Source organism: Pseudoclavibacter sp. Marseille-Q434 (genome assembly GCF_050315415.1).
In the GTDB taxonomy this organism is placed as follows: Bacteria; Actinomycetota; Actinomycetes; order Actinomycetales; family Microbacteriaceae; genus Pseudoclavibacter.
The window spans coordinates 283301-340971 of sequence record NZ_JBNPQH010000004.1; the positions used below are offsets into that span (position 1 = coordinate 283301).

The following is a 57671-nucleotide window of genomic DNA, read 5'->3' on the forward strand; positions in this document are numbered from 1 at the left end:
AACTGGCCGGTCCTCCCGTTCGTCAGACTCGACGGCTCGAGCACGCAGTGGACCGTCCCGGTCTCCGCCAACCGAACCGTCGTGCGCGACGGCACGACCTTCAACCTGTGGCGGAGCACCTACACCGGCGCGGACATCGTCGCGGCCGGCTCCACCACCGCCATTCCCATCGGGATGTACTTCCGCCAGAACGGTGTCACCGCGAACTCGTCGACGCGGGGCGCGACCAACTTCACCTGGCGCTACGTCACGGTCTCCGAAACACCTATGCGCCTGGAGCGTGAAGTCGCTGAGATCATCAACACGAACCGTGAAGCTCCCACCCCGGCGAACCCGAACCCGAGCTCCTAACCTCCACCGAGACGGTGCCTGAGGCACAGCAAGGGGGCGGGGTGGATGCACGTGCATCCACCCCGCCCCCTTGCTGTGGTGTTCGGATCAGCGCTCGGTCTGCGTGGCCGCGCCCTTGTCAGACGCGGATGCGGACCCGGACGAACCCACGATAGGCATCTGGTTCGTCTGAGGTCCGGCGACCGGCACGCTCATGACCGGTGCCCGACGCAGCCATGGGAACTTCGGGCGCTTCGGCTCACGCTCCACGGGCTCTTCCACTTCGAGGCCGTAGAAATCACCGATGTGGTCGACGAATGCGGCGCGACGCGCCCGCTCATACGCGCGCTTCTCACGTCCGAACGCGACGGCCGTCGCCCAGCAGGTGAGCAGGAGCACCACCGAGAACGGCAGCGCGATGCTGATCGCCGCTGTCTGCAGAGCGTTGAGTCCACCGGCCAGCAGCAGTGCTGTCGCCAGCACGGAGGTGATGACGGCGAAGAAGGCCCGCACCCAGTTCTTCGGCTCAGCCTGCCCGCCGGACGCGAGCATGCCCATGACGAGGGCACCGGAATCTGCAGACGTGATGAAGAAGATCGCGATGAGGATGATCGCGCCGATGGTGAGCACGGCGCCACCCGGGAGCTGCGCAAGCATCTGGAACAGGGCACCCTCGACATCCACCGAGCCATCTGACTGCACGAAGTCCGTCACGCCGTTCAGCTGCATCCACAGCGCCGTGCCACCCAGCACCGCGAACCAGAGGAACGTCACGAGCGTTGGTACGAGCATGACACCTGTCACGAACTCGCGGACAGTGCGGCCACGCGAGATGCGCGCGATGAAGACGCCAACGAAGGGCGCCCACGACATCCACCAGCCCCAGTAGAAGGTGCTCCAGGACGACTGCCAGTCGATTCCGGCCTCACCGGAGAACGCACTGGTCGAGAACGTGAGGCTGACGAAGTTCTGCAGGTAGTTTCCGATCGACTGCACGAAGTCGCGGAGCAGGAACTGGCTGGGGCCGACGATCAAGATGAACAGGAGCAGCCCGGCCGCGAGGATCAGGTTCGTGTTCGAGAGCCATTTCATGCCCTTGCCGACACCCGAGAGGACCGAGAACAGGACGAACGCGGTGATGACGACGATGATCGCGATCGACGCGGTGGTCGACGGCTCGAGGATGCCGGCGGCGTCGAGACCGGATCCGATCTGCAGGACGCCCAGTCCCAGGGAGGTCGCCACGCCGAAGATCGTGCCGACCAGGGCGACGACGTCGATGAGGTTGCCCCAGCCGCCACGCACACGGCGGCCGAGGAGCGGTTCGAGGGCCCACCGCACGCTGACCGGTCGGCCGCGGCGGTGGATGGCATATGCGAGCGCGAGGCCGAGCACGATGTAGATCGACCAGGCGTGCACGCCCCAGTGCAGGTAGGTCTGCGAGAGGGCCTGCTGGGCGAGCTGGTTCTCAGTGCCGGTCACACCGGGCTTGGGATCGATGAAGTGGCTGAGCGGCTCACTCACTCCGTAGAAGACGAGACCGATGCCCATCCCCGCCGCGAAGAGCAGGGAAAGCCAGCTCAGGTTCGAGAACTCCGGCTTGTCGTCGTCCTTGCCGAGTTTGATGTCCCCGTACTTGCCGAAGCCCATCCAGAGGCTGAACGCCACGAAGAACGCGGCGATGAGCACGTAGTACCAGCTGAAGTTCCGGACGATCCACGATTGCACCGCGCTGAAGACTGTGTCCGCGGCGCTGGGCGCGACGATCGAGAACCCCGCGAAGGCCAGGACGATGATCGCGGCGGGCCAGAACACCCACCGTTTGATGGCAGGCGGGACCCGTTTGTCAGGGACGGTTGCATCCGTCAGGCCAGGGGAATCTGGTGTAGGGGAGCTGGAAGTCACTGCGTCAATGGTACGCGAGCTGCGAGAAATCGCTAGTTGGCCTAGGTATCTGGGTTGTCGAAGGTCAGGAGGGCTCGCTGCGAACCAGCTCGTGAACGCCCGAGATGATCTCGTCCGGGCGGAACGGGTACTGCTCGATCTCGCGCTGATCGCTGATGCCCGTCAGCACGAGCACGGTGTGCAGGCCGGCCTCCATGCCCGCGACGATGTCGGTGTCCATCCGGTCGCCGATCATGGCCGTGTTGTGCGAGTGGGCACCGATCTTGTTGAGCGCCGAGCGGAACATCATCGGGTTCGGCTTGCCGACCACGTAGGGCTCGCGGCCCGTGGCCTTCGTGATGAGCGCCGCGATCGCACCCGTCGCTGGCAACGGGCCGTCCGCGCTCGGACCGGTCGCGTCCGGGTTCGTGACGATGAAGCGCGCGCCGTTGCCGATGAGGCGGATCGCCTTCGTGATGGCATCGAACGAGTAGTTGCGCGTCTCGCCGACGACCACGAAGTCCGGGTCGGTCTCGGTCATGATGTAGCCGGCCTCGTGCAGGGCGGTGAGGAGGCCTGCCTCGCCGATCACGAACGCCGAGCCACCGGGCAGCTGCTGCTTCAGGAAGTCCGCCGTCGCGAGCGCCGAGGTCCAGAGTCGATCCTCCGGCACGTTGATGCCACCAGCGCGCAGTCGGGCTGCGAGGTCTCGCGCCGTGAAGATGGAGTTGTTCGTGAGCACCAGGTACGGGGTGTCGTCGCGCTGCCACTGCGCGAGCAGCTCCACGGCGCCGGGCAGCGCCGCCTGCTCGTGCACGAGCACGCCATCCATGTCAGTGAGCCAGCATTCGACGTTCGAGCGATCGACCATGCCCTCAGCCTAGGTGGACCCACCGACAGAACGGCGGTCGGTCCCAGACTCGCCGGGGCGGAGAGGGGATCGCGTAGACTCTTTCCATCATGGACTTCTTCCTCAACGCACTCTGGTCGATCATCCCGACGGTGATCATCGGGGCCGCGTTCTTCTGGATCCTGACGTCGATCCTCTCCGGCGATCGCCGCGAGCGTGCCATGGCCGACAAGATCGAGCGCGAAGAACGCGCCCGCCTCGGCCTTCCGCAGCTCGACGCGAACAGCTAGCACCCCTTCTTCCTCTCCATCCTGACCTCCTCGCTGACGAGGGGGTCAGTTCTCGTCGTCTGGACCCGACCCATGTCATTCCTGCTCAACTGGGCGTCGCCCAAGCCGCTCGGCGCGCCGTTCCGGTTCCTGCTGTCCTCCTCGCTGTTCTCGAACCTCGCCGACGGCATCCTCATCGCGGCGGGGCCGCTGCTTGTCGCGAGCCTCACCCGTGACCCGCTGCTCGTCTCGCTCGCGCTCGTCGTCCAGCAGCTCCCGTGGCTCGTGTTCGGTCTCTTCGCCGGTGTCGTCGCCGACCGTCTTCCTCGCGTCGCGATCATCGTCGCGGGGGCTCTGAGCAGAGTCCTGATGCTGGCGATCATCGGCGCGCTTGTGCTGACCGACACCATCAACCTGCCGGTCCTCTACGTCGCCCTGTTCCTCGTCGGCTCGGCCGAGGTGTTCACCGACAACGCATGGACCTCGATCGTGCCGGACCTCGTGCCCTCGAAGGAGCTCGGCATCGGGAACTCGCGACTCATCGCGAGCCAGACCGTCATGAACCAGCTGGCCGGACCCGCGATCGGCGGGGCGCTGTTCGCCGCGGCGCACGCGATTCCGTACGGCGTGACGGTCGTGGCGCTGCTCTTCGCCGTGGTCCTCGTCTCGCGCATCACGTCGCCACCGGTCTCGACGGCGACGACGGGGCCGATCGAGACGGTGCGCTCGGTCGCACGCGTGCGCCGCGATATCGCCAAGGGCTTCGCCTGGCTGTGGCAGAACCCGCCGGTGCGCACGCTCGCGATCATCCTCTTCGCCTTCAACATCACCTACGGAATGACGTACGGGGTGCTCGTGCTCTACGCGAAGCAGCGCCTGGGGCTCGACGACGCCGGGTACGGCCTCCTGCTCGCAGTCTCGGCGCTAGGTGGGCTGGTGGGCACGGCGTTCTATGCCCGCCTCGAGCGTCGGTTCTCCTACACGAGCCTCATGCGCGCCTGCCTCGCGCTCGAGACCGTGCTCCATCTTGTGCTCGCGGCGACAGCAAACGTCATCGTCGCTGGCGCGACCATGTTCGTCTTCGGCATGTACACGGTCATCTGGGCAACGCTCGCGAGCACGATCCGGGGCCGTGCCGTGCCGAGCCGGATGCGCGGCCGGGTGTCGAGCGTCTACTTCCTCGGCATGATCGGCGGGATGGCGATCGGGACGTTCGTGGGCGGGCTCATCGGCCAGGGGTTCGGCATCGTCGCGACTATCTGGGTCGCGTTCGGGGTCAGCATCCTCATCCTGGCGCTCGTCTGGAGGTCACTCGTCAACGTGGGTCGAGCCGGTGCTCTGAGGGAGCACCCAGATAGCTCTGGGGAGCGCGGCGTAACCTAAGCGGCATCGTGCTGGATCGAGGACGCGGAGGAGGGTGCTGACGATGCCGCGTTCTCTCCTGCCTGCCCTTATCGCGGCCGTCATGATGACGATGCTCGCCGGATGCGCGTCCGGGCCCTTCCCGGCCGTCCAGTCGGCCCTCGACTCCTTCAATCAGACCCTGCGATCACTTCCGGGCGTCGAGGCGTCGAGCCTTGACCGGCCGCCCGTCGACGGAGCGGTGAAGATCGACCTCGTCGTCACGCTGACCGACGACGTGACGGACGACGAGCTCGCCGATATCGGTGACTTCGCGTCGACGTTCCCGACCGTCCAGCTCGGGCAGGGTCAGTATCCGGGCGCGGTCGAGCTCCGCCTCGCGGGCTCGGCCTACTCGTACTTCGACCTGCCGACCCCGGAAGCACTCCACGCGCAGCTCGCATACTGGCGCCAGCTCGTAGGGGTGGGGTTCGAGTCGATCTCGACTCGCACCTACTCAGCGCCCGTGACGGCCGGGATGTTCGAGGCCACCGACGACACCGCGGGTGACCCTTCCGCAGACCGGGCCTCGCAGCAGGGTGAGTTCGCTCAGGACGAGGCGCCTCTCTCGAACTCGCCGGTGGTCTCCGCACCGGAGGCGACCCCGACGGCCTCGGGCGCGCCCGCGCTCACCTCGGCGGCTCGCGGTCGTCTTGTCGTCGTGGAGCTCTCGAGCGACGAGCGCGACGACGACGCGCGCACCGCGCAGCTGCTCGACGCCGCCCGCTCGCTCGACGATCCCGGTGCCGCGACGGGGGAGTGGGACCTCATGGGCCTCGCCCCGTTCACGACGGGCCAGTTCGTCCAGTCGGCGCTGCCCACCGCTGATCAGATCGCCTTCGTTCGGGAGACGAGAGCCGTGTTCGACGAGTCGGACCAGCTCGCGAGCGTGCACGTGAGAGTGGACGATTCCTCGGCGGGCAGCACCCAGGTGAACGTCACCGCTTTCGACGACACCATGGAGGGCGTCAAGTCCGCCGACGCGGCGAAGACGTTCCGCGAGACCGCCGAGTGGCCTGAGCTCATGCAGCTGGTTCCCGAGTTGCAGCAGACCAACCGCGACTTCAGCGTCAACTTCGTGGGCAACAACCTCACCGGGTTCGGCGTCTTCGAGCTCAAGTTCGGGGTGCGGGACTGCGGCTTCTGGTCGGGCTCGCAATGGCCCGACCTCTCACGCGACCTCGAGATGGCTTGGGCCGCCAGCCTGCAGGGCGCGAATGCTCCGACCGCCGCGGCGCAGGTCTGCGCGGCGCAGCGCTGACCAGCTTCACGCACCCGCCCCGGGATTAACCGGGCTGTACGAGTTGCGCATAGCTCCCGCAGGGGAAAATCCCGGCAAATGCTCAAATGTCCGGATCTCGTCAAACTCGCTTTCTCGGGCTAGAGTCATGACCATCCATTTGGTAGGTGAATACTCATGAAGTTTGGGCTGGGGTGAACGGGATGCACGCAACGAGGCGTGAGCTGCTGATCAGGGAGCGGCTCCTGCGCGCGCTTGACGACGACACAGCTCGCATCACACTCCTGCAGGCGCCAAGCGGGTACGGCAAGACCACGCTCCTGCGCATGTGGGTCGATGCGGGCCGCGCTACCGGCCGTCTGCTCTGGGTCACCTTCGGCGCATCCACGACGACACGCAACAGCGTCTGGGAGCAGATCGCACGCGCCGCGCTCCGAGAGGGGTTCGTCACCAGCCTCCAGTTGGACGATCTCCTCACGCTCATCAACTCCGACGACTTCGAGAAGCGAGACCTCATCGCCGCGATGCGCGGCGAGGGGGCGTTCACGATCATCCTGGACGGCTACGAGCGCCTCGGCGACCTCGCACGCGTCATCGACGAGGACCTGCTGCGCGGCACCGAGCACGTACCGGGCATGCGCGCCATCGTCGCGGCCCGCGGGCGAACGACACTGGACCAGCAGCGGCTGCAGCTGCAGGGCCGTGTCCAAGTGATCACCAACGTCGACCTCGAATTCACCGAGGCGGAGGTCGACGAGTTCTTCACGCTCGTCGTCGGTGAGAGCCGCTATGCGGCCGCCCGCGACGTGTACGAGGCGACTGGCGGCTACGCGATCGCCGTTCGCGCGGCAGTCCTCGAGCTCTCGCGGTCTGGCCCCCGCGCCGCCCACTGGCGAGAGAATGCCCTCAACTCGACCAATCTCTCGGGGCAGCTGCCCAGCGAAGAGCTCGCGAACTTCGCCCGCATCACCAGCGTCGTCCCGTACTTCGACACGTCGCTGGCGCGCATGCTCGTCCCGCACACCGACCCTGACGCGGCCATCCGAGTGCTCGAAGCCGACGGGTTCGGGAGGCATATCGCGTTCACGCGCACGAGTCGTGCGTTCCAGTACGTGACCGCGCTGCGCGAGGCGCTCCACGAGGAGCTGCGCACCGAATCGCCGGCCGAATACAAGCGGGCGGCCTCCATCGCCTCCGCTTGGCTGGGAGGGAACGGTGACCCGGAAGGGGCGCTCGACCTCGCCCTCGAGGTGGGGGACTACGAGCTCGCCTCGCGCATCTGCGCGCGCCTCCTGCTCTCGGTCGTCGAGGCGTACACGACCGACCGCTACGAGTCGCGCCTGCGGCACCTCCCGCAGGAGGTCCTCGCCGCATACCCGATCCTCGCGTTCGTGCTCGGCCTCGCGCGTCTCGCCAACCCCGTCCTGCGAAGCGGGGCGAAGCCTTTGCTGCAGATCGCAGCCGGGATGCGCATCCCGAACGGCCTGTCTCCGGAACGGCGGTCCGAGTACCTCTGCTTCAAGGTCTTCGCGTCGCGGACGCTCGGCCGGTACCAGGAGTCAGCGGAGCTCGCGCGGCAAGTGCTCGACCTCGTTGCCGCGCAGGGGGCAGCAGGCTCGTCGACGACGCTCTCTCCGGTCTTCACGCGGGGTGCTGCGCTCTCCCTCTTCCTCGTCGGAGATGTCAAAGGGGCGCACGCGGCTGTCGCGAGCACGTTCGTCGTTCCGCAGTCGCAGAGCTCACGCAACCTGTCGTTCTCGGACGCGGCCGGCTACAAGGCCATCGACGGTGACATGCCGGCGGCGCGGGCGATGCTCGCGCAGATCGATGACGGGGCCTGGGCTGCCACCAGCGAGCGAGGGCATCTCGGCACGTTCGGGCACATCGCGCGCGCGTACGGGTACCTCGAGGACCGCGAGTGGGCGCTGGCTCGGGCCACTCTCGAAGACATCGAGCGCCACACCGTCACCTCCGACCTCTGGCCGCACCTGCAGGAGCCCATCATGCTCGCGCGGCTTGCGCAGGGCGAAGCGCTCGCTGAAGCGAGACGCGTCGAGGAGATGCTCGACGGTCCACTCGCCACCCCGGGAAGCGCAGAAAGCCTCGGGCTCTTCAGGGTGAAGGCGTTCCTGGTGGTGCTGTGGCTTGCAGCCGGGCGCCCCGCGAGGGCTCGCAAGCTGCTCGACGGGTACGCGGCGGACGACTTCCGCACCCTCCCCGCGAGGGCGCTGCTCGCCCTCGTCGATGGAGACGCCGACCAATCGATGCGGCTCGTGTCGCGGTCGCTCGACTTCGTGAAGACTCCGAGGATGCGCATGTCGGTGCACGCGCTCGGCGCCGCCGCGTCGCTTCGTGCGGGGGATCGGGAGGTCGCGCTCAGCATGGTCGGCCTCGCTTCCAGCCTCGGGCGCGAGTACGGACTGGTCTCGCCGTTGCTGCTGCTGCCGGACAGCGATCGCGAGGCGCTCGCGACGCTGAGCCGCGAGTCCGGTGGCGCGGATGATGTGGCCATGTTCGACGCTCTCGACGTCGCGACCACCATCCAGGAAGTGAGTGCGATGCCGCAGTTCACGGAGCGCGAGCGAGTCGTGGTTCACGCGCTCGCACGGCATGCGTCACCGGCCCGGATCGCGGAGGAGCTGTTCGTCTCGCCCAACACCGTGAAGACCCAGTTGCGCTCCGCGTACAAGAAGCTCGGCGTGCATTCCCGGCCAGAGGCCCTCCGTCGCGCGGAGTCGCTCGGGCTCCTCCGCGACAGAAGTGACGACTAACCCGTCTCACTCTTCACGCGCAAGCCACCTCGGGGTGAAGCCCGGGGTGGTTTTCTTGTTGCTGACAAGGTCGATGGTCAGTCGTTTATTTGTATCTACAAATTAGGGTGAAGTCCGGGGTGACTTCGCGGTGAAGAACCCGTATTCGGGGTGCTATTGACGCGCCTGGCGCTCTCAACGGTGACGCCAGCGCAGGACGCGCCACTCCGGCGCGGATGCACTTACCCCGATGTGCCGAAGAGGTTCCCCTTTGTCTGAAACCCCCAGCTCCCCAGTCGTTCCCGCCGCGTCCACCGCGGCCGGCACATCCACCCGCCGCTCAGTGCTGCGCGCCGCCGCGTGGACCACCCCCGTCATCGCGCTGACGACCGCCGCTCCCGCATTCGCCGCTTCGATGTCCAAGCGCGGACTCCAAGGTTGGGTCGAAGTGCAGTGGTCCGACGGGCGCATCACGCTCGACGGTCGCGGCTCACGACCTGATCGCGGACTCTGGATCACCGACACCAAGGTCGGCGACCAGATCACGAACGTCTCGATCATCTTCTACCTGCGAGACACAGACGCGGTCGCTTGGGCCGTGCGTCCAGGCGACAGCGGCGCGTGGACCCTCCCGGTCGACCAGGGCATCAGCACGCCATCGGACATCGGCGTGCCAGTGCGCGGCTTCAAGATCACCTACCAGCTGCCGATCACCGCCACGAACACAATCACCGAGCTCAACAACAACCTCGTCTTCCGGACCACGAGTAATGCCGTCTCGGGCTCCGCTGTCTGGGCACGGCGGTCTGTCAATGTCAACGGCACTGACATCACGTTCCTTCGTGGCCCCGTCTCGCCGAACGGCAGCTCACGATCGCGGTCAGCAGCGCCGGAGGACACCGACCTCGTCCAGGGTGCGTCCGCGCTCTGACGCGAACAAGCTGACAGAGACGAAGGCGCCGCCGCGCGGTCCGACCGGACCCGCGGCGGCGCTTCTCTGTGCCCCGGGTATGCATCCGCACGCCCAGGGCGAACAGGGGAGGGTTTCGGGGGTGGTCGCCGTTACTCTCGGTGTACACGGCCCCCGACCCTGTAGCCAGGTGTCGAGGTCAGGGAGTCGAAGGAGAAACGGATGTTCGAGAGATTTACCGACCGCGCCCGGCGCGTGATCGTCCTCGCCCAAGAAGAGGCGAAGATGCTCAACCACAACTACATCGGGACCGAGCACATCCTCCTCGGCCTCATCCACGAGGGTGAAGGGGTCGCCGCCAAGGCGCTCGAATCCCTCGACATCTCACTGCCTGCCGTTCGCGAGCAGGTCCAGGAGATCATCGGCCAGGGGCAGCAGCGTCCGACGGGGCACATCCCGTTCACGCCGCGCGCCAAGAAGGTGCTCGAGCTCTCGCTCCGCGAAGCCCTGCAGCTCGGCCACAACTACATCGGCACCGAGCACATCCTGCTCGGCCTCATCCGCGAGGGCGAGGGTGTCGCAGCCCAGGTGCTCGTGAAGCTCGGCGCCGACCTCAACCGCGTGCGCCAGCAGGTCATCCAGCTGCTGAGCGGCTTCCAGGGCAAAGAGCAGGTTGTTGCCGGCGCAGACCAGCCGCAGCAGGCAGCCCAGGGCTCCGCCGTGCTCGACCAGTTCGGCCGCAACCTCACGCAGGCCGCTCGCGAAGGCAAGCTCGACCCCGTCATCGGGCGCGAGAAGCAGATCGAGCGCGTCATGCAGATCCTGTCGCGCCGCTCGAAGAACAACCCCGTCCTCATCGGCGAGCCCGGCGTCGGCAAGACCGCCGTCGTCGAAGGCCTCGCCCAGGCGATCGTCACCGGCCAGGTGCCCGAGACGCTCAAGGACAAGCAGCTCTACTCGCTCGACCTCGGCTCGCTCATCGCCGGCTCCCGCTACCGCGGTGACTTCGAAGAGCGCCTCAAGAAGGTCACCAAGGAGATCCGCACGCGCGGCGACATCATCGTCTTCATCGACGAGATCCACACCCTCGTGGGTGCGGGCGCCGCCGAGGGCGCGATCGACGCCGCGAGCATCCTGAAGCCGCTCCTCGCACGAGGTGAGCTCCAGACCATCGGTGCGACCACGATCGACGAGTACAAGAAGCACTTCGAGAAGGATGCGGCTCTCGAGCGACGCTTCCAGCCCATCCAGGTGGAAGAGCCGTCGATCGCGCACACGATCAACATCCTCAAGGGCCTCCGCGACAAGTACGAGGCGTTCCACAAGGTGTCCATCACCGACGACGCCATCGTCGCAGCCGCCACCCTCGCTGACCGCTACGTCTCCGACCGGTTCCTGCCGGACAAGGCGATCGACCTGCTCGACGAGGCCGGCGCACGCCTGCGCCTCTCGGTGCTGTCGTCGCCGCCTGAGCTGCGGGAACTCGACGAGAAGATCGCGATCGTCCGCGCCGACAAGGAGCAGGCGATCGAGCTGCAGGACTTCGAAGGCGCCGCGTCACTGCGCGACGACGAGAAGAACCTGCTCGGCGAGCGCCTCCGCCTCGAGAAGCAGTGGAAGTCGGGCGACGTCAAGTCGACCGGCACCGTCGACGAGGGCCTGATCGCCGAGGTCCTCTCGCAGGCCACCGGCATCCCCGTATTCAAGCTCACCGAGGAAGAGACCGCGCGCCTCGTCTTCATGGAAGATGCCCTGCACCAGCGGGTCATCGGCCAGAACGAAGCCATCGCCGCTCTGTCCAAGACCATCCGCCGCACGCGCGCCGGACTCAAGGACCCGAACCGCCCGTCCGGCTCGTTCATCTTCGCCGGCCCCACGGGCGTCGGAAAGACGGAGCTCGCCAAGGCGCTCGCGGAGTTCCTCTTCGACGACGAGTCGGCGCTCATCTCGCTCGACATGTCGGAATTCGGCGAGAAGCACACCGTCTCCCGGCTCTTCGGTGCCCCTCCAGGGTTCGTCGGCTTCGAAGAGGGTGGCCAGCTCACCGAGAAGGTGCGCCGCAAGCCGTTCTCCGTGGTCCTGTTCGACGAGATCGAGAAGGCTCACCCGGACATCTTCAACTCGCTCCTCCAGGTGCTTGAAGAGGGACGTCTCACCGACGGCCAGGGTCGCGTCGTGGACTTCAAGAACACGGTCATCATCATGACGACCAACCTCGGCACGAAGGGCATCTCCGGCGGTCCCGTCGGCTTCCAGCTCGAAGGCGACGCGTCGGTGTCGTACGAGAACATGAAGTCGAAGGTCAACGAAGAGCTCAAGAAGCACTTCAAGCCGGAGTTCCTGAACCGCGTCGACGACACGATCGTCTTCCCGCAGCTCTCCACCAACGAGCTGCTGCAGATCGTGGACCTCTTCATCGGTCGCCTCAGCGAGCGCATGCTCGACCGCGACATGACCGTCGAGATCACCGAGCTCGCCAAGCGCAAGCTCATCAAGGTCGGCTTCGACCCGACGCTCGGCGCCCGCCCGCTGCGCCGTGCCGTGCAGCACGAAGTGGAAGACCTCCTCTCCGAGAAGATCCTCCGCGGCGAGCTCAAGGCCGGCGACCACGTCGAGGTCGACTACCCGGACGGCGAGTTCGTGTTCAACGTCTCGAAGCGCCTCGTCCCCGAGACGGTCGCAGCCGGCGGAGTCACCTCCCAGGCTGAGGGCATCATCGCCGACGCAGGCGAGGGCGACGCGCCGACCGCGTAACCCGCACCCGTACACGAGCCGAAGCCCCCGCATCCACTGGATGCGGGGGCTTCGTCGTGCCTGCGTTCCTCTGTTCCTGCCTGCTCGGCGAGCTGCCCGAAAGGGGCGTTGTCCGCGGCTCAGAGCGACCTTCCGTGGCGACTCGCGGTGCCCCCATCGTGGCGCGTGACCGCTGGCTAGCGTGTGGCCTTCCGGAAGCCGTCCCAGATGTCCCAGACGCTGGTGGTGACGACCCCGAAGGCGACGAGGACCGAGACGATCGTCGTCACGGTCGCCGCGCTGTCTGCGCTCGGGATGACCGTGGCGAAGAAGTCCGGGTTTAAGAGCAGGCCGCGACCGAGCGCCGTGAGCAGCAGTGACATGAACAGGACAGCGAGCACCGCGTTCGCCCAGGCGAGAGGCAGCGTGACGCGTCCCGTCCGGTACAGGGCCACGCTGTAGACGGCCTCGAAGACGAACAACACGAGCAACCCCAGTGCCCACCACGGCCAGAGGTCCTGACCGAAGAACGACAGCCCCGGCTGCGTCGGCACGAATCCGACGAAGTGGTCCCACGCGACCGCACCAGTTCCGAGCACGAGGAACACCAGCGACGCCACGAGTTCGGACGCTCCGGCCCCCGTCTGGCGGATCTCCGGCAGATCATCGACGCTCCACTTGCCGTCGCCCGTGGGGGTGTCCGTGCGATCGAGGATGAAGAACACGAGCGTCGTCCAGAAGGTGACGTGCATGATCACGCTGAGGATGATCACCACGACCTCCGCGATGATCTCCCCGATGCTGTTGCCGAGCAGCGTCTGCGCGATCGCGACCCCCAGCGCCGCGCACGCGGGGATGATCCACAGCAGGACCTTCAGCAGGCGCCACCACATGAGGTAGTAGCGCGGTCCGATCAGATACAGCTTCCGGTCGGTGTAGCTCGCTGCCAGCAGCTCCGGGTCACCGAGCTCTGTGAGGACGGCGATCTCGGCGGCGCTGGCGGTTTCACCGGCTTCGATGCGTCCATCCACAAGGTCCTGGATGGACGCTCGCAGCTCCGCTTCGAGGTCGGCGCGCTGGTCGTCGGGGACGGTGTGCATCGAGGCGCTGACGTAGCGCTCGGTCAGGGTGTCGTTGATGGCGGTCATGTCAGGCCCCTTCTGGGAGATGCTCGATCGCCTCGGCGAGGGAGCGGAATTCTGCGGTCATCGCGGTCGCGAGCGCTGTACCTGCCGGGCTCGCGCGGTAGAACTTGCGAGGGCGGGCCTCGTCGGTGTTCCACTCGCTCGTGAGGTGTCCCTGCTTCTCGAGTCTGCGAAGAAGCGGGTAGAGGGTGTTCGCGTCGGTGTCGAAGCCACGGGATTGCAGCGCTTCGAGGAGGCCGTAGCCGTAGCCGGGTTCGGCGAGGAGGCGGAGGCAGGCGAGCACGACGGTGCCCCTGCGGAGCTCCTGCAGGTGGATGTCGTGGGTCTCGTCATCGCTCATGAATCACACCATAGTGTGTGACGCACACTGTCGTCAATGGCACGGTGTTGTGAGTTGCGACACCCGAATTTCATGAGGTGCAGTGCGCCACGGCCGGTGGCATCGCGGGCTTACGCTGGAGGGCGTGCCTGCATCCCCCTCTTCCTCGCCGAACGGCAAGCCGAAGAAGGAGGCGACGCTCACGCAGGTGACCCTGCTGGCGCTCCTGCCATCGTTCGTCTTCGCGATCGGCGAGGGCGCGATCATCCCCATCATCCCGACCGTCGCCGTCTCGCTCGGCACGGGGATCGAGTTCGCCGGCTTCATCGCGGGGTCGCTCATGATCGGTCAGATGATCGGCGACCTGCCTGCCGGTGCCGTCGTTCAGCGGCTGGGGGAGAAGCGCGCGATGCTCGCCGCGCTCGGAGTGAGCCTCATCGGCATCCTGCTGTGCGCGTTCGCCGTAGCGCCCTGGATGCTGCTTGTCGGGGTCGTGATCATCGGCATCTCGGCCGCCAACTTCAACCTCGCACGTCACGCGTTCCTCACGACCTACGTGCCGCTGCGCTACCGGGCGCGCGTGCTGTCGACGCTCGGCGGGGTCTTCCGGGCAGGGTTCTTCGTCGGCCCGTTCATCATCGCCGGCATCCTCGTGCTGTTCGATGCGCCCCAGTACGGGTTCTGGGTGTTCATCGTCTGCGGGGCCATCGCCGCCCTCATCCTGCTCTTCGCGCCCGACCCCGAGACGGTCGCACGGCCCTCGCACTCCGCGAAGGTGGTGCCGGACGCTGGCGCAGGAGCCGTCGGATCGCTGACGCCGAAGCGCCTCGGTGTCTTCGCCACCATCCGGGCGAACGCGGGAGTGCTCGTGCGGCTCGGAACGGGGGCGGGCATCATGGCAGCTCTCCGTGCTGCTCGGAATGTGATGCTGCCGCTCTGGGCGCTCTCGATCGGCATGGATACCGCGGCCGCGGTGCTGGTCATCGGCGTGAGCGCGGGCGTCGACTTCGCGCTGTTCTTCGTGTCCGGCTGGGTGATGGATCGCTTTGGGCGGGTGTGGGGCGCGGTTCCGGCGCTGCTCGGCCTGGGCGCTGGCTTCCTCACCCTCGCGTTCACGCATGACCTCGCCGGTGACACCTCTCAGCTGTGGTTCACGGCGCTCGCGGTCTGGTTGGGCTTCGCGAACGGCATCGGCTCTGGCATCCTCATGACGCTTGGCGCCGACCTCGCGCCGAGGCAGGACCCAGCCCCGTTCCTCGGCGCGTGGCGGCTCATCACCGACTCGTCGGCTGCGTCGGTGCCGGTCATCGTCGCGGCGGCGACGGCCCTGGTGTCGATCTCGTTCACGTCTGGGATGCTCGGCGTGCTCGGGTTCGTCGGAGCCGCGCTCATGGGCTGGCAGATCCCGAAGCACGTGCCGCGTCAGCGGCGCTAGTAGCAGGGCCCGTGTCAGCGGTGCTGACGGCTGAGCCCGCGTCAGCGGCGCCAAGCCCGCGTCGACACCCATGCCGAAGCCTCGTGATGGAAGAGTCGCTTCGTTTGGGGAACCTTCTTGCAGCGAAGTGAGTTCTGCATCCCGAATGGGGAGGATGCGCGACGCGCTGACCTACCGCGGCAGGCGGTCGAGGTAGTCGAGGAGCACGCCTTCGCGCATGGCCCATGGGGACACGTCGAGCTGGCTGATGTCGAAGACGTGCATGACCTCGGACAGGACGACGCCGCCTGCGACGATCTGCAGCGCGCGGTCGGTCGTGATTCCGGGCAGTGCGGGCCTCGCCTCCGAGTGCAGTTTCGCGAGCCGCGGCACCCAGTCGTCGAGCTGCCACTTCTGCAGGGTCGTGCGCTGCCCGGCTCCGATGCCGTCGATGGACGAGCCGGCGAGGCGGGCGAGGGAGCGGATGGTCTTCGACGAGCCGACGAACTGGTCTGGGCGGGCGCCTTCGAACGTCTCCGCTGCTTCTTTGATGAGCTTGCGCGCGTACTTGCGCAGCTCATCCACCTGGTCTTCGGTGGGCGGGTCGTTGTGGAGGAAGTTGACGGTGCTGCGTCCCGCGCCGAGCGGCACGGAGATGGCGTGTTCGGAGAGCTCGTCGTCGCCGACGGCCAGTTCGAGGGAGCCGCCGCCGATGTCGACGAGCATGATCCGACCGGCTGCCCAGCCGAACCAGCGGCGGACGGCGAGAAACGTCGTCCTGGCCTCCTCTTCGCCGGTCATGACCTGCAGGTCGATGCCGGTCTCCTTGTGGATGCGCTTCAGCAGTTCCGGGCCGTTCTTGGCTTCGCGGATGGCGCTGGTCGCGAGCGGCATGAAGTGGTCGAGCTTGCTCTTCTTGACGGCGTCGGCGGCCCGGTGCATGGCGTCCATGATCTTGGCGACGCCTTCGTCGGAGATCGAGCGGTCTGGTTGCAGGTACCGCATGAGGCGCAGGATGCTCTTCTGCGACGTCTCCGGCACGGGCTTCGCGCCGGGGTGGGCGTCGACCACGATGAGGTGGACGGTGTTGGATCCGACGTCGAGAACTCCAAGGCGCATGCCCTGGATGTTACCCGTGCTGTCGCGCCCGGCTTCCCGGCCAGGTGCTCGCGCGTAGGCTTGACGGATGCAGGAGATCACCATCAGGCGGGCCACCACGCACGACATCGTGGGTATCAGCGAGCTGATCCAGCCGCTCGTCGACCGCAATGTGCTGCTGCGGAAGGAGCTCGTCACGCTCTACGAGGCGGTGCAGGAGTTCCGGGTCGCTGTGGATGAGCGGGGCCGCTTGGTGGGGTGCGGGGCTCTGCACGTGCTGTGGCGCGACCTGGGTGAGGTGCGCACCATCGCGACCGCTGACTCCGTGCGCGGCACCGGCGTCGGGCACGTGATCCTGGATCGCCTGATGGCGGACGCGCGCCACCTCGGCCTCGAGCGCCTCTTCTGCCTGACCTTCGAGACGAGCTTCTTCGAACGGCACGGCTTCGTGGTGGTGGGTGAGCAGATCGTCGACGCGGAGACGTACGAGATGATGCGGCGGTCCCCGGATGAGGGTGTCGCCGAGTTCCTCGACCTCGCTCACGTCAAGCCGAACACGCTGGGCAATACGCGCATGCTGAAGGTGCTCTGAGCGCGTCACCGACCTCCGCAGCCGGCCGCTTCGCCACGGCGGCCGGTGCGCCTCACGGGAGTCGCAGGACCGGGTCCGTACCCTTGGCGAGTGAGTTCGACCCGCAGACCAAGCAAGGCCGTCTACCGCCGTCGGCGGCTGGCGCTCCTCATCCTCTGCGTGCTGGTGATCGGCCTGCTGATCTGGGGCGTGTCGAGTCTCGTCGGGGCCGGAGGAGACGAGCAGGGCGGCGCATCCGCATCCGTTTCCCCGTCCGCTGCCGCGAGCGAATCGGCGTCGGCGGAGACGGGTGAGTCACCCGCCGCCACACCGACCCCCACGCCCACACCGACGGGGCCGGCCGAGTGCACGGCGCCGGAGCTGGTCGTGTCTGCGGTGCTCGACGCCACCAGCTACGCGCCGGACGTCCAGCCGCAGCTCTCGCTCTCGATCGCCAACACCGGCGCGGAGCCGTGCGTCATGAACGTCGGCACTGCCGTGCAGGTGTACACCATCTCGAGCGGCGCCGACGTCATCTGGGTCTCGTCGCACTGCCAGACCGACCCGGCTGACGAGATCGTCACGATCGGCGCGGGCCAGTCGATCACGGCACCTCCCATCAGCTGGGTGCGCGAGCGCTCGTCGCTCGATACGTGCGGCACCGATCGGGCGGATGCGGTCGCCGGGGGCGCCTACTACCAGCTCGTCGTGAGCGTCAACGGCATCGCCTCGCAGCCCGCGACCTTCGTCCTGGACTGACCCGAGACCTGGCGACGGGGTTTCGCGATAATCCCCTGAACGTTAACCTTGAAGACAGTGTGAGCTGAGACCATCAGCTCGTTCCGCACGATTCTGTCCCTCCGTCGATCGCCAGGAGACTCATGACGACGCCCACTCGCAAGCGTGCAACAGCTGCCGCCGCCGTTCTCGGCACGGCAGCTCTTGTTTCCGCATTCGCGGCCCCAGCGGGGGCCGCCGTGCTCTCCCCAAGCTTCATCGAGCCCACCGCGGGCGCGAAGCAGATCAACCTCGTCGGCTTCAACGACTTCCACGGCCGCTTCCTCGACGCCGACCTCTTCGCCGCCACAGTGCTGCAGGCGCAGCAGGGCTTCGGCGAGGAGAACAGCCTCGTCATCTCGAACGGCGACGCCGTCGGCGCGAGCCTCTTCGAGTCCTCCATCCAGCAGGACCAGCCCACCATCGACGTGCTCAACACGATGGGCGTGGATGCCTGGACGCAGGGCAACCACGAGTTCGACAAGGGCATCGACGACGCGACGGGTCGCCTCGCCTCGGCGACCGACGGCCCCGACCTGGCGGCGAACGTCACGCTCGCAGACGGCTCGCACCCGTTCGATACGCACGCCATCTTCGAGGTCAACGGCCTCAAGGTCGCCGTCATCGGCGCCGTCACCGAGGAGACCTCGGCCCTCGTCTCGCCAGCTGGGATCGCCGGCGTGACCTTCGGCGACCCCGTCGAAGCGGTCAACGAGGTCGCTGCCGAGCTGACCGCGAGCAACGCCGCCGACATCATCGTCGCCTCGTACCACGAGGGTGCTCCGCTCGACGACGCGCCGATCGCTGACAACGAGCAGTCGGACACCTTCCGTCACATCGTCGAGGACACGGCTCCTGAGGTCGACGCGATCTTCAACGCGCACACGCACCGCGAGTACGCCTACGACGCGCCGAACGGCGCATCCACCCGTCCCGTCATCCAGGCCGGCCAGTACGCGGAGAACATCGCGCAGGTCGTGCTCACGGTCGACGCGTCCGGCAACGTGACGAAGTCTGACAGCTCGGTCGTCCCGAGCTTCGACACGTTCGATGCAGAGGAAGAGGGCGCCACCAACCCGGCGCCCGCGAGCATCGCCTCCGACCCGCGCCTCGCGGAGATCCGCACGATCCGCGACGCCGCAGTCGCCGAGGCTGACGTGCTCGGAGCCGAGGTCATCGGCACGCAGACCGGCGACCTGTCGCGCGGCAAGGACTACGAGCCCGGCTCGCTGACGGTCGCTGAAGATGGCACCACCTCTGGCGGCGTCGTCACGACCGCTGACAACCGCGCCGAGGAGTCGTCGCTCGGCGGCATCATCTCGCAGTCGATGCTCGAGACGGTGGCAGCCACTGGACGCGACGTCGACGCGGCCATCATGAACCCGGGTGGCCTGCGCGCTGACCTGCTCGACAACGACGGCCAGATCACCTACAAGGAGGCCGCGACGGTCATCCCGTTCGCGAACAACCTCTCGGTCGTCTCCCTCAAGGGCGTCGACGTGAAGAACGTGCTCGAGGAGCAGTGGCAGCTGACCGCGAGCGGCGAAGTGCCCTCGCGCCCCTACCTGCAGCTCGGCCTGAGCGAGAACTTCACGTACATCTTCGACAGCTCGCGTCCCCGCATGGACCGCATCGTGGGCCTCTCCATCAACGACGAGCCCGTCCAGCCGGACGAGACCTACAACCTCGTCATGCCAACGTTCCTCGCGGCAGGCGGCGACAACTTCCACTCGCTGGCGAACAACGTCGGCGTGCAGGACACGGGCCTCATCGACCTCGACGCGTTCGTGACCTGGATCCGCGGCGAGACCTCGGCTTCCCCCGAGGGCGTCACGCCGGACACGAAGCGCAACGGCTTCGAGATCGTCGGCCTGCCCGAGAACAACACGTTCGTCGCCGGCGAGACCTACACGCTCTCCGTCGGCAAGTTCAACCTGACCTCGCTGGGGTTCACGCAGAACCTGTCGATCGTCGGCTGGATCGGTCAGATGGAGCTCGGCGCGCAGACGGTTGATCTCGCGACGCCGAACCAGGTCGAGTTCACCTTCACGGTTCCGGAGAACGGCATCGCGGAAACCTCGGAGTCGCGTCTCGCGTTCCTCGCCAGCCAGTCGGGTGCCAGCGTGTCCCTGCCGGTCATCGTCCCGCCGCTGGTCGAGCCGACCGCGACGCCGGAGCCCACGGCCACGGCAGAGCCCACCGCCACGGCCGAGCCGACCGCGACTGCAACGGCAGCGCCGGTTCCGACCGCGACGACGCCTGCGGCAGACGGTGGCGATCTCGCCACGACCGGCTCAGACGAGACCGCGATGTTCGCCGCGATCGCCGGGGCGCTTGCGCTCCTCGTCGCCGGTGGGGCCGCGATGCTGCTTCGTCGCCGCGCAGGCAGCGACGCGTAGTCCTCGGACACAGCACTGAGTCGGCCTCCGGCTGACTCGCGAAAGGCCCGGAGCAACTGCTCCGGGCCTTTCGCGTGCCTGCTCCAAGAGGGCCCAGCCGTTCTCACGCGCGCTCGCAGCCGCGCAGGATCGCGAGTGGGCGCCGCGGGTCGGCCTCGGTCAGTTGCCGAGCGCCGCGGTGAGGGCGCGGTCGATGCTCCCGATCGAAGGGTCGACGACGTGTGCGAGGCCCATGCGCTTGGCCTCAGCCGCGCGCAGGTTCGCTGATGCGACGCGGCGGATCTCGCCGGCGAGGCTGACCTCGCCGAAGACGACGGTGCCGTCGCGGACCGGACGGTTGCGGATGGAGGAGGCGATGGCGATCGCGATGGCGAGGTCGGCCGCCGGTTCCTGGAGCTTCACCCCGCCGACGGTGGAGACGTAGACGTCGTACTCGGAGAGCTTGTGCTTGGTGCGCCGCTCGAGCACGGCGAGCAGCATCGCGACGCGGCTCGTGTCGACGCCATTCGTGACCCGGCGTGGGTTGGGGGCGTTGGTCTTCTGCACGAGCGCCTGGATCTCGACCGGGAGCGCGCGCCGGCCCTCGAGCGCGACGGTGACGCACGTGCCGCTGACCGGCTCCGGGCGCTCACTGAGGAACAGGCCGGACGGGTCTGGCACCTCGGTCATGCCCTCGCCGGTCATCTCGAAGCAGCCGACCTCATCGGTCGGGCCGAAGCGGTTCTTGATCGTGCGTACGAACCGCAGCGCCGTGTGGCGGTCGCCCTCGATGTGGGCGACGACGTCGACGAGGTGCTCGAGGAGGCGCGGGCCGGCGATGGTGCCGTCTTTCGTGACGTGGCCGACGATGATGACGGGCACGCCCCTGGTCTTGGCGACGCGGATGAGGGCGGACGCGACTTCGCGCACCTGGCTCGGCTGCCCCGCGAGCGAGTCGACGGTGTCGCTCGCGACGGTCTGCACGGAGTCGACGATGATGAGGCCGGGGTCGAGGCGCTCGATCTGTCCGAGCACGGTCGACAGGTCGGTCTCGCTCGCGAGATACAGGGTGTCGTGCAGGGCGTTGGTGCGCTGGGCGCGCATCCGCACCTGGTTCACCGACTCCTCGGCGGACGCGTACAGCACGGTGGTGCCCTTCGCAGCGACCCGGGAGGCGAGCTCGAGGAGGATCGTCGACTTGCCGACGCCGGGCTCGCCGCTCAGCAGGATGGCGGCGCCGGGGACGAGGCCACCGCCCAGGACTCGGTCGAACTCGCCGATTCCTGTCGGGCGGTGCGCGACGTTGTCGACGGGGGCCTCGGTGATGGGGCGTGCGGCACGCGACTCGCTGATCGTGGCGGCCTGGATGCGCCCGGCCGTCTGCGATTCGAAGCGGTCGACGAGCGTGCCCCAGGCCTGGCATTCCGGGCACTGCCCGAACCACTTCAGCGACGCGGCACCGCATTCGGTGCACTTGAACGCTGGCTGCTGCTTGGTCTTGGGAGGCATGCGTCAAGGCTAGGCGCGACCACCGACAACCGAGCCCAGCACGCGCTCACGGCGAAGAGTCCTTATCCTGGGGAGGCTCACCGCCGTACGCGCCCCTTGCGTGCACCCCCACGACGCGGGGAGCCACGTCTGGAGGATCGATGACGATGCGAACGCGCGCCCGCACGATGACCGCCCTGCTCGCGCTGGCGGCGATGACGGGACTCGCAGGATGCGCCCCCGGCCCGATCATCGAGGATGGGCCTGGCGAGGCGGGCACCCTGGAGGTGCAGAAGGTCAATCCGGCCGACTTCGCCGGCCAGAGCCTGAGCTACGTCTACTTCACCGACGGCCCGGACGAGGCCGCGACGCGTGAGCTCATCGCCTCCTTCGAGGAGGAGTACGACGTGACCGTGAACCTCGAGGTGCTGCCGTACTCCGACCTCGTCACGAGTGTCCAGGCCAGGCTCTCGGGCGGCAACGCACCGGACGTCGTGCGGCTCACTGGCCTCACCGACTTCCGGGCCGACCTGCTCGACCTGCGCACCTACCTGGGCGAGGACTACGCCGAGGAGTTCGTCGACGGCCCCGTGAAGGGCGTGCTCGGGGAGTACGGGGAGATGCTCGCCGTGCCGTCGGATCTGACGCTCAACGGGCCGTTCATCAACGTCGACCTCTTCAACGAGGCCGGTGTGCCGCTGCCCGACTCCGAGGACCCCTGGACGTGGGACGAAATGATCGACGCGGCCACGAAGGTGCAGGAGGCGACCGACACGGAGTACGCCTTCGCGATCGACAAGTCCGGGCACCGCGTCAGCACGGTCCTCAGCCAGTACGGCACCGCGCTCGTCGGCGACGACGGCGCTGTCCTCGATGAGGCGAAGGCGGTGGAGGCGCTCCAGCCGCTCGTCGACATGATGGCGGATGGGCGCATGCCGCGCGACTTCTGGCTCGGCTCCGGCAGCCGCTACGAGGGCGCGAACGACATCTTCCTGGCGCAGCAGACGCCCGTGTACCTGTCCGGGAACTGGCAGGTGGGGCAGTTCGCCGACAACGCCGACTTCACGTGGGCCGCGGCGCCGAACCCGTGCGCCGACGAGTGCGGCGGCTTCCCCGGCGGGAAGTACATGGGTGCGCTCGCGGAGGGCCCGAACCCCGCGCTCGGCGCGTTCTTCGTGCAGTACATGAACACGACCAAGGCGCAGCAGAAGTTCATCGTCGCCGGAGGCTTCCTGCCCACGCGCGTCGACCTCACCGAGCGCGGCGTGCAGTACCCGGTGCGCCAGGAGGACATGGACGTGTTCTTCGCCGACCTCGCCCGCACCCCGGACCTCGGGTACGAGGCGAACAGCCAGCCGTCGTACACGGGTGCCTCGCTCGAGCTGGTCGACGAGCTCGCGCTTGTCGTCGCAGGGGAGAAGGACACGACCACGGCGGTCTCCGACTTGAAGGCGAAGTCCGAGCAGCTCGTCGAGGAGCTGCAGCCGTGACCGCCGACCTCCGCACCACGACCAACGCACAGCGCGTCGTCCAGCCACCCGGTCCGGATGGGCCCGGGAAGCGGAAGCCCGGGTCGAAGAAGCCGTGGCAGCTGCGCCTCGCGCCGTACGTCTTCCTCCTCCCCAACATGGCGATCTTCGGCGTCTTCACGATCTGGCCGGCGATCAACGGGTTCAACAACTCCCTGTACTCGTCGTCCAACGGACGCACGTTCCGGCGGGAGGGGCTCGGCAACTACACGCGCATCCTCACCGACCCGGAATTCTGGGGCGTGGTGGCGCAGACGGCGGTCTACGCGGTCGCGTACGTCGCCCTCTCCGTGGTCCTGGGCATCCTGCTCGCCGTGCTCGTCGAACAGCAGCTCCGCGGGCGCGCGTTCTTCCGGGCCGTGTTCTTCATCCCGGTGCTCGTGTCCCCGGTCGTGGCGGGCCTCGTCTGGAACTGGATGCTCGAACGCGAAGGCGGGCTCGTGAACACGGGGCTCGGGATGCTCGGCATCCCAGCCGTGCCGTGGCTCGTCGAGGGGCCGTGGGCGATGGTCGCCATCATCGGTGTCGGCGTCTGGCTGCAGGCCGGCTTCTACATGCTCATCCTCATGGCCGGGCTGCAGAGCATCGACCCCACCCTGAACGAGGCGGCCTCCATCGACGGGGCGTCGCGGTGGCAGCAGTTCTGGGGCATCACCCTGCCCCTGCTGCAGCCCAGCGTCCTCGTCGTGGTGGTGCTCGCCACCATCCACGGCTTCCAGGCCTTCGACTACATCTTCACACTCACGGGCGGCGGCCCGATCGGGGCGACCACCCTCATCGTGCAGTACATCTACGAGAACGCCTTCGTGTCGCCCATCCGGTACGGGCTCGCCGCCGCAGGCAGCGTGCTGCTGTTCCTCGTCGTGTTCTCGATCACGCTCGTCAACTACTTCATCGGCCGAAAGCGAGACGCGGTATGACCACGGACACGGCCCTCCTGAACTCGGTCGGCACCCAGAAGCCGGGCAAGCCGACGTGGACCACGACGAGCTCGAAGCGCGTCACGTCGACGGACGCGCTGCGCGTCGTGATCCTCATCACGTTCGCGCTCCTCGCCCTCATCCCTATCGTCTGGCTGCTGCTCGGGTCGTTCAAGACGCAGCCGGAGCTGGCCGCGGGCGCGAGCACCCCGTTCCCGTCGTCGTGGGCCTTCACGAACTACACGGAGGCGCTCACCCGCTTCAGCTTCGGCAGCTACCTGCTGAACAGCGTCGTCGTCACGATCGCCGCGACGGTGCTGACGCTCGCCGTGAACTCCATGGCCGCGTACGGCCTCGCGAAGTACAACTTCCGAGGCAAGACGTTCCTGTTCATCGTGACCCTCGCGACGATCATGATCCCGCTGCAGGTCATCCTTATCCCCGTCTACCAGGTCGTCGCATCCCTTGGCCTCGTGAACTCGCTGTGGGGCCTCATCATCCCGGCAGCGGCGACCCCGACGGGCGTGTTCATCCTGCGCCAGTACATGCTGTCCATTCCGGACGAGCTCATCGAGGCCGCCCGCATCGACGGCGCGGGCGAGTTCCGCATCTTCGCGTCCATCGTGCTCCCCATCTGCCGGCCCGCGCTCGCGGTGGTCGCGATCTTGTCCGTCATGTGGCGGTGGAACGACTTCCTGTGGCCGCTGATCGTCGCGCAGAGCGAGTCGGTGTACACGCTGCCCGTGGCGCTCGCCCGGTTCAACGCGGAGGAGACGGTGCCGTTCAACCTGATCCTCGCGATGAGCGTCGTCAGCATCCTGCCCATCGTGGTGCTGTTCCTCTTCTTCCAGCGACAGGTGACGACGGGCATCGCCAACACGGGTCTGAAGTAGCGCGCGCGGCGCGGTTCGGGCAGGATCGAGGCGTGTCAGCGCGTCGCGTGGTGTACGCCGTGAACCCGTCGGCGGGGCGGGGCGTGCCCGCCGAGCTCGGGCGCAGGCTCGCCGGGGGAGTGGGCGGTGGCCAGCTGCCCGACCTCGAGGTGGTGCTGGTGACCGCCGGCTCCATGCCGGAGCTCCGGGGCCGCGTCGTCGCCGAGCTCGCGCATCCGGGCGGCGTGGATGCGCTGGTCGTGATGGGCGGCGACGGCATGGTCTCTCTGGGGGCGGGTCTCGTCGCGGGCACCGGAGTGCCGCTTGGGATCGTGCCAGCCGGCACGGGCAACGACTTCGCGCGCGGCGCCGGGATCAGGCGGGATGCTCCCGCTGTCGGGATCGAGCGGATGCTGACAGCCCTGCGCACCGGTGACGCCGGCGTTCGCGAGGTCGACGTGGTGCGCCTTGCTCTCGACGGCGTCGAGCACGTTGCCCTGAACTCGGTGAACATCGGCTTCGACGCGGTGGTGAACCGTCGCGCGAACGAGCTCCGACGGCTGCCGGGGACGGCTCGCTACATCGCTGCCTTGCTGGATTCGGTGCGGAGCTTCTCGCCCCTTGAATTCGGCGTCTCGGTCGACGGTGGTCCCACGCGCGACGTCGCTGCCGAGCTGCTCACGATCTTGAACGGGTCCTCGATCGGCGGCGGCATCAGGGTCGCGCCGCACGCGGTCATCGACGACGGCGTGCTCGACCTCTTCGTCGTCGGACGGCTCTCGAAGCTCGGCTTGCTGACCCTGTTTCCCCTTGCGATGGTGGGCCTGCACACGCGGCTGCCCGCCGTTTCCTTCGAGCGGATGCGGCGCATCCGCGTGCAGGTGCCGGCCGGCGTTCTCGTGTACGCCGACGGGGAGGAGCTGCGCGGGCCGGGTCGGGACGCGTGCACGATCGACATGCGGGTGGACCCGGGGGCGGTGCGGCTCGTCGAACCACGGGCGCCCGCCTGACGCGCCGTCGTCGACCCCCGATTTGCATTCGACCCCATGGGTCGTACTAAGATTCCCCACGGTGACGTGTCCGAGCGGCCGAAGGTGCAACACTCGAAATGTTGTGTAGGGGCGACTCTACCGTGGGTTCAAATCCCACCGTCACCGCCATGTGAAAGGCCCCGACTTCCCTGCGTTTGCAAGGGAGTCGGGGCCTTTCTGCTGCCGTCATCGCGACCGCTCTGCCTCGTGCTCATTGGAAGGCTGCGATGCAGGGGTGACCCGCCCGCGGATGAAGATGATCGCCACGAGGCCGAAGAGGATCACCGCGATGTTGCCGAACCCGGCGAACGTCGTCAGCGGCCCGGTACCAGGGTGCGCGGTGAGCAGGAAGACGCTCGGGTCGGTCGTCGCGTGCAGGAGGACCGGCCAGATCAGGTTGCCCGTGACGCGGAGCGCGAGGTACATGCAGATGCCGAACGCGAACGTGTACAGCACCTGGATTGCAGTCGCGAACACGCTCTGACCGGTGAGCACGTTCGCGGAGTGCATCGCCGCGAAGAGCGCCGCTGACACGGTCGCTGTCGCGATCTCCGAATGGCCCGCCTTGCGCATGAGGTTCACGACGTACCCGCGGGTGAGCACCTCCTCGGCGAAGCCGATGCACAACCCCGCGACCAGCCAGGCCGCGACCAGGTCGAGTCCGGCCGAGTCGTAGTCGAGCGCCGCGAACCGGAGCACGTTGAAGACCAGCACGACGGCCACGGCGATCCACATCCACCCCTTGCCCCGGATGGGCTGCGGCGCGAACAGCTCGCGCAGCCAGCCAAGCGAGAGCGCGAAGGCCACGAGGAGGAGGCCACCCAGGGCGATCGGAAGTGCGAAGCCGACGATGATCGCGCCTGCCGAGCTGGGCTCAAGGCCACCCTCGAACGGCAGAAACAGCAATCCGCCCAGCTGGTAGAGCACGTAGTAGGCCACGACGAGCACGACGGCCTTCCACCACCCGCCCCGCTCCCAGAACGCCTTCCAGCTGGGTTTCGGGGCAGTCTGGGCGAGGTCGTCGGTTCGGCCGCTCATCGGCGCACTCCAAGGGGGGTCGGGGGAGGCCGCCTCGGGGGATCGCTCGGCCTGAGCGCAGAGCCTACTGAGCACGGAGGGTACGTAGGAGAGCGAACCTCACCACCCGTGCGTGTTCATCCATTCGCGTCGCTGGTCTGCTTCCTCCCGGCTGGGGTCTCCGCGCCAGGAGTCGTGATCGGCGAGCTCGCCGCCCTCGAGCGCCACGAATGCGAAGCAGACCGGGCAGATCGCCCTGCCATGGGGAAAGCCGTCGGCGAGCGGCGGCGCGGGGGCGGCCTGGGTTCCGCTTCCTGGGCAGCGCGGCCCATCAGCGTTCACGTCGCTCCACAGGATGCTCGAGCCGGTTCGATTGTGCAGGCCCGCGTGCCCGGCCCGTCTCGTGCAGATCTCGCCGTCGCGTCGGCTAAGGCACAGCATCCGAGCCGCGCCGGGCAGCTGCGCGATCGGGCGGTTGCTCATCGCTCTCCGATGAGGTTGAGCTGCGTGCCGACGAGGTAGCCGACCCTGCCACCCCACCTTTCCCGGGCGACCGGATGCAGGCGGGGGAACCCGACACGCGTCTCTGGCACGCCCGTCGCCAGGATGGCCGCATACAGCGCGTCGACGTCTCGGGACGGGAGATTGGGCACCGCACGGTCACGCATCCGGCCAGCCTACGGCCGCGAATCGTGGGTCTCCACAGGACCGGCGGGCTCTCGCGCACCCCGGGTATGCTCTGTCTGCTGCGTTCCGCGCGGCGACAGAACACCTAGGAGAACACCGTGCCCGTTGGCCTGCTCGCCGTCGTCGACGACATCCTCACCGCCGCGCTCAAGGCCTCAGCCAAATCGGCGGGCGTCGTCATCGACGACGCCGCCGTCACCCCGCAGTACGTGCAGGGCATCACGCCCGCCCGCGAGCTGCCGGTCGTGTGGAACATCGCCAAGGGCAGTCTCTTCAACAAGTTCGTGATCATCATCCCGATCGCGCTCCTGCTGACGGCGTTCGCGCCGTGGGTGCTGCCGTTCCTGCTCATCATCGGCGGCGTGTACCTGTGCTTCGAGGGCGCGGAGAAGGTCACCGAGTGGTTCGGGCACCACCATGCGCTCGACGAGGACCATCCGCGCGACGAGAAGAAGCTCATCTCGGGCGCGGTGCGCACCGACCTCATCCTGTCCACCGAGATCATGCTCATCTCGCTGTCGAACCTCGACCCCGACCTCGGGTTCTGGATGCGTCTCGCCGCGCTCGTCGTCATCGCCCTCGCCATGACCGCCCTCGTGTACGGCGCCGTCGCGCTCCTCGTCAAGATCGACGACATCGGACTGCACATGGCGACGCGCAGCGACCGCCGCACACGCCACCTCGGCGTCCGCATCGTCCGCTCCATGCCCGCCGTGTTCCGCTTCATCAGCATCGTCGGCACCGTCGCCATGCTGTGGGTCGGCGGTCACCTCGTCATCATCAACGTCGGCGAGGTCGGCTTCCACGCGCCGGCGGACCTGCTGCACGAGATCGAGCACGCGCTCATGAACACCGGCCCCGTCGTCGTGTGGCTCGTCGACACGCTCATCTCCGCGATCGTCGGACTCATCGTCGGCCTCGTGGTCGTCGGCGTCGTGCTCCTCGTCGGGCGCATCCTGCCGAAGAAGCCCAAGGCGGTGACCGCAGCCGGCACCCCGACGAACGCAGGCGACGCGCACAACCCAAGCGCCCACTAGCCTCCTCGAGCCAGCAGCGTTCGCGTTCGGCGCGAGCGTGAGCGCTAGCGCTCGCGGCGCAGGAGGCCGATGAGCTCGTTGTACGTGACCGTGAACCCGAAGCGCAGGATGCACCAGACAACCGCGACGGAGACGGCGATCGTGATGACGGCGCGCAACGTCGCATCCATCGGCACCAACCACAGGCCGAAGCCGATCACCGCGACAGTCGACCCGCACACCATCGCGGGCGCGTAGGAGCGGAGCACGTCCAGGGCGCGGAGACCCATGACGCGGATCGCGACGGCCTGCTTCACGACGACGAAGACCGCCACCACGATGAGCTGCCCGACGGCGACACCCATGATGCCGCCGTAGTGCGCGCCGGCGATGAGCACTGCCACGAACACGAGGAGCTGCGCCGCGGAGAGCCGCATCGCGAGACCGGGCCGCCCGATGGCCTTGTACACCTCGTTGATGCCAGAACCCAGCGAGCGGACCGCCGCATACAGCGACAGCACGATGAGCGGCTCGATGACCGTGAGCCACCCGTCGCCGAAGAGCAGCGGCACGAGCGCCGGGGCCACGGTCGCCAGTCCGATACCGGCCGTGACGCCGAAGATCGTCTGCACGCGCAGCCCGAGCAGGTAGCTGCGCTGCAGCAGCGCCGGGTCGCGCTGCGCCCTCGCGTACAGCGGGTACAGGACCGCCGTCAGGATGTAGAGCGTGTTCACGATGCCGAACTCGGGCAGCCGGAAGGCCAGCTGGTACGTGCCAAGCGCGGCAGTCCCGAGGAACGCCGCCACGATCAAGTAGTCGACCTCGAAGTTGAAGCGCGAGATGATCTGGCTGCCGGCTGCGGGAAGTCCGAAGTCGGTCACCTCACGAAGATCGGCCTTCCTCCACCGCCAGAAGCGCCAGGGCGTCCTATCGCGCAACGCAACCCAGCACGAGATCGCGTACGCGAAGGACGCGGCGATCGAACCGAGGATGAGCGACCAGACCCCGGCGCCGCCGAGCGCCAACCCCATCGTCACCGCCCCCGTCACGACGGCGCGCACGATCGAGGCGGCCGTGATCGCACTGAAGCGCATGTCCTTGCGAAGCAGCGACTCGGGTACCGCGCACAGCGACGCACCGATGACGACAAGACTGGACGCCTGCAGGAGCGGCGTGAGGTCTGGTTGCCTGAACCACAGCGCGAAGAGCGGCGCGAGAGCAACCAGGAGCACGGCCAGCAGCGCGCCGAAGGCGAGCGTGATGGCGAGCGACGCCCGCACGATCGAGGGGCGCCTCGTCAGCACGACGAGCGCCTGCGCGATGCCCCCATCCGCGACGGTCTCGGCGTACGCCATGATGACCAGCGCGAGCGTCACGAGCCCGTACTGATCGGGGGTCAGCGACCTGGCCAGGATGGCGGTCGTCGCGAGCAGCACCAGACGGCTGACCGCAACGGCCCCCGACTGCATCGCAGCACCGCGGGCCGCGCTGCGAGCCAGCTGGCGCGGATTGAGCGCAGACCCAGCTGAGTCCTCGCTCATGCCTGCGCGGCGGCGGGCTCGAACACCCGATGCGCGTTCGCGCCTGTTCCCCTCGCCAGGCGCCCGCGAACGTAGCCGACGCCCGTGATCCCGAGCCCAGCGACGATCGCGGCTGCCCCCTGGAAGCGGCCAGCGCGGAGTTCGCGCAGCACCCCGCGTCCGAGCACGCGCACCACGTAGTCCTTCTCCGTCGAGAGGGCGGCCGTTGCTCCCTGCAGGCGCGCGATCGACGCCTTGGAGAGTCCCTCCGCGTAGCACCGTCGCATGAAGTACCCCCAGGTGCCGCGTGCCGCCGCCACTTCGTGGCTGACGGCCGAGCTCGGCTCGAAGATCACCGTGGCCTGCGGGTTCGCAGCGGTGATCCGGATGCACAGCTCCGTTTCCTCGCCGCCGAGCGGGATGCGCCCCACCCGGCCGAGCTCCTCGCCGAAGCCGCCAGCCGTGACGATCGCCGCGCGACGCAGCGACATGTTGCAGCCCATGAGATTGCGCACCTCGCTGGCGCTCGTGGGCTGGCCCAGGTACGTGCATCCGACGACCCAGTCGAACTCGCCGGGACCCGCGGTCGGATCGAGGGCGGACCCGGGCGTGGGGTACATCGGCGGCCGCGACGCGGGCCATGCGGGTCGCGCGGAACCCCCGACGGCAACGATGCTGTCGTCGACATACTGCGCGATCAGCAGCTCGAGCCAATCGGCATCGGCGACCGCGTCGTCGTCGAGGAATGCGACGATCTCACCCCGAGCCACGTCGACTCCCGTGTTGCGAGCTCCGGAGAGCCCCCGTCGCCTGCTGTTCTCGACGACGGTCGCGACGTCACCGAAGTGCCGCTTCGCCCGTTCGAAGAGCGCTCGGTTGTGATCGATGACCAGGATCAGCTCGTCTGGGGCGAGCGAGCCCCCGACTGCTGACGCCGCCCCACGCATGATCGTGGACCAGCGGTCCTCCGTGTACGCGCAGATGACCACGGAAACTGACGGCATTGGCTCCCCCCGGAGTTCTCCCCATGAACAGGCGTGCAGCGTGAACAGGGCTGAGCTTAGACGGGTGTCAGCTCGAGCGCGCGACGCTTCACCGCACGAGCGCGGGTGCGCTCGGTCGCGAGAGTCCGCAGCACGCGTGTGCCATCCGCCCACGTGCGCAGGTGGCTCTCCCCGTGGATGCGACGCTTCTCGACACTTGGCACCTCACGGATGCGCGCGTCCGCCGCCGCCATCCGACAGTTGATGATCGTCTCGATCTCGAAGCAGTCACCCCAGAGCATGAGGCCCGGCTGCGAGGTACCGGGTTCCGGGAGCTCCAACACCGGCAGCATGTCGCGCCAGAACGCGTTGTAGCCGTAGCAGAGGTCGGAGAACTTCGTGCCGAAGGCGAGGTTCGCCGTCAGGTTCAGCCCGGCGTTCCCCGCACGGCGCAGCGGGGTGATGTCCTCGCTGCCACCTCCTGGCAGGAAACGCGTCCCCTTCGCGAAGTCGGCACCGCCGACGAGCGCGTCGACGAACGACGGAATCTCGACCGGGTCGGCCGAGCCATCCGCGTCGAACATGACGATGATGTCGCCCGTCGCCGCGCTGAAGCCGCAGGAGAGCGCGTTGCCCTTGCCCCTGCGGGTCTGAGCGATGAGCGTCGCGTCCGGGCGAAGGCGGCGGACCACGTCCGCGGTCCCGTCGCTCGAGTTCGCGTCGACGACGATGACCTCGTGGCCGTGAGGAAGCTGCGGCAGCATCACCTCGAGATTCGAAGCCTCGTTTTTCGCCGGGATGACGATCGTCACCGTGGGCGCAGACGTACGTTCCATCAAGTTCCCCCAAACTTGTAGATGGTGACGCTCAGTTCCCCCCGAGCGTCGCCGTGATCGACCCTAACAGGCGCATTGGCCCGGGCCAAAGAATGTTGCTGTCAGACGGCGCTGCTGGCGCTCCAGGCCTGATATGCGGCGACATCTAGCTGAAAGACGACAGTTCCCGACTTCTCGAAGACCGGTTTCCAGTACCCGGCTCGGCTGAATGCATCTCGCAGTTCTGCGAACTGCGATTCCGTCTGCAGTGCGTAGGCTTCGCCGAAGCCGCTCTGTGCTGGAGACCAGAGCGCGTAGACCGGCACGTCGGCCTCGAAGGGGCCGACGTAGCCATCGAGCGATCGTGTGAGCTCGGCCGCCTGAGCGTCCATCGATTCGCCAGGAGCGATCTGCTGCACTGGGAGCCCCAGCTCGAGACGCTCGATGAAGTCGACGTTCTCGTCGTTCGTTCGCGGTGATGTGGGGAGGTCCCCGTCGCCGAGCAGCAAGGTGATCGGCCCGTCAGCGCCTCCGTTCGAGTCGCGGGTCACGAGATTGATGGCCTCGATGTCACTCGGATGCACGTAGTGAATGCGGTCCAGTGCCGAGTACGCGGGCAGCCAGCACAGCGACAGCGCGAGGGTGAAGGCGACCAGCGTCGAACGCCTCGGCCAGCTCGAGTTGATGCCGAACGCGGCGACACCCAGCCCCGCCAGCCATGGGATGCCGAAGAGGGCCGCTCGGAAGATGCCCTCCTGTCCGTACGGCGTCAGGACGAGGATGATGAGCCCCGTGGCAGTGGTCGCCGTCGCAGCCAGTCCGAGCGAGAGCGGTGGGCGGTCCTCGCGTTGCCGGCCGCGCCTCAGGACCGCGTCGAGCATCCGCTCGAGAATGACCCAGCCAGCCGCCGCGACCAGCAGCAGGATGCCGCCGACCAAGCCGTAGACCGACCACGAGACTTCGGGGATGCGCACGAGCGGAATCGACTCGACGGTGCGGGGCGGCAGGAAGTTGCCGGCGCGGCCGAACTCGCTGAAGTTCAGGAACGCGCTGACCGCACCCGAGTGCAGCAGGGTCCAGGCGATCGCTGGAACCAGCACCAGCGCGGGCAACCACCACGGTTTCACGACCCGGAACGCCACGAGCACGGCGACCATGAGGCCCACGATGTACGGGCTCAGCTGATGCGTCATGGCGAGCGCACACGAGACGGGCAGGATCATCGCGACCTTCGCGCGTGCTGACGCCGATGACATGACGGCAGCGACGATCGCGAACGCGAAGCAGTAGCCGAGTGACTGCGGCGAGAAGTAGTCGGCGCCGATGGTGTCGACGAGCACGCAGAACCCGACGGCGATCCAGGCTGCGCGTGGGTCCCGCACGATGCGCCCGAGGAACTCGCGCAGGACGACGACGCGGATGAGGCCGATGATGAGCGGCCAGAACCGGGCGAAGGCGACGACGTCCTCCAGGCCACTCGCCTCGGCGACCCAGGCGATCGAGCTGAAGAAGCCGGGCCACCCGTTGTACACGCTGACGGAGGAGTCCGTCGTGTGCGAGGTGAGGATCTGGTTGACGAGGTCCACATGCTTCACGGTCGACGGTGAGCGCGGGCCCTCGTAGAGGAGCGCGGTGGTCAGCATGACGACGACCAGCAGCGAGATCGCCGAGACCGCGGAGCTGAGCTCGGTGGCCCGGCGGGAGCAGACGAGGCTCAGGAGCACGGCGAGGAAACCAACTGCCCACGGGAGCCCGAGCACGCGGAGGAAGCCACCGAACTGCGGTTCCACCGGGCCAGCGGCGACAACTGTGCCGATGCAGAGGGCCATGCCGAGGATCGCGGTGACCATCAGCACGATCGGGACGGCGCCGGGCGCGTCGGCGGCAGGCTGACCAGCGGCGCGACGAGCGCTCCACGATGTGTGCCTGGCCAGGTCGCGCCGCGCTCGGAACCACGCGACAGCTCCACTCACGGCTGCCGCGACGGCGAGTGCCGCCGCCGCGGGGGTGGGCACCCAGAGCGTGGTGCTCATCATGAGCATCGACCCGAGCACGAGCACCGTCGGGCCCGTCACGATCGTCAACGTCACGCGGGATTGCGCCGAGAAGCGGGCACCGTGGGCCCAGAACCCAGCCCCGAGTCCGATGAAGAGGAACGCCAGGCCCGCCCCGACACGCACTTGGTCGAGGCCGAGCAGGAGACCCGCCAGGTAGACGAGCGCGGTGCCGACGGAGATGCACGCGAGCACTGACCGCATCGGGGCCGAGCGCTTGGCTCGGCGGAGCAGCAGCGCACTCGTCACGATCGGCGGAGCCCCGCCTGCCGTGTCCGGCTGGCCCACCTCGCTTTGGCGTAGAGCGCGGGGCCAGCCAGGTACCCGCGCACCTCCTCCCGCCACGCTCCGGCCGGCGCCTCGACGCGGTCGAGCATCCGCTGCTCGGTGGCGGTGCGGATACTCGCCATTCGCGCGACCCCGGCGAAGAGACGGCTCACGATGTCGAGCGACGTCGCCGGGTTCGCCAGGTACTTCGTCAGGAATGCGGTGAGCCCCGTGCCGTAGCCGTGCAGCTGGCTTCGGAGCGCGTCGTCGTCGGCACGATGCTGGTGCCAGACGAGCGCGGCGGGTTCGTAGGCGATCGCGAAGCCGGCGCGCAGGACGCGCACGAAGATGTCGAGGTCCTCCCCACCCTTCGTCGTCGTGCCTGCGCCGAGCGCCTCGTCGAACTCGCCGACGCGATCGACGGCCTCGCGTGCGAGCGCGAGGTTGGCGCCGGTGCCGAAGATGCCGGCCGAATACGGGTAGAGGGGTGACCCGTCGTCGCGCCCCCTGAGGTCGTAGCGCTCGGAGGTCATGCGCCCCGACCACGACGGCGAGCGCGCATCGAAGTAGCCTTCGGCGTTCGTCTCGATGGCAGCGGTCGCGACCAGACCGGTCACGCAGCCGATGCCCGGCTCGCTCCGGAACGTGCGGGCGATCTCGGTCAGCCAACCGGAGTCGACGAGGACGTCGTCGTCGGTGTACGCCAAGATCTCGCCGCGCGCCGCCGCAAGGCCGGCATTGCGCGCCGCAGAGAGCCCCGGTCGCTCCTGGCGAAGGTACCGGAACCGGGAATCCAGGGCGCAGATCGCGGTCAAGAGCTCGCGAGTCTCCTCGGTCGAGGGTGCGTTGTCGACGACCAGCACCTCGAAGTCCGGGTAGTCCAGCGCCTGGATGCGGTCGAGGCAGCTGGTCAGCAGCTCCGTGTGGTCTCGCGTGCAGACGATGACGCTCGCGAACGGCGCATGGACGAGCGGTTCCGGCGCATCCGCGTTCACCGTCTCGCCGAAGGAGTCCACTGAGCGAACCCGGATCTCACGGGAAGAGACGGTGTCTGGGGCGGCATCGAAATGCAGGTAGCCGAGCGGCCTGCCGTGCGCTCGCACAAGCACTCGTGTGCGGTGATGCCGCGAGCTCGCATGCCTCGGGCCCCGCAGCCCCTCGTTGTTGAACAGATCGAATTCACCGCACCAGATACCTGGCGCGGCGGAACGCGTCGCGTGTGTCATCCCGCCCCGACTCTCGTGAAACACGGCCCCCCGCCGCGAGCCACAGTCTAGTGGGGCGGTTCACTTCTCGCGCTATCATCACCCGGATGAGGATGCTCTACGTCGTCGAGTCGACGCCCACGATCGATGCCAGGACCGGTGACGGCAGCAGCCTGATTCCCTACCACGTTGCCCTCGCGATGCCCGCGCACGTGAGCCTGGAGATCGTCAGCTTCGCGGGTTCGAATGCGGTCGACGAGACATTGCGGGCGAGGGCGGATCGCGTTCACGAGCTCCCGCAGCGGGGCCTTCGAGACGCGCAGATGCTCTCACTCGTCGCTCGAGAATCCGTCGGCGCCGCCAGGCGAATGACGGCGAACGCACGACGTGTCGTGCGAGAGCTCTCCCGCACCGCTGATGCGACCCTCGTGCACGGGCCGCACCTCCTGTCGCTGCTGGATGCGGTCGTGGGGCCCTGCGCCTACCAGAGCGTCGACCCGTGGTCGTTCCGGCTGGAGATGGAAGCCGTCGCCGCCTCGGGGCCCCGCGCGCTCTACCGGCGGTCGCTGGCCAGAGCGCGCCTCGCGCAGGAGCGGGACCTGCCACGGCACATCGCGCTGGCAACGGTCAGCCGGGCCGACGCCGAACGCTGGCGAGCCGAGCTCGACCGCGACGTCGAGGCGATCCCCAACGGTGTCTCGGGTGGCCCCGGCCCTGGACAACGGCGAGTCGGGCGGCCGGAGCGCCCCACGCTGAGCTTCACGGGCAGCCTCGACTACGCCCCGAACATCGAATCGGCGACCAGGCTCGTGCGCGAGATCGCCCCAGTCGTGTGGGCTGAGGAGCCCTCGGCGCGCATCCTCATCGCGGGCCGCAATCCGGTGGACGAGGTCCTCGCGCTCGCCTCCGACCGAGTCGAGGTGCTGGCCAACGTGCCGTCCATGTCCGAGGTCTACGCGGCGAGCGACATCGCGGTCTTCGCGGACGTCTCCGGACTGGGGATCCGAAACTCGGTCTCCGAGGCGCTCGCGGCGGGCACTCCGGTGGTCGCGACGCCGATCGCAGCCCGAGAGCAGCCGAAGCACGAGCTCCTCACGGTGGTGCCGGAGGCGGAGCCCATCGGCAGACGCACCATCGACCTGCTGAGGGCCGTCAGGGCGGTGCCGTGGTCCCAGCAGCGGGTCGGGGCGAGCGCGCCCATGCGGTCGTGGGAGGACGCGGCGGGGGAGTACCTGGCCCTCCTCGGCACCGCGAGTCGTTGATTCCCGAACTCAGTGCAAGCGCTCGTGGCCGGCGAGCCAGTCGAGCGCATGCTCCCACAGCATCACGTCTCGGTCGGCGGAGATGATCCGGTCAGCTGCGCCTCCCACCTCACCGTGCGCCTCGAGGCGATCCGCGAGCGTGGCGGCCGTGCGCGCCCAGGCGAGCAGCACGAACGCCTCGTCGAAGTGCAGCCCGTGCCGCCCGAGATGCTGCTTCAGCAGACGCCTGCCGTGGCCCCCGGGCTCCCACAGCTGATCGAACGCCGACCGCTGCGCATCCCGGGCGAACGCGCTTCGCGCGGACTCCGCGCAGTACTGCAGGTAGAAGACGAGGTCGTGCCCTGGCAGGCCGTGCTGGCGCGCCCGCTCCCAGTCGAGGACTCGCAGCCCGCCAGCTTCGGAGACGAGCACGTTGGGGTGACCGAGGTCGCCGTGCTCGAAGACGGCGGGCATGGGGCGCACGCGCACGCCGGCGAGTGCATCGTGGGTGCGCTCGACGAGGCGGGTGAGAGACGCGCGGCCGCTGAGCGCGGCGAGTCGGCCGAGCGGGGTCTCGACGAGCTCGTCGTACCAGCCGGGGTTCTCGGCTGCCGCTCGCGTGCGCGGCATCGCCTCGATGAACCGCATCCCGACCGTCACGGCCAGATCGTGATCGCGTTCGACCGCCCCCGGGTCGAGGGCGGTCCCGTCGAGCGCCTCGCGAAGCAGGTAGCTGGTCGAGCCGATCGTCGCGAAGCGCTCAACACGCGCAATGGAGCTCGCGAGCTCGGGCGCGGCACTCCGGAGCGCCATCAGCATGTGGCCCTCACGCTGGATGCCTGAATCGTCCCCAGGCTGACGGGGGATCTTCGCGACCCACGAGCCGGCACCCACGGCGCTGTCGTGCAGCGCTACCACATGCCTCGAGGTGTCGAAGCGAGGCGTGATGATGACGGGATGCGCGTCGCCGAAGATCGGATGCGGCGCGCGCGACCGGCGCACCACGACGTGGCCCTGACGCGCGAACAGCCAGTGCGCGTGCATCCTCGCGCCGAGGCGCGCGCCGAGCGACAGCAGGCGCCGCTTCGGTGATCCGTCGTGCCGTGCCAGCGTCGCGTCGAGCGCCGGGGCGTCGTGCATCGGCACGAAACGGGCCGTGCGGCTGAGGTCTGGGGCGCTCCAATGGGCGACGGCGAACGCTCCGGGAATGCGTCTGGCCCGTCGCAGCGCGCGACGGAGCGGAGCCGTCGCGGGGCTCTGGAGCGGAGTCCCGCCGACTTCGATGCACAGGACGCCCCCGTCCGAGAGCGCGGCGACGCCCCTCGCGATGTCCATCGGAGATGAGGAGACGCTGAAGACGAGGTCGAAGGCGCCATCGTCGGCGTTCCCCATCCCGCCGACCGCGCGGACATCCGGCTGCAGCAGACGAAGCGCGGCGAGCGCCTCGGGGGAGAGATCACCGACGTAACCGAGATGGGCGGGCTCGAGCACGCCGGTCAGGAACCGCCAGTCGTTGCGGCGCCACGCGTGGAGGAGCGGCTCATGCGGGTCGACCGTCACGTGGTGCGAACCAGCTCTCGCACGTCGGTCGCCACGGCGTGCGGTGAGCGCGTGGCGTCCAGCACCGTCGCACGTTCGCAGCGCCTCGCGAAGGCGAGGTACCGCTGGCGCTGACGCTCGAGCTGGTCCGGCCCGAACTCACCTGCACGGCTCCAGAGCACACCGCTCGGCGCGTCCAGGATGAGCACTCGGTCGAGGGTCGGCATGAGGCGCGAGCTCGCGCCCCGGAGCAGTCGGCCGCCGAGCGACGGGTCGTCGGAACCCAGGATGACGTGCTCGTTCGCAACACGGTCGAGCACGACCGTGCGACCGCGGTACCGGTGCCATCTGGCGGCGGCGGCGCCCCGGATGAGTCGGCCGAGGCGGAGCGCGAGGCCGCCCCCTGGGACGCGCTCGAGCACGTTCCATCTCGTGCGGGTCCACAGGCCCAGGTGCGCGCTGCGCACGCCAGGCTCGTGCGCGACGAGGCCAGAGATGACCGTCGACTTCCCTGATCCGTCTGGTCCGAGCACAGCAATGATCCGCCCTCGCGGCATGGCGATTCTCCCAAATCGGGCGCCGCTGCGGCGCCTCCCCCGCAGCCAGACTAGTGGCCGGATCGCTGCACTCGACTTCGTCGACGGGCCGTTTTCGCGTATCTTCGCTAGTCGTTCACGTTCTCGACAGCAACCCTGAGAAGGTCGTGCACCCATACGGGGAGGCACGTCGCTTCCAGAAGGAGTCACCGCCGATGTCCGACCTGACCTTCCAGCTCATCGCGCTCGCGATCTACTTCGCGGCCATGGTGGGCATTGGGCTCTACGCCTTCCGACAGACCAAGGACCACGAGGACTACATGCTGGGCGGGCGGAGTCTGAGCCCTGGGACAGCAGCATTGAGCGCTGGCGCCTCGGACATGTCCGGATGGCTCATGATGGGTCTCCCCGGTGCCATCTTCGTCTCCGGTCTCTTCGAAGCCTGGATCGGTATCGGCCTGCTCATCGGCGCCTACCTCAACTGGCGTTTCGTGGCTCCACGCCTGCGCGCCTACACGGAGGTCGCCAGCAACTCAATCACCGTCCCGAGCTTCTTCGAGAACCGCCTGCACGACAAGTCGCGCGCGCTTCGCATCGCCAGCGGCATCGTGATCCTGGTCTTCTTCACGTTCTACATCTCCTCTGGCATGGTCGCAGGCGGCGTGTTCTTCGAGAGCAGCTTCAGCGGCGACTACCTGACGGGCATGCTGCTCGTGGCCGGTGTCACTCTCGCCTACACCCTCTTCGGCGGCTTCCTCGGCGCGACGTTCACTGACGTCGTCCAGGGCATGATGATGCTGTTGGCTCTCATCGCCATCCCAGTGGTCGCGATCATCTCGCTCGGCGGCTTCGGCGGTGTCAGCGAGGCCATCGTCGCCTCTGGCGTCGACCACACGGGCCTCATCCCCGAAGAGCTGAGCTGGCCCGTCATCATCGGAATCATCTCGGCCCTCGGCTGGGGTCTCGGCTACGTCGGGCAGCCGCACATCATCGTGCGCTTCATGGCGCTGCGCGATTCGCATTCAGCGACCGCCGGTCGTCGCATCGGCATCTCGTGGATGTTCCTCTCGCTCCTCGGCGCAGTCACAGCCGGGCTCGTAGCAGTCGCCTACGTGCAGGAGAACGGCGTCGATGTCGCAGACCCCGAGACGGTCGTCCTCCTCATGGCGCAGGTCCTCTTCCACCCGCTGGTCAGCGGGTTCATCCTCGCCGCGGTGCTCGCAGCGATCATGAGCACCATCTCGAGCCAGCTCATCGTCTGCTCTTCTGCGCTCGTCGAAGACCTCTTCATGGTGGTCGCCAAGAAGAAGCCAAGCGCGAAGACGCTGGTGCTCGCAGGTCGCGGAGCCGTCCTCGGTGTCGCCCTCGTCGCGGGTCTGCTCGCCATCAACCCGTCCGACTCGATCCTCGCGCTCGTGGGCTTCGCCTGGGCTGGCTTCGGCGCCGCGTTCGGCCCGATCATCCTGCTCAGCCTCTACTGGAAGAAGCTCACCAACTGGGGTGCGCTGGCGGGCATGGTCGCCGGTGCCGCGACGGTCTTCATCTGGTCAGCACTCGGCACCGATCTGTACGAGATCATCCCGGGCTTCATCCTCAACCTCGTCGTCGCGGTCGTCGTCAGCCTGCTGACGCACAAGCCGGGAAGCGCGACGGATACTGACGTCGAGCGGGAGTTCGCCGAGACCGGCGCCCTCGCGATCGTCAAGCCGCAGAAGTAGAGGTTCCGGGGCCCGGCGCGGTCGGTGCGATCTCAGAGGCGGGGCGTGCGCGGAGGCTCCGTGCGGCGCTCGCCCGTCGCCTCGAAGGCCGCGGCGAGCCGGAGCAGCGCGGTGTCGTCGTAGGCGCGGCCAGCGAAGGTGAGGCCGACCGGCATCCCGATGTCGGCCATCGTGCCCATGGGCACGGTCACGGTCGGGATGCCGAGATGGCGGATCGCGAGGTTGCCGTTCGCGACCCACACGCCGTTGCGCCAGCCGAGGTCCGCTGAGGCCTCGTCGACGTCCATGTCGGCCGGCCCCACATCGGCCACCGCCGGGAAGGCGACGGCATCGAGGCGCTGCGCGAGCAGCCACTCCTCGAGGTCGATGCGCCGGGTCTCCTCCAGACCGCGAACGCCGGCGGCAAGCTCCGGGATGTCGGTGAACGAGGCGACCGGATGCTCGCGCACGTGCTCGGGGTACGTCGCGATGTCGTCGTCGAAGCCCGTGTAACGGTCGGGAAGGGCGCCGTCGGGGTGCGGGAAGATGCGCTCGCCGTCGACCTGGGTGAGCGAGCTCAGCTTCGGGTCGCCGTTGGCGGCGAGGAAGTCGTCCCAACCCCATGCCGAGAGGTCCACGATCTCGCGCTTCAGGTACTCGGGGGAGACGAGGCCGCGCGTGGAGATCTTCGGGGCCCCGGGTCGGTCGCCCTCGTAGTTGGACACGATGGGGAAGTCGACCTCCACGACGGTCGCCCCCGCGGCCTCGAGGTCGGCGCGCGCGGCCTCCCAGAGTTCGACTATGGATCGACGCGTATCGATCTTCTGCCCTGTCGGTCCTCCGATGCCCGGCTCGTCGGCCGTGCCAGCGTCTGGATCCGCGTTGATGTACATGCGGGGAACCCCGATGCGGGTGCCGGCGAGCGTCGCGCGAGCATCCGCCTGGTTGGAGGGCAGCAGCGCCGCGTACGAGGCGGGTCGCACCTCGGAGGTGCGGGGGATGCGCACCCAGGGCTGTGCTCGCCAGAAGTCTCCGCGGGTCTCGTGGTCGTCGGCGACGACGACGTCGAGCACCTCGAGGAGATCGGCCATCGATCTCGTGTGGGGCACGACGACGTCCATGGTCGGGACCAGCGGCCAGTTGCCGCGCACGGAGATGATGCCGCGCGAGGGAGTGTAGGCGCACAGGGCGTTGTTCGACGCGGGCGCCCGTCCGCTCGACCAGGTCTCCTCTCCGAGACCGAAGGCCGCGAAGCTGGCCGCCGTCGCCGTGCCGGATCCGTTCGACGAGCCCGACCCGAATGCGCTCGTCAGGAACTGACCGTTGTACGGGCTCTCGGCTCGGCCGTACTCGCCGCGCTGCATGCCGCCGTTGGCCATCGGCGGCATGTTCGTGAGGCCGAGGCAGATCGCGCCGCCGCCCCGGAGGCGCTCGATCGTGAACGCGTCCCGTTGCGCGACGAGGTCCGCGAACGCGGGGCTGCCGGATGCCGCGGTCAGGCCCTCGACGAGGTAGCTGTCCTTCGCCGTGTAGGGGATGCCGTCGAGGGGGCCGAGCAGCTCGCCGGCCGCGCGACGTGCATCCGACGCTCGAGCCTCGTCCAGCGCCGCTGGGTTGCTGACGATGACGGAGTTGAGCGTGGGACCCGCCGCGTCGTAGGCCGCGATGCGGGCGAGGTACGCCTCGACGAGCTCTCCGCTCGTGACCTCGCCGCGCTCCAGAGCGGCGCGCAGATGCGCGATGCCCGCCTCGACGACGTCGAAGCTCATCGCGGGCCCCCGTCGGTGCTCGGGACGCTGAGGCTCGGCTGCTGCTGCGTGATGCAGTGGATGCCGCCGCCGCGCGCGAACAGCTCGCGGGCGTCGACCGAGACGACCGTGCGCCCCGGGTAGACGGACTCGAGTACCTCGCGCGCCCGTGCATCCGCCGCCTCGTCGTCGAAGCCGCAGGCGACGACGCCGTCGTTCGTGACGAGGTGGTTGACGTAGCTCCAGTCGACGAAGCCGTCTTCGTCGCGCAGGGTGCTCGGGGCGGGGATGCCGACGATCTCGAGCTCGCGGCCGGCAGCGTCGCGCTGACCGGCGAGATGCTCGCGCAACTCGGCGACCACGGCGTGGTCTGGATGCTCGGGGTCCTGTTGCTCGTGCAGCAGCAGGGTGCCGGGAGCGGTGAGCGTCGCGACGATGTCGACGTGGCCGTTCGTGCCGAACTCGTCGTAGTCGCGCGTGAGGCCGCGCGGCAGCCAGATCGTGCGCGTCGCGCCGAGCGTCCGGGCGAACTCGGCCTCGACGCGTGTCTTGTCGGCGAGCGGATTCCGGCGTGGGTCGAGCTGCACCGTTTCCGTCGCGAGGACCGTGCCTGCGCCGTCGACGTGGATGCCGCCGCCCTCGTTCACGAGGAGCGAGCTCACGAGCTCCGCGCCGCTCGCTTCCGCCACGATGCGGCCGATGCCAGCTGACTTCTGCCACTCGGCCCAGGCGGGCGCACCCCAGCCGTTGAAGATCCAGTCGACGGCGCCGAGCACGCCCGGCCGTTCGTCGTCGGTGACGAACGTGGGGCCGATGTCGCGCATCCAGAACTCGTCGAGTGGTGCTTCGAGGATCTCGATCTCCTCGCCGAGCATGCGGCGCGCGCGAGAGAGCTCGCTCGGGTCGACGACCATCGTCACGGGTTCGAAGCGCGCGACGGCGTGGGCGACCGCGGTCCAGGCGGCGTACCCGGCCTCGCGCTGCCCGTCGGTGTCGCCGAGCGTGATTCCCTCGCGGGGGAAGGCCATCCACGTGCGATCGTGCGGCGCCGTCTCGGCGGGCATCTTCCAGGCCATGTCCGGGTCCTCCAGGTTTCGGTGCGACACTTGTTGATCAACTGATCAACAAGTGCTCGAAGAGTACGTAGACTCGAGACATCGTGTCAAGAGCCACCAGGAAGCCAGCCGCCGAGCGCCGCGCCGACATCACCGCCGCCGCGACCGCCCTCGCGCTCGAAGAGGGGCTCGCCGGGGTCACCATGCGGGCTGTCGCCAGCCGCATCGGCGTCGCGCCTGCGCTCGTGGCGCACTACGAGCCCAACATGGACGAGCTCGTCACCTCGACGTTCCGGGCCATCGTCGGCGGGGAGCTCGACGAGCTCGAGGTCGAGCTCGCGCCCGTGGGCTCCGCCTCCGCCAGGCTCGACCTGCTGGTCGCGACGCTCCTCGACGGCAGCCGCGACGCCGTTACCCACGTCTGGGTCGACGGATGGTCGATCGGGCGCCGCAACGAGACGCTCGCCGAGGGCGTGCGTGCCGAGATGGACAGGTGGCACGACGCCATCACTCGCATCCTCGTCGCTGGCAGCGCGACAGGGGAGTTCCGCGTCCGCGAGCCTGACGCAGTCGCGTGGCAGATCCTGGGCATGATCGACGGCCTCAACGCCCACGCGCTCGTCCGCTGGGGGCGGGACGCAGATCGCCCCGACCTGCTTCGTTCAGTGCTTGATGCGATACTCAGAGTTGAAACCGCCCAAAACCCTACAGAAACGACTAGTCTAAAGCGTGACTTCTAGCAATTCTTCCGTTCAGACCGAGGCCGAGGCTCCCTCCGAAGAGGCCCAGGCCGCGCCTACATTCGCCGATCTCGGTCTTGACGGGCCCGTCCTCAAGGTCCTCAGCGACGTCGGTTACGAGACCCCGTCCGCCATCCAGGCCGCGACGATCCCCACCCTCCTCGAAGGCCGCGACGTCGTCGGCCTCGCCCAGACAGGAACCGGCAAGACCGCCGCGTTCGCCCTTCCCATCCTCGCCCAGCTCGATGTCGACCAGAAGACGCCGCAGGCGCTTGTGCTCGCCCCGACCCGCGAGCTCGCCCTCCAGGTGTGCGAGGCGTTCGAGAAGTACGCGGCGCGCATGCGCGGCGTGCACGTTCTCCCCATCTACGGCGGCCAGGGCTACGGCGTCCAGCTCTCCGCGCTCCGACGCGGCGTGCACATCGTCGTCGGAACACCCGGCCGCATCATGGACCACCTCTCGAAGGGCACGCTCGACCTGAGCGAACTCAAGTTCCTCGTGCTCGACGAGGCTGACGAGATGCTCAAGATGGGCTTCGCTGAGGATGTCGAGACGATCCTCGCCGACACCCCGGACACCAAGCAGGTCGCGCTCTTCTCCGCGACCATGCCGTCGCAGATCCGTCGCATCTCGAAGAAGTACCTCAACGAGCCCGCCGAGATCACGGTCAAGACGAAGACCACGACCTCGTCGACGATCACGCAGCGCTACCTCATCGTGTCGTATGCGCAGAAGGTCGACGCGCTCACGCGCATCCTCGAGGTCGAGAACTTCGAGGGCATGATCATCTTCGTCCGCACGAAGAACGAGACCGAGGGCCTTGCCGAGAAGCTCCGCGCACGCGGATACTCGGCGGCCGCCATCAACGGCGACGTCGCCCAGGTGCAGCGCGAGCGCACCGTCAACCAGCTGAAGTCGGGCAAGCTCGACATCCTCGTCGCCACCGACGTCGCGGCCCGTGGCCTCGACGTCGAGCGCATCAGCCACGTCGTGAACTTCGACATCCCGACCGACACCGAGTCGTACGTGCACCGCATCGGCCGCACAGGCCGCGCGGGGCGCACCGGTGACGCGATCAGCTTCATCACGCCTCGCGAGCGCTACCTGCTCGGCCAGATCGAGAAGGCCACCAAGCAGGAGCTCACGCAGATGCAGCTCCCCAGCGTCGACGACGTCAACACGACGCGCCTCACGCGCTTCGACGACGCCATCAGCGAGGCGCTCACGCAGAGCGACCGTGTCGAGAAGTTCCGCGACATCATCGACCACTACGTGCGCAACCACAACGTGCCGGAATCCGACGTCGCAGCAGCGCTCGCGATCGTCGCCCAGGGCGAGACGCCGCTGCTGCTCGACGCAGAGGCTGAGCGCAAGGAGCGCTTCGAGCGCAACCAGCGCGAGCAGGCTGAGCGCAAGGAGCGTCGCGAGCGCGAAGGCGGCGGCGACAGCCGTGGCGGTTCGCGCGGCGACAGCCGTGGTGGCGGAGAGCGCGCACCGCGTCGCTCGCGCTCGAGCGGCAAGCCCATGGCCATGTACCGCCTCGCGGTCGGGAAGCGCCACAAGGTGGAGCCCCGCCAGATCGTCGGCGCGCTCGCCAACGAGGGTGGACTGAGCCGCGACGACTTCGGCGCGATCGACATCCGCCCGGGCTTCTCGCTCGTCGAGCTGCCAGCCGACCTGTCGAACGACGTGCTCGACAAGCTCACCGGCACGCGCATCTCGGGCAAGCTCATCGAGCTGACGCCAGACCGCGGCCCGTCGCGCGACTCGGGTGACCGCCCGTACAAGAAGCGCTACGACAGCTAGCTCACCGTCGCAGGCACACGGGAAATGCACCCTCGTCTTCGGACGAGGGTGCATTTTTCGTGTGCCTGTGGATGCGCGGGGGCCCGCTGGCGAGGCTCGTTAGAGTGGGGGTGCGCGACGACGCGCCATCCACTCAGCCAAGGAGCATCGTGCCAGAACCAACCACGGCCTCTTCCCCTCGAACCTTCTCTGACGACTTCGTCTGGGGGTCTGCCACAGCCTCCTACCAGATCGAGGGCGGCGCGGCGGAGGGCGGGAGGACCCCGTCCATCTGGGACACGTTCTCGCACACGCCGGGCAAGGTGGAGGGCGGCGACACGGGCGACGTCGCCATCGACCACTTCCACCGGTGGCGCGACGACGTCGAGATCATCAGGGAGATGGGTCTGGATGCGTACCGCTTCTCGATCTCCTGGTCGCGGGTGCAGCCGGGCGGCTCCGGAGGGTTCAACGAGGAGGGCATCCGCTTCTACTCGGACCTTCTCGACGCACTCGTGGCGGCCGGTGTGAAGCCCGTCGCCACGCTCTACCACTGGGACCTGCCGCAGGAGCTCGAGGACGAGGGCGGCTGGGCGAACCGGAACACGTCGTACGCGTTCGCGGAGTACGCGGCGCGCATGGCCGCCGAGTTCGGCGACCGCGTGCACACGTGGTCGACCCTCAACGAGCCGTTCTGCACGGCCTACCTCGGGTACGCGTCCGGCGTCCACGCCCCGGGCCGCACCGAGCCAGCAGCGGCACTCGCAGCCTGCCACCACCTGAATCTCGCGCACGGCCTCGCGACCCGCGCCATCCGTCAGACCGTCGGCGAGGACGCAGTCGTCTCCGTGACGCTCAACTTCCATGTCATCCGCCCGGACGACCCCGAATCGGCGGACGACCTCGACGCGGTCCGGCAGATCGACGCCCTCGCCAACCGGGTCTTCCTCGGCCCCATGCTCTCCGGCCACTACGACGACGACCTCATCCACGACACACGCCACGTCACCGACTGGTCGTTTGTGCTCCCCGGTGACACGCAGCTCATCCACCAGCGCATCGACGTGCTGGGCGTCAACTACTACACGACGTTCCGCGTCAAGAAGTACCTGGGCGTGGGGGAGCGCTCGCGCAACGACGGCCACGGCGAGTCCGCGGCGAGCCCTTGGGTCGGAGTGACCGACATCGACTTCGTCGACCAGGGCGCGCCCTACACGTCCATGGGGTGGAGCATCTTCCCGGATGGGCTCACCGAGCTGCTCGTCTCGCTCACCGAGCGGTACCCCGGCCAGGCGCTCATGGTCACCGAGAACGGCGCAGCGTTCCCCGACGTCGTCGGCGAGGACGGCCTCGTGCACGACCCGGAGCGCGTCGCCTACTACCGCGACCACATCGCGGCGATCGGGGACGCCATCGACGCCGGCGCTGACGTGCGCGGCTACTTCGCCTGGTCGCTCTTCGACAACTTCGAGTGGGCCTTCGGCTACAACATGCGCTTCGGCATCCTGCGCGTCGACTACGACACGCTCGAGCGCACCTGGAAGGACTCGGGTCGCTGGTACCAGCAGCTCATCGCGACGCGCACCCTGCCAGCGGTCGGTGCATGAGCGCGGTCGAACTCGTCATCTTCGACTGCGACGGCGTGCTCGTCGACAGTGAGGTGCTCGCTGTCCGTATCGAGCGGGAGATGCTCGCGGAACTCGGCTGGGAGCTCACGCAGGACGAGCACGTCTCCAGGTTCCTCGGCACCTCGCAGGCGACCTTCGAGAGGAAGCTGCAGGAGGGCCTTGGCCGGCCCGTGCCGGAGGGATGGTTCGAGCTGCAGCGGGAGACGCTCTTCCGGGCATTCGACACCGAGCTGACGGCGGTGAGCGGCCTGCCGGACGCACTCGGCGTCATCCAGGACGAGCTCGGGCTCACGACCTGCGTCGCCTCCAGCGGCGACCACGCGAAGCTCAGCAAGACGCTCGGGCACACGGGCCTCCACCCGCGCTTCGAGGGGCGCATCTTCAGCGCGACCGAGGTCCAGCACGGCAAACCGGCGCCCGACCTGTTCCTGCATGCCGCCGAGCGCATGGGCGTCGACCCGGCGAAGTGCGTCGTCGTCGAGGACAGCAGGTACGGCGTGCAGGCGGCGGTGGCCGCCGGTATGCACGTCTACGGCTTCGCCGGCGGGCTCACGCCGCGCGCCTGGCTCGAGGATGCCGGCGCCGAGACCTTCGAGCGCATGGTCGAGCTGCCTGAGCGCATCCGGAGCCGCCAGGGGCAGCGCGTGACCGCTGACACCATCTGAACGAACGCAGGAAGCGGGCTGCTCGATGAGCAGCCCGCTTCCCGTGTGCAGCGTGGAACCTACGCGGTGAGCGAGTCCACGTACTCCTGGTTCTCGGAGATCCACTGCTCGACGATCGGCGCGTAGTCGTCCGTGTCGTTCTCGTTGAACATCAGGTTCTCGAGCGAGTACAGCTGCTCGGAGTCCATCTTGAAGTTCTGCAGCCAGCCGGCGACCGTCGGGTGCGTCTCCTGGAAGTCGGCCTTGCTGTACGAGTGGATGCCCTCGGAGTCGCCCAGGAGGCCCTGCGGGTCCTCGAGGTCGCGCACGGGGAACGCGTCGTAGGCCCAGTGCGGACGCCACAGCGTGACGACGATGTTCTCGCCGTTGTTCGTCGCCGTCTGGAGCTCGGTGAGCATGGCAGCGGTGGACGAGGTCTGGTAGTTCATTCCCTCGAGGCCGTAGCCGGGGATGACGTCGTCCTGCGTGACGCGCGTGAGGCCTGCGCCCGGCTCGATGCCGATGATGGTGTTGCCGAACTGGTCGGCTGCCCCGGCGAGCTCGTCGAGCGAGGTGATGGGGGAGTCCTCGTTGACCGCGATGGTCAGCGACGCCTCGTCGTTCCATGCGCCGAGGTCGACGATGTCGTCGCCGTACTCCTCGACGTAGTCGGAGTGCGTGATGGGGAGCCACGTGTCGAGCGTCACGTCGTAGTCGCCCGTGGAGAGGCCGGAGAACACGGGCGCTGGGTCCGCGTACTCGAGCTCCACGTCGTAGCCCTTCTCCGTGAGGATCGCCTTCCACAGCTCGGAAGCGGCGATGCCCTCGTCCCAGCCGTTGAACACGGCGATCGTGACGTCTGCCTGGTCGCCGTTCTCGAGCGTCTCGGCGGCAGTGTCGCCTGCGCATCCGGTGAGGGCGAGTGCCGCAGCGGATGCCGCTGCGATCCCGGTGATGATTCGTTTCTTGGTACGCATGTGCGTCCTTTCGTTTCTGGTTTGGGGAATGGAAGTCGTGGGGCGGGTCAGGCGGAGGTGGTGATCGGGGCCCTGGTCGGCATGGAGTGCGTCGCAACGGCTTCGCCGTCGCCCGCGGCCTCATGCTGCTGGGTGCGCTTCGAGCGGAGGAACGACGGCACGCGCCGCTTCTGCCCGGCGAAGGCGGCCGTCACTCGGTCGAGGAACATGGCGAGGATCACGACCGCGATGCCTGCCTCGAATCCGAGCGCGACGTCGATGCGGTTGAGGCTTTGCACGACCTGCGCACCGAGTCCGCCCGCGCCGACCATGCCGGCGATGACGACCATCGAAAGCGCCAGCATGATGATCTGGTTGACGCCGGCCATGATGGAGGGCATCGCGAGGGGCAGCTGGATCTGACGCAGGATGCGGCCGGGGGTCGCGCCGAACGCGCGCCCTGCCTCGACCACTTCCTTGTCGACCCCGCGGATGCCCAGCTCCGTCATGCGCACGCCGGGAGCCATGGCGAAGATGATGGTCGCCACGATGCCGGGCACGACGCCGACGCGGAACAGGATGAGGGCCGGGATCAGGTACACGAACGCCGGCATGGTCTGCATGAAGTCGAGGACCGGCTTGATGGCGTTCGATGCTGCGTCGGACTTCGCGGCCCAGATGCCGAGCGGGATGCTGAAGAGGATCGCCAGGAGGCTCGCGACCAGCACGAGCGCGAGCGTCGTCATGGCGTTCTCCCACTGGTCGACGCCCACGATGATGAGGAAGCCGATGAGGCTCCCGACTGCGAGCTTCCAGCCCTTGGCGAAGAACGCGATCGCTGCGACGACGATGAGGATCGCCCAGAACGGCGGGGTCTCCAGCACCCAGTAGACGCCCTCGTACATGCCCTGGAAGATGGTGCGGATCACGGCGAAGAAGCCGTCGAGGGCAGTCGTCAGCCAGTCGACGACTGCCTCTGCGCCCTCACCGAGGGGCAGTCGGAACGTGGCGGGCAGGGTCGTGAGCGCGGTGGCGGCGATCATGCGTGGCTCCCTTCGAGCGTCTCTGCGATATCCGCCGGGCTGACGCTCGAGACGGGGTCGATGATCGGGAGCAGGCCCGTCGTGCTTGGAACGTTCGCGAGCGAGGCGAGGATCGTGACGCGGGGCACGACGCCCAGGAGTCGCTGGTTCTCGTCGACGACCGCGATCGGCAGCGTCGAGTCGACCGACAGCTCGAACAGGTCCGAGAGCGGCGTCTCGGGGGAGACCATGGCGATGTCGCGCTTGATGGCGCTCACGAGGTCGGGCTGGCCGTCCTTCACGAGGCGCATGACGTGGCGGTCGATGACGGCGCCCTCGAGCTTGCGGCCGGTGGACGTGATGAACGCCCCGCCGGTCTGCGTGTCGCGCATGACGCGGAGCGCACCACGGGGGCCGGCGCTCTGCGGGACGACGGCGCGGGCGGGCTCCATGACGCTGCCAGCGGTGAGCACACGCGCCCGGTCCACATCCTGCACGAACTGCGCGACGTAGTCGTTTGCCGGGTCCGTGAGGATGTCTTCCGGCGTCCCGATCTGCACGATCGCGCCGTCGCGCATCACGGCGATCCGGTCGCCGAGGAACATCGCCTCGTTGAGGTCGTGCGTGATGAAGATGATGGTCTTGCCGAGCTCTGCCTGCAGCTCGACGAGCTCTTCCTGCATCTCGCGACGGATGAGCGGGTCGAGTGCGCTGAACGCCTCGTCCATGAGCAGGATGTCGGTCTCGGCCGTGAGCGCGCGGGCGATGCCGACGCGCTGCTGCATGCCTCCGGACAGCTCGGATGGCAGCGAGTCGGCCCACTGGCCGAGGCTCACGCGGTCGAGGACCTTGCGGGCGCGTTCGAGGCGCTCTGCGCGGGGCACGCCCTGCACCTCGAGACCGAAGGCGGCGTTCTCGAGCACGGTGCGGTGCGGGAAGAGCGCGAAGTGCTGGAACACCATGGAGACGTGGTTCTGGCGCACGCTGCGCACCTCGGCGGCGTCGGCCGTCGCGAGGTCGGTGCCGTGGATGACGATGCTGCCGGCGGTCGGCTCGAGCAGGCCGTTGAGCGTGCGGATGAGGGTGGACTTGCCCGAGCCGGAGAGGCCCATGACGACGAAGATCTCGCCCTGCTTGACGTCGAAGGTGGCGTCGATGACTGCCGCGGTGACCCCTGGGCCGAGTTCTGATCTCGGCGTTCCGGAGCTCAGTCGCTTCGCGGCTTCCTTGGGCTTGCGCCCGAAGACCTTCGTGAGGCCCTTCACAGACACAGCTGTGTCGTTCACGCGTTCTCCCTGCGGTAGATGAATCGGACGCGAAAGATCGCAGCGGTTCGCGACGCTGCCTCGCATGACGAGGCGGTCGCTGAGGCGGCGGGTACCGGGCACGGACTGCGCCAGAATGTCGATTGGGCGCGGTCATCGCCCCGGGCGCGCGCTGCCGATCGAGATTGCCTCACAGAGGCAGCGGATAAAGCGCACCGGGTTGGTCTTTCGCGGGGAATCGCGGCGCCGAACCGGTGTGGCGGCGATTACTCCGAGAGTCAACGCTAGCAAGGTGCCTTCCCCGGGTAACGCCTGAGAGGGTTGATTTTCCGCCAAACTCGGCCCGTTTGCCAGGTCTCGACCCAGCGTCTCGCCCATGCCTGCGCGGATCGGAGCACCAGGCGTGATAGTTACCGGAGCGTTACATCAGGGGCGGCGAAAGCACTAAACATCCGCCCAACTCGGCCTGACAAGATGAGCGGATGAGCGAACGAGCGCAGAACCCGCCCGTCACCGGCACCCCGAAACGTGCATCCGAGGGGCTCAAGCTCCTGCACCTGTTCGCCGCACTTCTGGTCGTGTGCAGCGCGACCGTCCTCTTCGCGTTCGAGAACAACCTCGGCTACCTGCCGCTCGCCACCGGAATCGCCCTCGGGTTCGTCGCAGATCGTGGCCTCGGCCGCGACCTGCTGCTCATCGGAATCGGCATGGGCATCATCAGCCTCCACTCGATGAAAGCCGACATCTCGTGGGGCAACATCTTCGTGATGGGCACAGTGCTTTCGCTCGCCGTGGCCGTGCCGTACGCCATCTCGAGGTGGATCTACAGGGATCACGCCGTCCGGTTCCCGCTGCGCCGCGGCACCCCCTGGTCAAGGCTCGAGAAGCTCTGGCTCGGCCTCGTCCTGGTCCTCGGCTGGCTCATCCTGCCGTTCTACTTCATCACCTCAGGCGTCTACCAGAACTGGCCGGCCGTCACGACCGCGTCCGAGATCGGGCGCCTCTTCGTCGGCGTCGGCTTCGTCGGCATCTGGGACGAGCTGTTCTTCATCTGCACGGTCTTCACGCTGCTCCTTCGCCACTTCCCGTTCTGGGTCGCCAACGTGCTGCAGTCGATCGTCTTCGTGTCCTTCCTCTGGGAGCTCGGCTACCAGTCATGGGGGCCGCTGCTCACCCTGCCGTTCGCGCTCATCCAGGGCTGGATCTTCACGAAGACCAAGTCGCTCACGTACGTCATCTGCGTGCACCTGCTCTTCGATCTCGTCGTGTTCCTCGTCATCGTCCACGCCCACCACCCCGCCTGGCTGCCGATCTTCCTGTACTAGCGCGCCCCCGCATTCCCGCCTTCGTCGCTGCCACCCCGCCGCCCGCGCCACCTCCACCCCCACCTCCACCCCCGCCTCCGCCTCCACCCCCACCTCCATCGCTGCCAGTCAAGTGGCCCTTATCGGGGTGGCAGAAGGGCCACTTGACTGGCAGCGCTTGGGGAGCGGAGGCGCGAAAGGGCACTTTGACTGGCAGCGATCGGTCGGCCCAGGGGCTGCAGGACGAGGGCTCAACGCCACTCGGTGATCAGGAACCCTGTGGATACGCTCGTCTCCACAGGTGATGATCGCATTCCGAGATGCAGGCAGCGGCGAACTTAGCGTCGCTGCATGCGCACACCTCGACCCCTGCCGGAGAACCTCACGACGAGCGAGGGCTTCTCGACCGCACAAGCCGTCGACAACGGAGTCTCCCGGAAGCGGATGAGGGCGAGCGATCTCGTCGCATCACATCACGGCATCCGAGTATCCGCTCGGGATCTCAGCCCGTATGACCTCGACGAGAGCTTTGCACGGGCGGGGCTTGGGGAAGGGCAGGCGCTCGCAGACGTGTCGGGAGCGCGCTGGTGGGGCCTCCCGCTGCCAAGAGCCCTGGAGGATGAGATGGTGACACACGTCGCAGTCGCACAGCCGGCGCATCCGCCAACTGGCAAGCGGATACGCGGGTATCGACTCGACGCGAGGCGCTTCGAGACGTCCGAGCACAGAGGAGTGCTGACGCTGTCTCCGGCCACGCTGCTCGCGCAGCTCGCGGGGCGGCTCGATCTGACGCGGACGGTGGAGTTCGCGGATGCGCTGCGCACGTCGTTCGAGTGCTATCCGGGCCGAAGCCCCCTCGCGCCGATGCACTCACTCGGGGAGCTCCGTGAGGTGGCGAAACGCTGGAAGGGACGCCCAGGGGCCGCGAACCTCCGAGCAGCGCTCGAGCTTTCGCGGGAGGGATCGGAGTCCCCGAAGGAGACAGAGCTCCGGCTGCTGATCATGGGTGCGGGGTTCCCCGAACCGGTCATCCAGTTCAAGCTGTCTGTGCCCGGATACGGCAACGCGCGTATCGACCTCGCCTACGTCCGACACAAGATCGCCATCGAATACGAGGGTGAGGGGCACTTCCTCGATGCCGCCGCCGCGCGCCGAGACCTGGAGAGAACCGAGGCGCTGCAGCGGGCCGGCTGGCGAGTGATTCGAGTGACAGACACGGATCTGCGGTGGCCCCGAAACCTCTTCGAGAGCATCCGCCGTGCCCTCGCGGAGCGCGGGGCCGTGCAGTGAACGCTGCCAGTCAGATGGCCCTTGAGGAGGGGTGAGAAGGGCCACTTGACTGGCAGCCCTTCGGCGACGCAGGCGCTGAAGGACCATTTGGCTGGCAGCGATCGCGGGGTGAACGTCTCGAGCTCGCGCGGAACTGGCGATGCAGCGAGCCTGCACGGAAACGGCGACGCCGCCTGCGGATGCAGACGGCGTCGCCGGGCTTGGAGGTGAGGATCCGCTAGTCGAGGCCGGGATCGAGGACCGCGTGGTCGACCGAGATCGTCGGGATGGACGCCGTGATGACGGAGCCGTCTTCCCGGATCGAGCCCTCGATGTCGCTCAGCGTCGGGTACCCCTCGAGCTCCTGCACGGCGCAGAGCTTGACGGTGGTCGGCTCACCCGGGGCGATCGCGACCCGGCGGCCGCGCACGAACACCTCAGCGCCCGAACCCGTCTCAGCGGTGAACGTCATCGAGTCCTGCTCCAGGGCGACACGGATGCGCGACCCGCGCAACGTGAGGCGGAACTCGAGGCGCGGCCAGTCCGCGGGGAGTCGGGGGTCGAAGGTGATCTTCCCACCGTGGTCGCGCATCCCGCCGAAGCCGTAGACGAGCGCGCTCCAGATGCCGCCCGTCGAGGCGATGTGGATGCCGTCGCTCGTGTTGTGGTGCAGGTTCGCGATGTCGACGAACAGGGCCGTGGAGAAGTAGTGCTCCGCGAGATCCGCGTAGCCCACCTCCGCCGCGATGATCGACTGCACGACCGCGGAGAGCGACGAGTCGCCCGTGGTGAGCGCGTCGTAGTACTCGAAGTCCTTGCGCTTCTGCTCCGGCGTGAACTCGTTGCCCTGCAGGAGCAGCGCGAGCACGACGTCGGCCTGCTTGAGCACCTGGAACCGGTAGATGACGAGCGGGTGGAAGTGCAGCAGCAGCGGGCGCTGCGACGGCGGCGTGTTCTCGAGGTCCCACAGCTCCTTCTCGAGGAACTGGGCGTCCTGCGGGTGGATGCCGAGCTTCTCGTCGAACGGCAGGTACATGGCCTCGGCGGCGGCTGCCCACTCGACGAGCTCCTCCTCGGCGAGGTGGAGGCGCATGGTGAGGCGTTCGAATGAGGCCGGGTCGGTCTCGCGGAGCCGCTCGCAGGCGGTGTAGGCCGCGCGCAGGTTCGCCTTGGCCATGACGTTCGTGTACAGGTTGTCGTTGACGACGGTCGTGTACTCGTCGGGGCCGGTGACGCCGTGGATGTGGAAGTGGTCGTCTCCGCCGGTGCGCCAGAAGCCCAGGTCAGCCCAGAGGCGGGCGGTCTCGACGAGGATGTCGATGGCGCCCTGCGCGAGGAGCTCATCGTCGCCCGTGGCTGAGACGTACTGCATGAGGGCATGCGAGATGTCGGCGTCGATGTGGTACTGGGCGGTGCCGGCTGCGTAGTAGGCGGACGACTCGAGGCCGTTGATGGTGCGCCACGGGAAGAGGGCGCCCTTCTGGTTCATCTCATGCGCGCGCTGGCGTGCCGCGTCGAGCATCTGGTGGCGGAAGCGGAGCGCGTTGCGGGCCACATTCGGGGCCGTGTAGCTGAGGAACGGGAGGACGTACACCTCGGTGTCCCAGAAGTAGTGGCCGCCGTATCCGGAGCCGGAGACGCCCTTGGCCGCGATGCCGCCGCCGTCGGTGCGGGCCGTGGCCTGGGCGAGCTGGAAGAGGTTCCAACGGGTCGCCTGCTGGTACACGGGGTGGCCGTGGATGATGATGTCGCTGCGGTCCCAGAAGTCGTCGAGCCACTCGCGCTGCCACGTGTAGACATCCTCGACCGGGATCTCACGCATGCGGTCGAGGGTGCGGTCGGCACGGTCGGCGAGCTCGCGCGTGGGCACGCTCTTCGACGTGTGGTACGCGACGTGCTTGATGATGCGCACTGGCATGCCCGGTTCCGCGCGAACGCGGAAGGCGGTCTCGGCGAAGTCCGCGTCGACGCGGGTCGTCGCATCCCACTCGTTGTCGGTGACGATGTCGTGGTCTGCCGCGACCGCGATGGTCATGCCGGAGTGCGTGGTGCGGTAGGCGAGCATCGAGCGGAGGCCCTCCTCGCGTGCGATGCGGGACTGGAGGACCCGGTCGGTGAACGATTCCGCCTTGCGCGGGTCGAACGCGACCTCGGTCTCCTTCTTGCCGCGCTGGAACTCGTCGCCGCCGTCCTGGCGGTTGATGATCTGGCTCGAGAGCAGGATGGACGCGCCGCGGTCGACCATCTCGACCTCGTAGTCGAGGAGCATGTAGTGGCGGTCGGTGAACGACACGAGTCGGTGCGAGCGGATGCGCACGTGCTTGCCCGACGGCGTGCGCCAGTCGAGCTCGCGGGTCAGGACGCCGTCCTTGAATGACAGCACGCGTGAGTAGGAGAGCAGGTCGGCTTCGCTGATGACAAGCGGCTCGTCGTCGACGAAGAGGCGGATGATCTTCGCGTCTGGCACGTTGACGATCGTCTGCCCGACCTGGGCGAAGCCGAACGCGTCCTCTGCGTGACGGATGGGCCACGTCTCGTGGAACCCGTTGATGAAGGTCCCGTACATGTAGCCGTCGCGGCTCTCTTCGAGGTTGCCGCGGAGGCCGAGGTAGCCGTTGCCGGTGGCGAAGAGCGTCTCGACGAGACCCTGCGAGTTGGCGTCGAATTCGTGCTCGACGAGTGCCCACTCGTCGAGCGGGAAGCGGTGCCGGTCCAGCGGGTCTTCCGTGGAGAGGTTCATGCGTTGCCTTCCTTGCTGTCTGAAACGACAGCCTTGCTGTCTGAGATGACAGCCTTGCTGTCTGAGTTCGTGAACACCGGCACGAGCTCTGCGAGGTCGTCGACCACGGTGTCGGCCCCTGAGGACATGAGCTCTTCGTGGCTCGCCTCGCGGGACACCCCGATGACCAGGCCGAAGTCGCCGTCGCGTCCTGCCTGCACGCCGGAGTGCGCGTCCTCGACGACGACGCATTGCGCCGCGGTGAGGCCGAGCAGCTGGGCCGCGTAGAGGTAGGTGTCTGGGGCCGGCTTGCCGGCGATGCCGTGCTGTGCGGCGACGAGGCCGTCGACGACGGTCTCGAAGCGGTCGAGGAGGCCGGCTGCTGTGAGCACGGGCACGGCGTTGCGGGAGCTGGAGACGACGGCGACGCGCAGGCCGTGGTCGACGGCGGCGTTCAGGAACTCGACGGACCCCGGGTACGCCTGGACGCCGGTCTCGGCGAGTTCCGAGTTGAAGGTGTCGTTCTTGCGGTTGCCGAGGCCGCACACGGTCTCGAGCTCGGGCGAGTCCTCTGGGGTCCCGTTTTCGAGCGTGATGCCGCGGGAGGCGAGGAACGACCGGACGCCGTCGTAGCGCGGTCTGCCGTCGATGTAGCGCAGGTAGTCGTCGTCGGTGTACGCGGGGCCGACGCCCTTGAGCGTGAGGTAGTCGGTGAAGAGCCTCGCCCATGCGCGCATGTGCACCTCGGCGGTCGGCGTGATGACGCCGTCGAGGTCGAAGAGTATGGCTTGTGAACTGGTGAGCTGTGTCACGTCTCGAAGACGAGGAGCGATCATTGCATCCAACCTTGCATCGTTGGGTGGCGCCGTGACGCCGTTCTATGGTGCACGACAGAATTCACCGGTGTGCTCCTCCCTCGATGCACACCGCAGATCCCCGGCGCGGTGATCAATATCGTAGGGCGTCCTGGGGGTGGGATGCGTCCATTTTCGGACGATCCGTTCAGCCTGTTTCGTGGATGTGGCTGCGCTCCGCCTGACGGCTGAAGA

At 68.1% G+C, this 57671-nt stretch carries 48 protein-coding genes and 1 tRNA gene (2 of these 49 running past the window's edge); 25 read left to right on the forward strand and 24 right to left on the reverse strand.

Annotated elements, in window-relative coordinates:
• Positions 1 to 351 carry the final stretch of a hypothetical protein gene (locus tag ACQFZP_RS15925; protein WP_211892023.1) on the forward strand. It extends 675 nt beyond the left edge of the window, so only the last 351 of its 1026 coding nucleotides appear in the window; its start codon lies beyond the left edge, outside the window; it ends in the stop codon at positions 349 to 351.
• An 87-nt stretch (positions 352 to 438) separates the two neighbouring features.
• Here the strand turns inward: ACQFZP_RS15925 and ACQFZP_RS15930 are convergent, their stop codons facing one another.
• Together ACQFZP_RS15930 and ACQFZP_RS15935 are read right to left on the reverse strand one after the other, a co-directional pair.
• Complete coding sequence (locus ACQFZP_RS15930; protein ID WP_104311014.1) at positions 439 to 2145, reverse strand: BCCT family transporter; 1707 nt, start codon at positions 2143 to 2145, stop codon at positions 439 to 441.
• Between the two features lie 154 nt (positions 2146 to 2299).
• Positions 2300 to 3085, reverse strand: coding sequence for an HAD-IIA family hydrolase (locus ACQFZP_RS15935; RefSeq protein WP_211892024.1), 786 nt, complete (start codon positions 3083 to 3085; stop codon positions 2300 to 2302).
• A gap of 89 nt (positions 3086 to 3174) precedes the next feature.
• Between ACQFZP_RS15935 and ACQFZP_RS15940 the strand changes: the two genes are divergently transcribed.
• From ACQFZP_RS15940 to ACQFZP_RS15965, 6 genes are all read left to right on the forward strand, one after another.
• Complete coding sequence (locus ACQFZP_RS15940; protein ID WP_104251852.1) at positions 3175 to 3354, forward strand: hypothetical protein; 180 nt, start codon at positions 3175 to 3177, stop codon at positions 3352 to 3354.
• Between the two features lie 72 nt (positions 3355 to 3426).
• The gene (locus ACQFZP_RS15945; RefSeq protein WP_211892025.1) at positions 3427 to 4716 is read left to right on the forward strand and encodes an MFS transporter; all 1290 of its coding nucleotides are present in this window, start codon (positions 3427 to 3429) and stop codon (positions 4714 to 4716) included.
• A gap of 43 nt (positions 4717 to 4759) precedes the next feature.
• On the forward strand, positions 4760 to 5995 hold the full coding sequence (locus ACQFZP_RS15950) for a hypothetical protein (RefSeq protein ID WP_211892026.1): 1236 nt from the start codon (positions 4760 to 4762) through the stop codon (positions 5993 to 5995).
• Positions 5996 to 6177: 182 nt separating this feature from the next.
• Complete coding sequence (locus tag ACQFZP_RS15955) at positions 6178 to 8745, forward strand: LuxR C-terminal-related transcriptional regulator (RefSeq protein WP_211892027.1); 2568 nt, start codon at positions 6178 to 6180, stop codon at positions 8743 to 8745.
• A gap of 250 nt (positions 8746 to 8995) precedes the next feature.
• Positions 8996 to 9655: a hypothetical protein gene (locus tag ACQFZP_RS15960; RefSeq protein WP_211892028.1), complete on the forward strand. Its 660-nt coding sequence runs from the start codon at positions 8996 to 8998 to the stop codon at positions 9653 to 9655.
• Positions 9656 to 9856: 201 nt separating this feature from the next.
• Positions 9857 to 12388 carry an ATP-dependent Clp protease ATP-binding subunit gene (locus tag ACQFZP_RS15965; protein WP_104311019.1) on the forward strand — a complete coding sequence of 844 codons (2532 nt, stop codon included), beginning with the start codon at positions 9857 to 9859 and terminating at the stop codon, positions 12386 to 12388.
• Between the two features lie 176 nt (positions 12389 to 12564).
• Here ACQFZP_RS15965 and ACQFZP_RS15970 read toward each other — a convergent pair whose 3' ends face one another.
• Together ACQFZP_RS15970 and ACQFZP_RS15975 are read right to left on the reverse strand one after the other, a co-directional pair.
• Entirely contained in the window at positions 12565 to 13515 is a 951-nt protein-coding gene (locus tag ACQFZP_RS15970; protein WP_211892029.1) for a permease prefix domain 1-containing protein, read from the reverse strand.
• 1 nt (position 13516) lies between these two features.
• A complete protein-coding gene (locus ACQFZP_RS15975; RefSeq protein WP_104311021.1) occupies positions 13517 to 13852 on the reverse strand; it encodes a PadR family transcriptional regulator in 336 nt (111 codons plus the stop codon).
• Between the two features lie 124 nt (positions 13853 to 13976).
• Between ACQFZP_RS15975 and ACQFZP_RS15980 the strand changes: the two genes are divergently transcribed.
• On the forward strand, positions 13977 to 15266 hold the full coding sequence (locus tag ACQFZP_RS15980; protein WP_211892030.1) for an MFS transporter: 1290 nt from the start codon (positions 13977 to 13979) through the stop codon (positions 15264 to 15266).
• A gap of 171 nt (positions 15267 to 15437) precedes the next feature.
• Here the strand turns inward: ACQFZP_RS15980 and ACQFZP_RS15985 are convergent, their stop codons facing one another.
• Positions 15438 to 16364, reverse strand: a complete 927-nt coding sequence (locus ACQFZP_RS15985) for a Ppx/GppA phosphatase family protein (protein WP_104311023.1) — start codon at positions 16362 to 16364, stop codon at positions 15438 to 15440.
• Positions 16365 to 16431: 67 nt separating this feature from the next.
• Here ACQFZP_RS15985 and ACQFZP_RS15990 point away from each other — a divergent pair, with 67 nt between their 5' ends.
• The 3 genes from ACQFZP_RS15990 to ACQFZP_RS16000 all read left to right on the forward strand — a co-directional run bounded on the left by ACQFZP_RS15990 (position 16432) and on the right by ACQFZP_RS16000 (position 20090).
• Positions 16432 to 16935: an amino-acid N-acetyltransferase gene (locus tag ACQFZP_RS15990; RefSeq protein WP_104311024.1), complete on the forward strand. Its 504-nt coding sequence runs from the start codon at positions 16432 to 16434 to the stop codon at positions 16933 to 16935.
• A gap of 90 nt (positions 16936 to 17025) precedes the next feature.
• Positions 17026 to 17673: a hypothetical protein gene (locus tag ACQFZP_RS15995; protein ID WP_211892031.1), complete on the forward strand. Its 648-nt coding sequence runs from the start codon at positions 17026 to 17028 to the stop codon at positions 17671 to 17673.
• A 122-nt stretch (positions 17674 to 17795) separates the two neighbouring features.
• Complete coding sequence (locus tag ACQFZP_RS16000; protein WP_179556171.1) at positions 17796 to 20090, forward strand: bifunctional metallophosphatase/5'-nucleotidase; 2295 nt, start codon at positions 17796 to 17798, stop codon at positions 20088 to 20090.
• A gap of 159 nt (positions 20091 to 20249) precedes the next feature.
• Here the strand turns inward: ACQFZP_RS16000 and radA are convergent, their stop codons facing one another.
• Positions 20250 to 21578, reverse strand: coding sequence for a DNA repair protein RadA (gene radA, locus ACQFZP_RS16005; RefSeq protein WP_104311027.1), 1329 nt, complete (start codon positions 21576 to 21578; stop codon positions 20250 to 20252).
• A 140-nt stretch (positions 21579 to 21718) separates the two neighbouring features.
• On the opposite strand from radA, the gene ACQFZP_RS16010 reads away from it, so the two are divergent.
• From ACQFZP_RS16010 to ACQFZP_RS16030, 5 genes are all read left to right on the forward strand, one after another.
• On the forward strand, positions 21719 to 23047 hold the full coding sequence (locus ACQFZP_RS16010; protein WP_211892032.1) for an ABC transporter substrate-binding protein: 1329 nt from the start codon (positions 21719 to 21721) through the stop codon (positions 23045 to 23047).
• Positions 23044 to 24006 (forward strand): carbohydrate ABC transporter permease, encoded by a 963-nt coding sequence (locus ACQFZP_RS16015; protein WP_307852930.1) that lies wholly within the window; start codon positions 23044 to 23046, stop codon positions 24004 to 24006. Before ACQFZP_RS16010 ends, ACQFZP_RS16015 begins: the two co-directional genes overlap by 4 nt.
• The gene (locus tag ACQFZP_RS16020) at positions 24003 to 24899 is read left to right on the forward strand and encodes a carbohydrate ABC transporter permease (protein WP_104311029.1); all 897 of its coding nucleotides are present in this window, start codon (positions 24003 to 24005) and stop codon (positions 24897 to 24899) included. Before ACQFZP_RS16015 ends, ACQFZP_RS16020 begins: the two co-directional genes overlap by 4 nt.
• 32 nt (positions 24900 to 24931) lie before the next feature.
• On the forward strand, positions 24932 to 25888 hold the full coding sequence (locus tag ACQFZP_RS16025) for a diacylglycerol/lipid kinase family protein (protein ID WP_211892033.1): 957 nt from the start codon (positions 24932 to 24934) through the stop codon (positions 25886 to 25888).
• A 60-nt stretch (positions 25889 to 25948) separates the two neighbouring features.
• Positions 25949 to 26038, forward strand: a tRNA-Ser gene (locus tag ACQFZP_RS16030).
• Between the two features lie 57 nt (positions 26039 to 26095).
• Here the strand turns inward: ACQFZP_RS16030 and ACQFZP_RS16035 are convergent.
• The 3 genes from ACQFZP_RS16035 to ACQFZP_RS16045 form a co-directional block, all read right to left on the reverse strand.
• On the reverse strand, positions 26096 to 26947 hold the full coding sequence (locus tag ACQFZP_RS16035) for a CPBP family intramembrane glutamic endopeptidase (RefSeq protein ID WP_211892034.1): 852 nt from the start codon (positions 26945 to 26947) through the stop codon (positions 26096 to 26098).
• A 99-nt stretch (positions 26948 to 27046) separates the two neighbouring features.
• A complete protein-coding gene (locus tag ACQFZP_RS16040; protein ID WP_249312602.1) occupies positions 27047 to 27409 on the reverse strand; it encodes a hypothetical protein in 363 nt (120 codons plus the stop codon).
• The gene (locus tag ACQFZP_RS16045) at positions 27406 to 27594 is read right to left on the reverse strand and encodes a hypothetical protein (RefSeq protein WP_211892035.1); all 189 of its coding nucleotides are present in this window, start codon (positions 27592 to 27594) and stop codon (positions 27406 to 27408) included. The genes ACQFZP_RS16040 and ACQFZP_RS16045 overlap by 4 nt, the downstream gene beginning before the upstream one ends.
• Before the next feature lie 117 nt (positions 27595 to 27711).
• Here ACQFZP_RS16045 and ACQFZP_RS16050 point away from each other — a divergent pair, with 117 nt between their 5' ends.
• Positions 27712 to 28650, forward strand: a complete 939-nt coding sequence (locus ACQFZP_RS16050) for a DUF808 domain-containing protein (RefSeq protein WP_104311038.1) — start codon at positions 27712 to 27714, stop codon at positions 28648 to 28650.
• A 44-nt stretch (positions 28651 to 28694) separates the two neighbouring features.
• On the opposite strand, the gene ACQFZP_RS16055 is transcribed toward ACQFZP_RS16050, so the two are convergent.
• From ACQFZP_RS16055 to ACQFZP_RS16075, 5 genes are all read right to left on the reverse strand, one after another.
• A complete protein-coding gene (locus ACQFZP_RS16055) occupies positions 28695 to 30170 on the reverse strand; it encodes a lipopolysaccharide biosynthesis protein (RefSeq protein ID WP_211892036.1) in 1476 nt (491 codons plus the stop codon).
• Positions 30167 to 31153, reverse strand: a complete 987-nt coding sequence (locus ACQFZP_RS16060; RefSeq protein ID WP_211892037.1) for a glycosyltransferase family 2 protein — start codon at positions 31151 to 31153, stop codon at positions 30167 to 30169. Before ACQFZP_RS16060 ends, ACQFZP_RS16055 begins: the two co-directional genes overlap by 4 nt.
• A 56-nt stretch (positions 31154 to 31209) precedes the next feature.
• A complete protein-coding gene (locus tag ACQFZP_RS16065) occupies positions 31210 to 31968 on the reverse strand; it encodes a glycosyltransferase family 2 protein (RefSeq protein WP_211892038.1) in 759 nt (252 codons plus the stop codon).
• A gap of 101 nt (positions 31969 to 32069) precedes the next feature.
• The gene (locus ACQFZP_RS16070; protein WP_211892039.1) at positions 32070 to 34250 is read right to left on the reverse strand and encodes a hypothetical protein; all 2181 of its coding nucleotides are present in this window, start codon (positions 34248 to 34250) and stop codon (positions 32070 to 32072) included.
• On the reverse strand, positions 34247 to 35494 hold the full coding sequence (locus tag ACQFZP_RS16075) for a glycosyltransferase (protein ID WP_211892040.1): 1248 nt from the start codon (positions 35492 to 35494) through the stop codon (positions 34247 to 34249). The genes ACQFZP_RS16070 and ACQFZP_RS16075 overlap by 4 nt, the downstream gene beginning before the upstream one ends.
• Before the next feature lie 86 nt (positions 35495 to 35580).
• Here ACQFZP_RS16075 and ACQFZP_RS16080 point away from each other — a divergent pair, with 86 nt between their 5' ends.
• Positions 35581 to 36735 (forward strand): glycosyltransferase, encoded by a 1155-nt coding sequence (locus ACQFZP_RS16080; protein ID WP_211892041.1) that lies wholly within the window; start codon positions 35581 to 35583, stop codon positions 36733 to 36735.
• A gap of 9 nt (positions 36736 to 36744) precedes the next feature.
• On the opposite strand, the gene ACQFZP_RS16085 is transcribed toward ACQFZP_RS16080, so the two are convergent.
• Positions 36745 to 38274, reverse strand: coding sequence for an aminoglycoside phosphotransferase family protein (locus tag ACQFZP_RS16085; RefSeq protein ID WP_211892042.1), 1530 nt, complete (start codon positions 38272 to 38274; stop codon positions 36745 to 36747).
• Complete coding sequence (locus ACQFZP_RS16090) at positions 38271 to 38786, reverse strand: dTMP kinase (RefSeq protein WP_146080727.1); 516 nt, start codon at positions 38784 to 38786, stop codon at positions 38271 to 38273. The genes ACQFZP_RS16085 and ACQFZP_RS16090 overlap by 4 nt, the downstream gene beginning before the upstream one ends.
• A 218-nt stretch (positions 38787 to 39004) precedes the next feature.
• On the opposite strand from ACQFZP_RS16090, the gene putP reads away from it, so the two are divergent.
• Positions 39005 to 40507 carry a sodium/proline symporter PutP gene (gene putP, locus ACQFZP_RS16095; RefSeq protein ID WP_283245209.1) on the forward strand — a complete coding sequence of 501 codons (1503 nt, stop codon included), beginning with the start codon at positions 39005 to 39007 and terminating at the stop codon, positions 40505 to 40507.
• 32 nt (positions 40508 to 40539) lie between these two features.
• Here putP and ACQFZP_RS16100 read toward each other — a convergent pair whose 3' ends face one another.
• Entirely contained in the window at positions 40540 to 42255 is a 1716-nt protein-coding gene (locus ACQFZP_RS16100) for an amidase (RefSeq protein WP_211892043.1), read from the reverse strand.
• The gene (locus ACQFZP_RS16105; protein WP_104311049.1) at positions 42252 to 43310 is read right to left on the reverse strand and encodes an agmatine deiminase family protein; all 1059 of its coding nucleotides are present in this window, start codon (positions 43308 to 43310) and stop codon (positions 42252 to 42254) included. Before ACQFZP_RS16105 ends, ACQFZP_RS16100 begins: the two co-directional genes overlap by 4 nt.
• Before the next feature lie 83 nt (positions 43311 to 43393).
• Here ACQFZP_RS16105 and ACQFZP_RS16110 point away from each other — a divergent pair, with 83 nt between their 5' ends.
• From ACQFZP_RS16110 to ACQFZP_RS16125, 4 genes are all read left to right on the forward strand, one after another.
• Positions 43394 to 44029, forward strand: a complete 636-nt coding sequence (locus ACQFZP_RS16110) for a TetR/AcrR family transcriptional regulator (protein ID WP_104311050.1) — start codon at positions 43394 to 43396, stop codon at positions 44027 to 44029.
• Positions 44019 to 45836, forward strand: coding sequence for a DEAD/DEAH box helicase (locus ACQFZP_RS16115; protein WP_104311051.1), 1818 nt, complete (start codon positions 44019 to 44021; stop codon positions 45834 to 45836). Before ACQFZP_RS16110 ends, ACQFZP_RS16115 begins: the two co-directional genes overlap by 11 nt.
• A gap of 71 nt (positions 45837 to 45907) precedes the next feature.
• Positions 45908 to 47422, forward strand: coding sequence for a GH1 family beta-glucosidase (locus tag ACQFZP_RS16120; RefSeq protein WP_211892044.1), 1515 nt, complete (start codon positions 45908 to 45910; stop codon positions 47420 to 47422).
• The gene (locus ACQFZP_RS16125; RefSeq protein WP_211892045.1) at positions 47419 to 48108 is read left to right on the forward strand and encodes an HAD family hydrolase; all 690 of its coding nucleotides are present in this window, start codon (positions 47419 to 47421) and stop codon (positions 48106 to 48108) included. The genes ACQFZP_RS16120 and ACQFZP_RS16125 overlap by 4 nt, the downstream gene beginning before the upstream one ends.
• 59 nt (positions 48109 to 48167) lie before the next feature.
• Here the strand turns inward: ACQFZP_RS16125 and ACQFZP_RS16130 are convergent, their stop codons facing one another.
• From ACQFZP_RS16130 to ACQFZP_RS16140, 3 genes are read right to left on the reverse strand one after another with little or no spacing between them, the layout of a single operon-like run.
• The gene (locus ACQFZP_RS16130) at positions 48168 to 49064 is read right to left on the reverse strand and encodes a glycine betaine ABC transporter substrate-binding protein (RefSeq protein WP_179556195.1); all 897 of its coding nucleotides are present in this window, start codon (positions 49062 to 49064) and stop codon (positions 48168 to 48170) included.
• Positions 49065 to 49111: 47 nt separating this feature from the next.
• Positions 49112 to 50086 carry an ABC transporter permease gene (locus ACQFZP_RS16135; RefSeq protein ID WP_211892046.1) on the reverse strand — a complete coding sequence of 325 codons (975 nt, stop codon included), beginning with the start codon at positions 50084 to 50086 and terminating at the stop codon, positions 49112 to 49114.
• On the reverse strand, positions 50083 to 51351 hold the full coding sequence (locus ACQFZP_RS16140) for a quaternary amine ABC transporter ATP-binding protein (RefSeq protein ID WP_307852934.1): 1269 nt from the start codon (positions 51349 to 51351) through the stop codon (positions 50083 to 50085). Before ACQFZP_RS16140 ends, ACQFZP_RS16135 begins: the two co-directional genes overlap by 4 nt.
• Before the next feature lie 461 nt (positions 51352 to 51812).
• On the opposite strand from ACQFZP_RS16140, the gene ACQFZP_RS16145 reads away from it, so the two are divergent.
• A complete protein-coding gene (locus ACQFZP_RS16145; RefSeq protein ID WP_211892047.1) occupies positions 51813 to 52655 on the forward strand; it encodes a CPBP family intramembrane glutamic endopeptidase in 843 nt (280 codons plus the stop codon).
• A gap of 330 nt (positions 52656 to 52985) precedes the next feature.
• A complete protein-coding gene (locus tag ACQFZP_RS16150; protein WP_211892048.1) occupies positions 52986 to 53924 on the forward strand; it encodes an endonuclease domain-containing protein in 939 nt (312 codons plus the stop codon).
• Positions 53925 to 54141: 217 nt separating this feature from the next.
• Here ACQFZP_RS16150 and ACQFZP_RS16155 read toward each other — a convergent pair whose 3' ends face one another.
• The 3 genes from ACQFZP_RS16155 to ACQFZP_RS16165 form a co-directional block, all read right to left on the reverse strand.
• Positions 54142 to 56643, reverse strand: coding sequence for a glycoside hydrolase family 65 protein (locus ACQFZP_RS16155; RefSeq protein ID WP_104312770.1), 2502 nt, complete (start codon positions 56641 to 56643; stop codon positions 54142 to 54144).
• Complete coding sequence (locus ACQFZP_RS16160) at positions 56640 to 57434, reverse strand: HAD family hydrolase (protein ID WP_307852935.1); 795 nt, start codon at positions 57432 to 57434, stop codon at positions 56640 to 56642. Before ACQFZP_RS16160 ends, ACQFZP_RS16155 begins: the two co-directional genes overlap by 4 nt.
• A gap of 190 nt (positions 57435 to 57624) precedes the next feature.
• On the reverse strand, positions 57625 to 57671 hold the 3' portion of the coding sequence (locus tag ACQFZP_RS16165; protein ID WP_249312603.1) for a helix-turn-helix domain-containing protein. 601 nt of this gene lie beyond the right edge of the window; only the last 47 of its 648 coding nucleotides appear in the window; the start codon falls outside the window, past its right edge; it ends in the stop codon at positions 57625 to 57627.

Excerpts from the sequence above, each read along its gene's own strand:
- ACQFZP_RS16145 (WP_211892047.1), top strand. The coding sequence starts at position 51,813 with ATGAGCGAACGAGCGCAGAACCCGCCCGTCACCGGCACCCCGAAACGT.
- ACQFZP_RS16125 (WP_211892045.1), top strand. The coding sequence starts at position 47,419 with ATGAGCGCGGTCGAACTCGTCATCTTCGACTGCGACGGCGTGCTCGTC.
- ACQFZP_RS16000 (WP_179556171.1), top strand. The coding sequence starts at position 17,796 with ATGACGACGCCCACTCGCAAGCGTGCAACAGCTGCCGCCGCCGTTCTC.
- ACQFZP_RS15975 (WP_104311021.1), bottom strand. The coding sequence starts at position 13,852 with ATGAGCGATGACGAGACCCACGACATCCACCTGCAGGAGCTCCGCAGG.
- ACQFZP_RS15985 (WP_104311023.1), bottom strand. The coding sequence starts at position 16,364 with ATGCGCCTTGGAGTTCTCGACGTCGGATCCAACACCGTCCACCTCATC.
- ACQFZP_RS16120 (WP_211892044.1), top strand. The coding sequence starts at position 45,908 with ATGCGCGGGGGCCCGCTGGCGAGGCTCGTTAGAGTGGGGGTGCGCGAC.
- ACQFZP_RS16055 (WP_211892036.1), bottom strand. The coding sequence starts at position 30,170 with ATGAGCGAGGACTCAGCTGGGTCTGCGCTCAATCCGCGCCAGCTGGCT.
- ACQFZP_RS15940 (WP_104251852.1), top strand. The coding sequence starts at position 3,175 with ATGGACTTCTTCCTCAACGCACTCTGGTCGATCATCCCGACGGTGATC.
- ACQFZP_RS15945 (WP_211892025.1), top strand. The coding sequence starts at position 3,427 with ATGTCATTCCTGCTCAACTGGGCGTCGCCCAAGCCGCTCGGCGCGCCG.
- ACQFZP_RS16060 (WP_211892037.1), bottom strand. The coding sequence starts at position 31,153 with ATGCCGTCAGTTTCCGTGGTCATCTGCGCGTACACGGAGGACCGCTGG.
- putP (WP_283245209.1), top strand. The coding sequence starts at position 39,005 with ATGTCCGACCTGACCTTCCAGCTCATCGCGCTCGCGATCTACTTCGCG.
- ACQFZP_RS16035 (WP_211892034.1), bottom strand. The coding sequence starts at position 26,947 with ATGAGCGGCCGAACCGACGACCTCGCCCAGACTGCCCCGAAACCCAGC.
- ACQFZP_RS16150 (WP_211892048.1), top strand. The coding sequence starts at position 52,986 with ATGCGCACACCTCGACCCCTGCCGGAGAACCTCACGACGAGCGAGGGC.
- ACQFZP_RS16020 (WP_104311029.1), top strand. The coding sequence starts at position 24,003 with ATGACCACGGACACGGCCCTCCTGAACTCGGTCGGCACCCAGAAGCCG.
- ACQFZP_RS15950 (WP_211892026.1), top strand. The coding sequence starts at position 4,760 with ATGCCGCGTTCTCTCCTGCCTGCCCTTATCGCGGCCGTCATGATGACG.
- ACQFZP_RS15990 (WP_104311024.1), top strand. The coding sequence starts at position 16,432 with ATGCAGGAGATCACCATCAGGCGGGCCACCACGCACGACATCGTGGGT.
- ACQFZP_RS15970 (WP_211892029.1), bottom strand. The coding sequence starts at position 13,515 with ATGACCGCCATCAACGACACCCTGACCGAGCGCTACGTCAGCGCCTCG.
- ACQFZP_RS16135 (WP_211892046.1), bottom strand. The coding sequence starts at position 50,086 with ATGATCGCCGCCACCGCGCTCACGACCCTGCCCGCCACGTTCCGACTG.
- ACQFZP_RS15965 (WP_104311019.1), top strand. The coding sequence starts at position 9,857 with ATGTTCGAGAGATTTACCGACCGCGCCCGGCGCGTGATCGTCCTCGCC.
- ACQFZP_RS16045 (WP_211892035.1), bottom strand. The coding sequence starts at position 27,594 with ATGCGTGACCGTGCGGTGCCCAATCTCCCGTCCCGAGACGTCGACGCG.
- radA (WP_104311027.1), bottom strand. The coding sequence starts at position 21,578 with ATGCCTCCCAAGACCAAGCAGCAGCCAGCGTTCAAGTGCACCGAATGC.
- ACQFZP_RS15935 (WP_211892024.1), bottom strand. The coding sequence starts at position 3,085 with ATGGTCGATCGCTCGAACGTCGAATGCTGGCTCACTGACATGGATGGC.
- ACQFZP_RS15955 (WP_211892027.1), top strand. The coding sequence starts at position 6,178 with ATGCACGCAACGAGGCGTGAGCTGCTGATCAGGGAGCGGCTCCTGCGC.
- ACQFZP_RS16105 (WP_104311049.1), bottom strand. The coding sequence starts at position 43,310 with ATGGCCTGGAAGATGCCCGCCGAGACGGCGCCGCACGATCGCACGTGG.
- ACQFZP_RS16065 (WP_211892038.1), bottom strand. The coding sequence starts at position 31,968 with ATGGAACGTACGTCTGCGCCCACGGTGACGATCGTCATCCCGGCGAAA.
- ACQFZP_RS16155 (WP_104312770.1), bottom strand. The coding sequence starts at position 56,643 with ATGAACCTCTCCACGGAAGACCCGCTGGACCGGCACCGCTTCCCGCTC.
- ACQFZP_RS16080 (WP_211892041.1), top strand. The coding sequence starts at position 35,581 with ATGAGGATGCTCTACGTCGTCGAGTCGACGCCCACGATCGATGCCAGG.
- ACQFZP_RS16075 (WP_211892040.1), bottom strand. The coding sequence starts at position 35,494 with ATGACACACGCGACGCGTTCCGCCGCGCCAGGTATCTGGTGCGGTGAA.
- ACQFZP_RS16040 (WP_249312602.1), bottom strand. The coding sequence starts at position 27,409 with ATGAGCAACCGCCCGATCGCGCAGCTGCCCGGCGCGGCTCGGATGCTG.
- ACQFZP_RS16100 (WP_211892043.1), bottom strand. The coding sequence starts at position 42,255 with ATGAGCTTCGACGTCGTCGAGGCGGGCATCGCGCATCTGCGCGCCGCT.
- ACQFZP_RS16130 (WP_179556195.1), bottom strand. The coding sequence starts at position 49,064 with ATGCGTACCAAGAAACGAATCATCACCGGGATCGCAGCGGCATCCGCT.
- ACQFZP_RS16010 (WP_211892032.1), top strand. The coding sequence starts at position 21,719 with ATGACGATGCGAACGCGCGCCCGCACGATGACCGCCCTGCTCGCGCTG.